Annotated in this window: 39 protein-coding genes (1 of these 39 running past the window's edge); 15 read left to right on the top strand and 24 right to left on the bottom strand. The window is 70.9% G+C overall.

The window, feature by feature from the left end; all coding sequences use genetic code 11:
* Positions 1 to 387, top strand: the 3' portion of a protein-coding gene (locus ACGF7Y_RS22420; RefSeq protein ID WP_393236527.1) for a VOC family protein. It extends 156 nt beyond the left edge of the window; only the last 387 of its 543 coding nucleotides appear in the window; its start codon lies off the left edge, out of view; its stop codon occupies positions 385 to 387.
* Positions 388 to 535: 148 nt separating this feature from the next.
* Complete coding sequence (locus ACGF7Y_RS22415; RefSeq protein WP_393236526.1) at positions 536 to 1,411, top strand: TIGR03619 family F420-dependent LLM class oxidoreductase; 876 nt, start codon at positions 536 to 538, stop codon at positions 1,409 to 1,411.
* A 1-nt stretch (position 1,412) separates the two neighbouring features.
* On the opposite strand, the gene ACGF7Y_RS22410 is transcribed toward ACGF7Y_RS22415, so the two are convergent.
* The 3 genes from ACGF7Y_RS22410 to ACGF7Y_RS22400 all read right to left on the bottom strand — a co-directional run bounded on the left by ACGF7Y_RS22410 (position 1,413) and on the right by ACGF7Y_RS22400 (position 3,800).
* Positions 1,413 to 2,279, bottom strand: a complete 867-nt coding sequence (locus ACGF7Y_RS22410; protein WP_393236525.1) for a fructosamine kinase family protein — start codon at positions 2,277 to 2,279, stop codon at positions 1,413 to 1,415.
* Entirely contained in the window at positions 2,276 to 3,055 is a 780-nt protein-coding gene (locus ACGF7Y_RS22405; RefSeq protein ID WP_393236524.1) for a helix-turn-helix domain-containing protein, read from the bottom strand. Before ACGF7Y_RS22405 ends, ACGF7Y_RS22410 begins: the two co-directional genes overlap by 4 nt.
* 121 nt (positions 3,056 to 3,176) lie before the next feature.
* Complete coding sequence (locus ACGF7Y_RS22400) at positions 3,177 to 3,800, bottom strand: hypothetical protein (RefSeq protein ID WP_393236523.1); 624 nt, start codon at positions 3,798 to 3,800, stop codon at positions 3,177 to 3,179.
* Positions 3,801 to 4,263: 463 nt separating this feature from the next.
* On the opposite strand from ACGF7Y_RS22400, the gene ACGF7Y_RS22395 reads away from it, so the two are divergent.
* A complete protein-coding gene (locus ACGF7Y_RS22395; RefSeq protein WP_062970613.1) occupies positions 4,264 to 4,494 on the top strand; it encodes a DUF6480 family protein in 231 nt (76 codons plus the stop codon).
* A 60-nt stretch (positions 4,495 to 4,554) separates the two neighbouring features.
* On the opposite strand, the gene ACGF7Y_RS22390 is transcribed toward ACGF7Y_RS22395, so the two are convergent.
* From ACGF7Y_RS22390 to ACGF7Y_RS22370, 5 genes are all read right to left on the bottom strand, one after another.
* Positions 4,555 to 5,394, bottom strand: a complete 840-nt coding sequence (locus ACGF7Y_RS22390; RefSeq protein WP_062970615.1) for an SDR family oxidoreductase — start codon at positions 5,392 to 5,394, stop codon at positions 4,555 to 4,557.
* Between the two features lie 43 nt (positions 5,395 to 5,437).
* Positions 5,438 to 5,998 carry a hemerythrin domain-containing protein gene (locus tag ACGF7Y_RS22385; RefSeq protein WP_393236522.1) on the bottom strand — a complete coding sequence of 187 codons (561 nt, stop codon included), beginning with the start codon at positions 5,996 to 5,998 and terminating at the stop codon, positions 5,438 to 5,440.
* 19 nt (positions 5,999 to 6,017) lie between these two features.
* Positions 6,018 to 7,799, bottom strand: a complete 1,782-nt coding sequence (locus tag ACGF7Y_RS22380; protein WP_393236521.1) for a thiamine pyrophosphate-requiring protein — start codon at positions 7,797 to 7,799, stop codon at positions 6,018 to 6,020.
* 70 nt (positions 7,800 to 7,869) lie between these two features.
* On the bottom strand, positions 7,870 to 12,492 hold the full coding sequence (locus ACGF7Y_RS22375) for an HAD-IC family P-type ATPase (protein ID WP_393236520.1): 4,623 nt from the start codon (positions 12,490 to 12,492) through the stop codon (positions 7,870 to 7,872).
* Positions 12,493 to 12,572: 80 nt separating this feature from the next.
* Positions 12,573 to 13,766: an alcohol dehydrogenase catalytic domain-containing protein gene (locus tag ACGF7Y_RS22370; RefSeq protein WP_393236519.1), complete on the bottom strand. Its 1,194-nt coding sequence runs from the start codon at positions 13,764 to 13,766 to the stop codon at positions 12,573 to 12,575.
* 362 nt (positions 13,767 to 14,128) lie between these two features.
* Between ACGF7Y_RS22370 and ACGF7Y_RS22365 the strand changes: the two genes are divergently transcribed.
* Positions 14,129 to 15,592, top strand: a complete 1,464-nt coding sequence (locus ACGF7Y_RS22365) for an aminotransferase class I/II-fold pyridoxal phosphate-dependent enzyme (protein WP_393236518.1) — start codon at positions 14,129 to 14,131, stop codon at positions 15,590 to 15,592.
* 34 nt (positions 15,593 to 15,626) lie between these two features.
* Positions 15,627 to 16,238: a flavodoxin family protein gene (locus tag ACGF7Y_RS22360; protein WP_393236517.1), complete on the top strand. Its 612-nt coding sequence runs from the start codon at positions 15,627 to 15,629 to the stop codon at positions 16,236 to 16,238.
* Between the two features lie 52 nt (positions 16,239 to 16,290).
* Here the strand turns inward: ACGF7Y_RS22360 and ACGF7Y_RS22355 are convergent, their stop codons facing one another.
* Entirely contained in the window at positions 16,291 to 16,791 is a 501-nt protein-coding gene (locus ACGF7Y_RS22355; protein ID WP_393236516.1) for a hemerythrin domain-containing protein, read from the bottom strand.
* A gap of 135 nt (positions 16,792 to 16,926) precedes the next feature.
* On the opposite strand from ACGF7Y_RS22355, the gene ACGF7Y_RS22350 reads away from it, so the two are divergent.
* Positions 16,927 to 17,415, top strand: coding sequence for a CinA family protein (locus ACGF7Y_RS22350; RefSeq protein WP_393236515.1), 489 nt, complete (start codon positions 16,927 to 16,929; stop codon positions 17,413 to 17,415).
* A gap of 7 nt (positions 17,416 to 17,422) precedes the next feature.
* Here ACGF7Y_RS22350 and ACGF7Y_RS22345 read toward each other — a convergent pair whose 3' ends face one another.
* The 4 genes from ACGF7Y_RS22345 to ACGF7Y_RS22330 all read right to left on the bottom strand — a co-directional run bounded on the left by ACGF7Y_RS22345 (position 17,423) and on the right by ACGF7Y_RS22330 (position 19,773).
* The gene (locus tag ACGF7Y_RS22345; RefSeq protein ID WP_063052993.1) at positions 17,423 to 17,632 is read right to left on the bottom strand and encodes a CDGSH iron-sulfur domain-containing protein; all 210 of its coding nucleotides are present in this window, start codon (positions 17,630 to 17,632) and stop codon (positions 17,423 to 17,425) included.
* Positions 17,610 to 18,329, bottom strand: coding sequence for a HemK2/MTQ2 family protein methyltransferase (locus tag ACGF7Y_RS22340; RefSeq protein ID WP_393236514.1), 720 nt, complete (start codon positions 18,327 to 18,329; stop codon positions 17,610 to 17,612). The genes ACGF7Y_RS22345 and ACGF7Y_RS22340 overlap by 23 nt, the downstream gene beginning before the upstream one ends.
* Positions 18,295 to 19,311: an iron-containing redox enzyme family protein gene (locus ACGF7Y_RS22335; protein WP_393236513.1), complete on the bottom strand. Its 1,017-nt coding sequence runs from the start codon at positions 19,309 to 19,311 to the stop codon at positions 18,295 to 18,297. The genes ACGF7Y_RS22340 and ACGF7Y_RS22335 overlap by 35 nt, the downstream gene beginning before the upstream one ends.
* A 126-nt stretch (positions 19,312 to 19,437) precedes the next feature.
* Positions 19,438 to 19,773 carry an Lsr2 family protein gene (locus ACGF7Y_RS22330; RefSeq protein ID WP_040871651.1) on the bottom strand — a complete coding sequence of 112 codons (336 nt, stop codon included), beginning with the start codon at positions 19,771 to 19,773 and terminating at the stop codon, positions 19,438 to 19,440.
* 774 nt (positions 19,774 to 20,547) lie between these two features.
* Here ACGF7Y_RS22330 and ACGF7Y_RS22325 point away from each other — a divergent pair.
* The 5 genes from ACGF7Y_RS22325 to ACGF7Y_RS22305 all read left to right on the top strand — a co-directional run bounded on the left by ACGF7Y_RS22325 (position 20,548) and on the right by ACGF7Y_RS22305 (position 36,607).
* Positions 20,548 to 21,840, top strand: a complete 1,293-nt coding sequence (locus ACGF7Y_RS22325) for a glycosyltransferase (RefSeq protein WP_393236512.1) — start codon at positions 20,548 to 20,550, stop codon at positions 21,838 to 21,840.
* Positions 21,841 to 21,928: 88 nt separating this feature from the next.
* Positions 21,929 to 32,002, top strand: a complete 10,074-nt coding sequence (locus ACGF7Y_RS22320; protein WP_393236511.1) for an HAD-IIIC family phosphatase — start codon at positions 21,929 to 21,931, stop codon at positions 32,000 to 32,002.
* A 23-nt stretch (positions 32,003 to 32,025) separates the two neighbouring features.
* The gene (locus ACGF7Y_RS22315) at positions 32,026 to 34,275 is read left to right on the top strand and encodes a thioester reductase domain-containing protein (RefSeq protein WP_393236510.1); all 2,250 of its coding nucleotides are present in this window, start codon (positions 32,026 to 32,028) and stop codon (positions 34,273 to 34,275) included.
* Entirely contained in the window at positions 34,275 to 35,369 is a 1,095-nt protein-coding gene (locus ACGF7Y_RS22310; RefSeq protein ID WP_393236509.1) for an alpha/beta hydrolase, read from the top strand. Before ACGF7Y_RS22315 ends, ACGF7Y_RS22310 begins: the two co-directional genes overlap by 1 nt.
* Positions 35,366 to 36,607, top strand: a complete 1,242-nt coding sequence (locus ACGF7Y_RS22305) for a glycosyltransferase (protein WP_393236508.1) — start codon at positions 35,366 to 35,368, stop codon at positions 36,605 to 36,607. The genes ACGF7Y_RS22310 and ACGF7Y_RS22305 overlap by 4 nt, the downstream gene beginning before the upstream one ends.
* On the opposite strand, the gene ACGF7Y_RS22300 is transcribed toward ACGF7Y_RS22305, so the two are convergent.
* Together ACGF7Y_RS22300 and ACGF7Y_RS22295 are read right to left on the bottom strand one after the other, a co-directional pair.
* Positions 36,590 to 37,588, bottom strand: a complete 999-nt coding sequence (locus ACGF7Y_RS22300; protein ID WP_393236507.1) for a Gfo/Idh/MocA family protein — start codon at positions 37,586 to 37,588, stop codon at positions 36,590 to 36,592. The two genes, ACGF7Y_RS22305 and ACGF7Y_RS22300, sit on opposite strands and share 18 nt — an antisense overlap.
* Before the next feature lie 46 nt (positions 37,589 to 37,634).
* Positions 37,635 to 38,279 carry a TetR/AcrR family transcriptional regulator gene (locus ACGF7Y_RS22295; RefSeq protein ID WP_393236506.1) on the bottom strand — a complete coding sequence of 215 codons (645 nt, stop codon included), beginning with the start codon at positions 38,277 to 38,279 and terminating at the stop codon, positions 37,635 to 37,637.
* Positions 38,280 to 38,438: 159 nt separating this feature from the next.
* On the opposite strand from ACGF7Y_RS22295, the gene ACGF7Y_RS22290 reads away from it, so the two are divergent.
* Together ACGF7Y_RS22290 and ACGF7Y_RS22285 are read left to right on the top strand one after the other, a co-directional pair.
* Positions 38,439 to 39,851 (top strand): NAD(P)/FAD-dependent oxidoreductase, encoded by a 1,413-nt coding sequence (locus ACGF7Y_RS22290; protein ID WP_393236505.1) that lies wholly within the window; start codon positions 38,439 to 38,441, stop codon positions 39,849 to 39,851.
* On the top strand, positions 39,844 to 41,634 hold the full coding sequence (locus tag ACGF7Y_RS22285; protein ID WP_393236504.1) for an FAD-dependent oxidoreductase: 1,791 nt from the start codon (positions 39,844 to 39,846) through the stop codon (positions 41,632 to 41,634). The genes ACGF7Y_RS22290 and ACGF7Y_RS22285 overlap by 8 nt, the downstream gene beginning before the upstream one ends.
* A gap of 53 nt (positions 41,635 to 41,687) precedes the next feature.
* Here the strand turns inward: ACGF7Y_RS22285 and ACGF7Y_RS22280 are convergent, their stop codons facing one another.
* Positions 41,688 to 42,467, bottom strand: a complete 780-nt coding sequence (locus ACGF7Y_RS22280; RefSeq protein WP_393236503.1) for an alpha/beta fold hydrolase — start codon at positions 42,465 to 42,467, stop codon at positions 41,688 to 41,690.
* A 308-nt stretch (positions 42,468 to 42,775) separates the two neighbouring features.
* Positions 42,776 to 43,189, bottom strand: a complete 414-nt coding sequence (locus ACGF7Y_RS22275) for a hypothetical protein (RefSeq protein ID WP_393236502.1) — start codon at positions 43,187 to 43,189, stop codon at positions 42,776 to 42,778.
* 225 nt (positions 43,190 to 43,414) lie between these two features.
* Between ACGF7Y_RS22275 and ACGF7Y_RS22270 the strand changes: the two genes are divergently transcribed.
* Positions 43,415 to 46,033, top strand: a complete 2,619-nt coding sequence (locus ACGF7Y_RS22270) for a LuxR C-terminal-related transcriptional regulator (protein ID WP_393236501.1) — start codon at positions 43,415 to 43,417, stop codon at positions 46,031 to 46,033.
* 57 nt (positions 46,034 to 46,090) lie between these two features.
* Entirely contained in the window at positions 46,091 to 47,746 is a 1,656-nt protein-coding gene (locus ACGF7Y_RS22265) for an alkaline phosphatase D family protein (RefSeq protein WP_393236500.1), read from the top strand.
* Between the two features lie 27 nt (positions 47,747 to 47,773).
* Here the strand turns inward: ACGF7Y_RS22265 and ACGF7Y_RS22260 are convergent, their stop codons facing one another.
* The 7 genes from ACGF7Y_RS22260 to ACGF7Y_RS22230 form a co-directional block, all read right to left on the bottom strand.
* Positions 47,774 to 48,916, bottom strand: coding sequence for a metallophosphoesterase (locus tag ACGF7Y_RS22260; RefSeq protein WP_393236499.1), 1,143 nt, complete (start codon positions 48,914 to 48,916; stop codon positions 47,774 to 47,776).
* Between the two features lie 76 nt (positions 48,917 to 48,992).
* Complete coding sequence (gene trpB / locus ACGF7Y_RS22255; RefSeq protein ID WP_393236498.1) at positions 48,993 to 50,234, bottom strand: tryptophan synthase subunit beta; 1,242 nt, start codon at positions 50,232 to 50,234, stop codon at positions 48,993 to 48,995.
* Between the two features lie 167 nt (positions 50,235 to 50,401).
* Positions 50,402 to 51,625 carry a serine hydrolase gene (locus tag ACGF7Y_RS22250; RefSeq protein ID WP_393236497.1) on the bottom strand — a complete coding sequence of 408 codons (1,224 nt, stop codon included), beginning with the start codon at positions 51,623 to 51,625 and terminating at the stop codon, positions 50,402 to 50,404.
* A 49-nt stretch (positions 51,626 to 51,674) separates the two neighbouring features.
* Positions 51,675 to 53,177 (bottom strand): serine/threonine-protein kinase, encoded by a 1,503-nt coding sequence (locus ACGF7Y_RS22245; protein ID WP_393236496.1) that lies wholly within the window; start codon positions 53,175 to 53,177, stop codon positions 51,675 to 51,677.
* 18 nt (positions 53,178 to 53,195) lie between these two features.
* The gene (locus ACGF7Y_RS22240) at positions 53,196 to 54,674 is read right to left on the bottom strand and encodes a protein kinase (RefSeq protein ID WP_393236495.1); all 1,479 of its coding nucleotides are present in this window, start codon (positions 54,672 to 54,674) and stop codon (positions 53,196 to 53,198) included.
* 153 nt (positions 54,675 to 54,827) lie between these two features.
* Entirely contained in the window at positions 54,828 to 56,096 is a 1,269-nt protein-coding gene (locus tag ACGF7Y_RS22235; protein WP_393236494.1) for a hypothetical protein, read from the bottom strand.
* A 559-nt stretch (positions 56,097 to 56,655) separates the two neighbouring features.
* A complete protein-coding gene (locus tag ACGF7Y_RS22230; RefSeq protein WP_393236660.1) occupies positions 56,656 to 57,540 on the bottom strand; it encodes a hypothetical protein in 885 nt (294 codons plus the stop codon).
* Between the last annotated feature and the right edge of the window lie 131 nt (positions 57,541 to 57,671).

Below are 57,671 nucleotides of genomic sequence, written 5' to 3'. Positions count from 1 at the left end.
CCATTCGGGCCCGATAACGCCGAACTGCGCGGGGCACCCGCCGATTACACGATCGGCGTGGCGCTCGGTTACGCGGGCGGCCAGCAACTGGAGCTGATCGAGCCGCGTGGCGGGGTGAGCCTGTATTCCGAGCACCTGGCACGTTTCGGTCCCGGCCTGCATCACGCCGCCTGGGTGCCCGACGACTACGACGCCGCGCTCGCCGAGGCTACCGAGGCCGGCATCGAGATCGCCGCACGTGGCAGGTTCGAGGGGGTCGGGATGGAGTTCGCCTACCTCGACGGTGCGCCGATCGGCTCGTACATCGAACTGCTGCGGCTCTCGCGGGAGATGAGGGCGATGTTCGACCACCTGATTCCGGAAGGATTCACCAACCCATGGCAGTAGGCGGTGATCCACCGGACGGCCTCGACACCATCGAGGCGGCCCGGTTCCGCTTGCGGCAGTACCTCTCACGTCTCGGCGCCGGCCCATTCCCCGGGCACCGGCGCCGGGACCCGCGCGGCGCGCTGGACGCGCCAGGAAGGCGAGCACTATGCGCTTCACCTACGCCGAGACGATGACCGATCCGTCGTACTACCTCGCACTCGCCAAAGCCGCCGAGGAGGCCGGCTACACCTCCATGGCGGTCGCCGACAGCGTGGCGTATCCGAAAGAGTCCGACGCGAAGTATCCCTATACCCCCGACGGCAGCCGCGAATTCCTGGAGGACAAACCGTTCGTCGAGGCGTTCGTGCTCAGCGCGGCGATGGCGGCGGTCACCACCACGTTGCGCTTCACGCCGTTCGTACTGAAGCTGCCGATCCGGCCGCCCGTGCTGGTGGCCAAGCAGGCGGCTTCGGTCGCCGCGCTGAGCGGCAACCGGTTCGGGCTGGGCGTCGGCATCAGTCCCTGGCCGGACGATTTCGAGATCATGGGGGTGCCGTTCGACAAGCGCGGCGCGCGGATGGACGAGTGCATCGACATCGTGCGCGGGCTCTCGGCGGGCGGTTACTTCGAATACCACGGGCAGTTCTACGACATTCCGCCGATCAAGATCAGCCCGGTGCCGACCGAACCGGTGCCGATCCTCGTCGGCGGGCACAGCAAGCCCGCGTTGCGCCGGGCCGCCCAGCGCGGCGACGGGTGGATGCACGCCGGTGGCGACGGCGCCGACCTGGACCGGCTGCTGGCCGAATTGGATGCCCTGCGCGCGGAGTACGGCACCCGCAAGGATTTCGAGGTGCATGTGATCTCGCTGGACGGGTTCACCGTCGACGGCATCAAACGCCTCGAGGACAAAGGGGTCACCGACGTGATCGTCGGTTTCCGGCTTCCCTACACCACCGAGCAGGACACCGAGCCGCTGGAGACGAAGATCGCCAACCTGTCGCGCTTCGCGGAGAAGGTCATCGCGCGGGTAGGCGGGTAGATCAGGACGCGAGCGCCGCGGTGGCCGCGACGAGGGTCTGCGCTCGATAGCCGGCCCCGAACAGCACGAGGTGCACCAGCAGCGGGTGCAGTTGATGCAGCGACGTGCGGGTTCGCCATCCGTCGGCGAGCGGATGGGTCTCGTGGTAGGCGGCCTGGATGCGGTCCAGGTGCGGAATGCCGAAGAGGGCGAGCATGGCGAGGTCGGTCTCGCGGTGGCCGGCGTGCGCGGCGGGATCGATGAGCATCGCCCGTCCCCGCGTCCACAGGACGTTTCCCGACCACAGGTCGCCATGGATGCGGGCCGGTGGTTCGGCGGGCCCGGCCAGGTCATCGATGCGATCGATGACGCGCTCGATCAGGCGTGTTCCGTCTTCGCCGAGATGCGGGGCCGCCCGGGCGAGGTAGGGAGTGAGGCGATATTCGGCGTACCACCGCGACCACGGTCCGCTGGTCGGGGTGTTGGGCAGGGGCAGGCTCGCGATCCAGCCCTCCCACGGCGCACCGAACAGCTCGGCTGGGTGGGCGTGCAGTGTGGCCAGTTCGCGACCGAATCGCTCGGCGGCAGCGGGGGTCGGGCCGGTTTCCTCCAGCCACGGCAGCACCAGCATTCGGTCGTCGACGGCCAGCACTTCCGGCAGCAAGGCCTGGTTGCCGTCGCCCGGGCCGGTGGTGGTGGTGCGCAGCCAGGTCAGACCCGCAGCTTCCGCCGCGAAGACGGGGGTCGGCTCGGCTGTCGCCTTCACGAACAGCGCTCGGCCGTCGGCCGTTTCGGCGCGGTGCAGCGTCCACGCGTGACGGGCGCCGAGGTCGGTGACGGCGCGCACGGGCACGGTCAGCAGCGCCGACAGCTGGGCCGCGCGGCTCACCGGGCGTCCGCGGTGAGCCGCTTCATCGTGTCCTCGTCGGCGGGGAAGAACGACTCGATGGCCAGTTCGGCGACGGTGACGTTCATCGGGGTGCCGAACACCGTGGTGACACTGAGAAACGACAGCTCGTTCCCGTCGTGGTCGATCCGCAGCGGGACCACGGCCTGGTCGGGTTCGGGGACGGCGAGTTCCACTTCGCCGCCGGGATAGGACCGCAGCTCCTCGAGCAGATCGGCCAGGTCCCGGGACCCGGTGACCTCGGCTTGGCGCGCCAAGCGGGCGAAGATGTGGCCACGCCACTCGGCGAGGTTGCGGATGCGGCCTGCCATGCCGTCGGGGTGCAGGCTCAGGCGCAGGGCGTTCACCGGCGGTGTCACCAGTGCCGGATCGATGCCCGCGATGAGCACGGACACGCCGCTGTTGGCGTCGACCATCGTCCAGTTCTGGTCGATGGCCAAGGCGGGGTAGGGCTCGTGACCGGCGAGGATCTGGCGCATGGCGCCGCGAACGGCGTCCATCGCGGGAGTGTCCAGGCCGGGTTGCGCGTAGGCGGGAGCGTAGCCCGCGGCCAGCAGGACGCGGTTGCGCTCACGCAACGGGATCTCCAGATGCTCGGACAGGTGCACGATCATGGTGCGGCTCGGGGTGGCGCGCCCGGTTTCGATGAAGCTCAGATGCCGCGCCGAGGTGTCGGCCCGTCCGGCCAGTTCCAGCTGGCTCAGCCTGCGTTCCATACGCCAATGTCGCAGCAGGTCACCTGCCGTTGGGGTACTCACGCCCCGATCCTACGAAGGGCCGGGGAGCGTGGCCATTACCTCTCGGGTAATGACGACTGCCCCTGCGCGGCACGCGGATACCCGGCCGGAGAGCTCGTTTTCCGGCCGGACGTCCGTGCTTTCACGCCATCTCGGGTACGCGCAGGTGCGCGAAGGCCAGATCGAACTCCCCCACCTCCAGGACGTTGGCGCCCACCCGTTGGGTCGCCGTGGCCCTGATCTGATTGGTCTGCTCGCGGCTGTCGTCCATCGCCTGCCGGTTCTCCCACACGGTCGCCCCCACCGCTCGGCCGCTGTCGCGGTCGATGAACAGGCTCGCGCTGCAGAATCCGTCGAGCATCTCCGTCTGCGGCAGCACTTCCATCTTGAACATGTCGGCCAGCCGGTCGACCTGGGCCGGATCGACCTGGACCCAGGTGCAGCGGGCGCAGGCATCGTTGCCTGCCGGGTGGTCACGGTGCATCACCGCGATCTCCCACTCCTCCACGCGCTCGGCCCGCCCACCGAGGCGCCGGGCCATGCCCTCGCGCAGTTGCTGGACGCGTCCTCTGCTGGCGTGCAACGCCTCCTCGCTCTCCCAGGAAGTCGTGGCGATGCAGCGTCCCGTCGACCGGTCGGCCATCAAGGACAAACCGACCCACCCCTGGATCTCGGACAGATTCGGCATCAATTCATCACGCAGATATGCGAGCCCGTCGTCCATCGATGACGGTTGCGCCGCGATGGTGCTGGAACGTGCGTACACGGGCCACCTCCTGCCCTGTCAGGGTGGCGCCCCGGTGGCGCCACCGGACATAACTCACCTTCCTCCAGCCCACGCCCGCACGCAATGCCCGCACCCGTGGGCGCGGTGCCTGTCCGATATGGGCGGTCCGCTTCCCGACGGCCCGATCGAGCTGCCCTGGCCCGGGGACGAGGACCGACCGGGGATGCTCGAGGGCAGTCCCGTCCCGGACGGGGCGGCGATCGATGCGGCGGTCGCGTTCGAGGAGACCGCCGGGCACTATGTCCTCGTGCGGAACCGGCCCGCGATAGCTGGACGCGCGCCGATTGGGCGCGCGGATACCGGGTAGGACCCGGGCATGGAACTGTTGGTGATTCTCGCGCTCGCGGTGCTGGTCGGCGCCGTGATCCTGTATCGGAAGAGGACCGGTAAACGGCCCGGCGCCCCCGAGGTGCCGGGCAACGACGGCGAGTAGGGAGCGGCTATGAGTGCGATGGACCCCGATCCCGCGAAGACCCCCGATCTGGAACCGGGCGGCGGAGTGGCGCCGGGCGCGACCCCGCCGGACACCCCGCAGACCTCCGGGCTGTCGGCGCCGGAGCCCAGCACCAGCCATCACTTCCCGGTCACCGGGGTCGTGGCGATGCTCATCGGGGCGCTGGTGATCCTGTTGTTCCTCGCCGTGGCGGTCGGCATCGTGGTGTCGATGCTGTGATCCGCCCCCGCTGCCGGTCGGCCGTCACGGCCGACCGGCCGGGTCATCGTGGGCGAAACGTCACAGGATCGGCCTGCCACCGGTGACCGCGATGCGAGCGCCGGAGACGTAGCTGCCGTCGTCGGAGGCCAGCATGACGTAGGTGGGCGCCAATTCGGCCGGTTGACCGGCGCGGCCCAACGGCGTGTCGTCGCCGAACTTCGCGACCTTCTCGACCGGCATGGTGGAGGGGATCAGCGGTGTCCAGATCGGTCCCGGCGCCACGCTGTTGACCCGGATTCCCCGTTCGCCCAGCAATTGAGCGAGGCTGGCGGAGAAGTTCGCGATGGCGGCTTTGGTCGCGGCGTACGGGGCCAGGGTCGGCGAGGGCATGTCGGAGTTGACCGAGGAGCTGCCGATGATCGACGACCCCGCGGGCATGTGCGGCAACGCCGCCTTCACCAGGTAGAAGTAGGCGTTGATGTTCAGTTTGACGGTGTGCTCGAATTCCTCGTCGCTGATCTCCTCCAGCGTCTGGTGTGTCATCTGGAAGGCCGCGTTGCTCACCAGGATGTCGATCTTCCCGAATTCCCGCACGGCCCGATCGATGACGGCGCGGCAATGGGCGGCCTCGGACAGGTCGCCGGGCACCAGGACGGCTTTGCGCCCGGCCTGCGTCACCAGGTCGGCGACTTCCTTGGCATCCTCGTCCTCGTCGAGGTAGGAGATCAGCACGTCCGCGCCCTCGCGCGCGTAGGCGATCGCCACCGCCCGGCCGATTCCGCTGTCGGCGCCGGTGATGACGGCGGCCTTGCCGGTCAGTTTGCCGGAGCCGCGGTAGCTGTCCTCACCGCAGTCCGGCACGGGGGTCATCCGGGCCTGGATGCCGGGAACTTCTTGCTGCTGCTCGGGAAACCCCATGTCGGGTGTTCCTCCTTCTCCACGTCGTGGGCTGGGGGGTGATTCACGTGTCCTGGTTCTGCCGCCAGTCGCGCACCGCGTCGCGAGCCCGGTCGAACACCGCCAGTGGCGGGCCGGCCAACAGGTTCGCGACCGCGGACTCCCCCGCGTGGGGGTGCGGGCGGGTGGGTGCCACGGCTTCGGCGGCGCGTACCGAGCCCGCCATCCGCCGCAACTGGCTGGTCGAGAACTGCGCGCGCAGCAGGGTGAACTCCTCGGTCTCCTCGTGCGCGGCGTGCTCGGCCACGGCGTCGGCGAACTTCGCGAGCCGGGCGTCGAAATCGGGATGGTCCACCCCCAGGTCGTACAGGTCCGCGAGGGCGCGTTTGGCCGCGTTCTCCTCCTCCAGCCGCGGCTGCACGATGTCGGCGTCCGCGCCGAAACGAGCCCGCCCGGCGACCGGATGCACGACCTCCTCCTCGGCGCTCTCGTGCACGGCCAGCAACCGCACCAACTCGGTGAACAGATCCTGTTTCCCGTCCTCCCCCGCCTTCAGCCGCGCCAGCAACGCGAAGATCTCCTCGTGCTGGGCGGTCAGCAGCTCGACGACATCTTGTTCGGTCATCGCACACTCGTTTCTGTCGCTACGGAATGAACTCCTGGACTTTGGTTTTCGCACCCTGCGCGATCAGATGCCAGGCGTCCGGGTCGCCGCGCAGCACGGCTTCGGCGGTGTCCTTCATCTGATCCCAGGTGGCGTGCGGCGGGATGGGCGGCACGTCGGGGTCGCAGTGCACGTCGAGCACCACCGGGCCGTCGGCGTGCAGGGCGCGGTCCCAGGCCGGCCCGAGTTCCTCGGGTGTCCGCACGGTGATGCCGGTCAGGCCCGCGCTGCGGGCGACTTCGGCGTAGGAGACGTCGGGAAGGGCCTGCGACTGCTCGAATTTCGGTGCGCCGCCCATGGCGCGCAGCTCCCAGGTGACCTGGTTGAGGTCGTTGTTGTGGAAGACGCAGACAATCAGGCGCGGATCGCTCCAGCGGGGGCGGTAGCGGGCGATGGTGAGCAGTTCGGCCATCCCGTTCATCTGCATGGCGCCGTCGCCGACCAGCGCGATCGCGGGCCGGTCGGGGTGGGCGAACTTGGCGCCGATGGCGTAGGGCACGCCCGGCCCCATGGTCGCCAGGGTGCCCGACAGCGACCCGCGCATCCGGCCGCGCAAGCGCAGGCAGCGGGCATACCAGTTGGTGGAGGACCCGGAATCCGCGGTGACGATGGCGTCGTCGGGAATGCGCTCGGACAGTTCCCACACCACCCGCATGGGGTTGACCGGGTGGGCGTCGAGCAGGGATTGGCGTTCGATGGTCTGCCACCAGCGGGCGACGTTCTTCTCGATCTTCTCCCGCCAGCCGCGGTCGTCCTTGCGCCGCACGAGCGGAATCAGTTCCGCCAACGTCGATCTCGCGTCGCCGACCAGGTTCACCTCGGTCGGGTACCGCATGCCGATCATGGCGCCGTCGATGTCGATCTGCACGGCGCGGGCCTGCCCGAATTCGGGCAGGAACTGGCTGTAGGGAAAGTTCGATCCGACGATCAGCAGTGTGTCGCAGTCGCGCATGAGTTCGTAACTGGGCCTGCTGCCGAGCAATCCGATCGCTCCGGTGACGAAAGGCAGATCGTCGGGCAGGACGTCCTTGCCCAGCAGAGCCTTCGCCACGCCCGCGCCGGTGCGCTCGGCGAGCTCCACCACCTCCTCGGCGGCCGAACGGGCGCCCTGCCCGATCAGGATCGCCACCTTGGATCCGGCGTCGAGCACCTCCGCGGCCCGCCGGATGTCCTCGTGCGCGGGAATCACGCGCCCCGCGGCCTGCCCGGGCGGGCTCGACGGCACCTGTTTGAAGGCGTGCTGCGGTGGCTCGTAGGGCTGCTCCTGCAAATCCGAAGGCAGGATCACCGCGGTCGGGGCCCGCCGCGCGATCGCGACCCGGAACGCGCGGTCGAGCGCATTGGGCAATTGACTGGCGACATTCACCTCGACCAAGTAGTCGGACGCGACGTCCTTGAACAGGTTCTGCAGATCGACTTCCTGCTGATAGCTGCCGCCCATCGCGCTGCGTGCGGTCTGCCCGACGATCGCCACCACCGGGACGTGATCGAGTTTCGCGTCGTACAAACCGTTGAGCAGGTGGATCGCCCCCGGGCCCGAGGTCGCGGTGCACACGCCCACCTTGCCGCTGAATTTGGCGTATCCGGTGGCCTGGAACGCCGACATCTCCTCGTGGCGGGCTTGGATGAACGCCGGATCGTCGTCCGCGCGGCCGAAAGCGGCGATCAGGCCGTTGATCCCGTCGCCGGGATAACCGAAGACCTGCTCGACGCCCCACTCCCGCAGACGTTGCACGACGTAGTCACCGACCTGTTGAGCCATAAGGGTCCTCCTGTCCTGTGCCGGTGGCAGGGTCCGTCGCCCGGCGGGTACCCGGGCGGTGCGGCGCCAATCAGCGCGCCGCAGGCGCTGATGACTGCGGCTGGGGCAGCAACCGAGGAAGCAGCACGGCGGCGGCGGTGGCGGTCGTCGCGCAGGTGGTCGCGATCCCCCATCCGACGGGATCCAGCGGGCGGCAACCGAAATAGGTGCACAACCCCGGTGTCATCACCACCGCGCCGAGCACCGCGCCACTCGCCGCCGTGGTGAGCCACACCAGCGGGCTGCGGTAACCGGAGACCAGCGTCTGGCCGAGTTGGGTGCCGATGAGCGCGACCAGGCCGATGGTCGCGGCGCGCCGCTGCGTGCCGGTCACGCGGCCGAGGGTCCACGCGACCGACGCGCTGGTGGCCGTCGCGACACCGCGGACGCCGAGGGTGTGCAGCAGATCCGTACCCAGCTGCGCACGCGGGAGTTCGGCCAGGCGTTCGGCCGCCCGCTCCGCCTGGGCCTCCGGGTCGTCGGTGTCGTCGGGATCGACCGCGTCGCCGTCACGCGACAGCGCCAGCGCCATCGCGGGGAACATGTCGGTGAGCATGTTCACCAGCAGGAATTGCCGGGTGCCCAGCGGCGCTCGGCCGCTGACGGCGGTGCCGTACAGCGTGAAGGCCACTTCGCCGGCGTTGCCGCCGACCAGCACGCCGACCGCGTCGGTGACCCGCTGCCACATGCCGCGCCCTTCGACGAGGGCATGCAACAGCACGAGGGGGTCGGTGCGGGTGAGCACCATGTCGGCGGCATTGCGCGCCGCGATGGAACCCTGTGCGGCCAAACCGATTCCGACGTCGGCGGTGCGGATGGCGGCGGCGTCGTTGCTGCCGTCGCCGGTCATGCCGACGACGTGACCCGCGCGGCGCAGCGCCGCCACGATGCGCACCTTCTGCTCGGGATCGACGCGGGCGAAGACCGTGCCCTGTTCGATCAGCTCGGCTTGGGCGGTCTCGTCGAGGCGGTCGAGATCCGCGCCGGTCACGACCTCGCCCGCCTCGATGCCGAGCTGGCGGGCCACCGCCGCCGCGGTCACCGGGTGGTCGCCGGTGATCATGCGCACGCTGATGCCGTTGCGTTGCAGCGCGGTGACCAGCGGTAGCGTTTGCGGTCGCGGGGCGTCGGCGAGGCCGAGGAACCCGAGCAGGGTGAGTTCCACGACCGCCGCCTCGACGTCGTCGGGTTCGGTGGAAAAGTCGCGCCGGGCCACCACCAGCACCCGCAGGCCCTGCTCGGCCAGGTCGCGCACCGCTCGTTCGGCGCGTTCGCGCATGCGCTCGTCGAAGGGGTGGTCGGTGTCGTTCACCCGCACCCTGGTGCAGCGCGACAGCACGACTTCGGGTGCGCCCTTCGCGATCAGCCGCAGTTTGCGGGCGGTGTGGCCGAGGGTGGCGGCGTATCCGCGGTTGGATTCGAACGGGATCTCCTCGATCGCATCCCACTGCCGGGAGTCGTCACCGAGTATCTGGGCCGCGGCGTCGACGACGGCGCGGTCGGTGGCGTGCGCGATCGGTCCCTCGGCGGGATCGGGGCAGGCGCGGGCCGCGGCTCGCAGCAGACGGTGCGCGTCTTCGGAGCCAGCGTCCGGGGACCACTGGTCGTCGAGATCGGCGAGAGTGGTCAGGCGCAGCCGCCCCTCGGTGAGGGTGCCGGTCTTGTCGAAGCACAGGGTGTCCACCCGGCCGAGGGCCTCGACGGTGCGGCTGGCGCGCACCAGCACACCGTGGCGCGACAGCCTGCGGGCGGCGGCGAGCTGAGCGACCGTGGCCACCAGCGGCAGTCCTTCGGGGACCGCGGCGACCGCGACCGCCACGCCGTCGGCGATGGCGGTGCGCAGGGGCCTGCCGCGCAGGATGCCCAGCCCGGTCACGACGCCGCCGCCGGTCAGGGTCAACGGCAGGGCGCGGTCGGTCAAGCGGCGCAGCTGCGCCTGCACACCGGCCTTCTCGGGCGGGATGGCTCCGGCGGCGGCGCGGCCCGCCTGGGTGTCGTGGCCGACGGCCACGACGATCGCCCGCCCGGTGCCGTTCACCACGGTGCTGCCTTCGAAGACCATGCAGGCGCGGTCGGCCACCGACGTGCCCGGGGTGGCGGGGACCTGCTTGTCGACGGTGATCGACTCGCCGGTGAGGCCGGATTCGTCCATCTCCAGGTCGTCCGCACGCAGCAGCCGCGCGTCGGCGGGGACCACGTCCCCGGCGCGCAGCACGATGACATCGCCCAGTGTCAGCAGGTTCGCGGGCACGCGGGTTTCGTGCGGTTCGCCCGTGTCGAGTTCGGCGCGATCGATCACCCGGGCGGTGAGCTGCTCGCCTTCGAACAGCCGGTGCAACGCGCCCTCGGCGCGCTGCCGTTGCCAGGCGGACACCAGCGCGTTCACCGCGAGGACCGACGACAGCAGCACGGCGTCCGACGGGGCGCCGAGCACGGCGGTGGCGACCGCGCCGACGCCGAGGATCGGGGTCAGCGGGTCGGCCAGTTCGCGGCGCAGTTGGCCCGCGAACGACACCGCCGAGGTGAGCACGCGCACCCCGGGGATGCGGGCGGCGGTGTCCGGCTGGGCTCGTTCCCGCACCGGCCCGGGCTGCGGCAACCGGCTCAATACCTCGCCGGGTTCGAGGGCGTGCCAGGGCAGCAACGGGGCGAGGGTGGCCGGTGGCTCGGTGCGTGCGGTGCGCCATCCGGTGTAGGCGCCGCTGAGCAGACCGGTGTAGTGGGCAGCGGTCATGGGCGAGGCCCGGCCCGCGCTGTCGGGGGCGACGGCCAGCAGCAGCCCGCCCAGCGCGGCCGCCGACAGCGCCAGCGAACGGCCGCGTTCGCTCACCTGCCGGGCGGGGGCGATGGCGGCGAGGACGCGGTGCGCCTGTCCGAGGTCGCGGCAGACCGCGTCGGCGGTCCAGGGCATCTGTAGGGCGTTGTCTTCCCGCATGGCCAGCCCGATCCCGACATCGGCGCAGGCCAGGGCCTTGTGGGCGCGGGGGCTGAGCACCGCGACGACGTGACCGTCCTGTTGCAGCGTGCGCACCCGCTCGCTGAGCGAATGGGACGGGGAGACGAATTCGTCGGCCATCGACCGCAGTTCGGCGGCGTCGGCGCCCGCGGCGAGGGTGACGCGCAGGCCCGCGCTGCGCGCCCGGCTCAGCAGCGCGTGTGCCCGCCGGTCGAGTTCGCGGCCGATCAGGACTCGTCCGACCGGTTTGCCGTTGTCGTGGAGTTCGCGCCACACGGGGCGTGGCGTGGCACCGTCGTCGGGTTTTCCGGTGGCCGGGTGCACCAATGTGCGGTAGCCCCCCGACGACAGGTAGCGATCGGTGTCGTCCGGCTGCGCTTCGTTGTCGGCGCCTTCGCCGGCCTCCCGCTCCCACAGCAGCCGCTGGCCCGCGCTCCACACGTCGGCGACCGACCATCTCTGGTCGGTCGTTTCGGCGTCGAGGACCAAGCGGCGGGAGGTCAGCAGTGATTCTCCGTCGATGACCAGGGCGGACAATCGGTCGAGTCGCCGCCAGACCCGCGGGTGCAGCGTCAGCACACCGGCGCGGCCGAGCACCGTGGAGACGAGGGCGCCGTAGGCCTCCCGACTCGCCCGCGCCGCCTTGGGCGCACCGAGTTCCAGCGCGTCGGCGGCGCCGAACAGGCCGCGGCCGCCGAGGACGGAGGTGACCGCGCCCACCAGCGCGCCCGCCGCTGTTTCGTCGGCGACCCGCTCGATCGGTCCCTGCGGCATCTCGACCACGCGGATGGACGGTGACAGCGGATCGCACACTTCCGCCGGGCGGCGGTCGATCTCGGTCTCCCAGCGGCGCCACTGCGCGTACCTGGTCATCGACTCGGTCAGGGTGAAACCGCGATGCACCGCGTCGATGACCAGATTCGCCGTGCCCGCCGCCGCGCTGTTGCCCAGGGCGTTGCCGATGGCGTTGGCGGTGGTGAGCACCATGTCCGTGCGTGGACGGCCGAGCTGTTCCTCCAGCCGTTTGCGCAGCCGGGGCTGGGTGTCGACGAAGGCCGCCGCCGCGCGCAAAATCCGGGCGGGCCCGCGCAACGGCAGCACCGCGCCCACCGCGGACAATCCGATCGCGCCCACGTCGCCTGCGACTTGGATCGCGGCCGCGAGCAGTGGTTCCCGGTCTCCGGGGTGCTCGCAGCCGCGGCTCCAGTCCAGGTCGCCGACCGCGGTGTCCGCCTCGACGGACTCGATGGCCGACACCAGGGCGGGCAGGTCGGCCGCGCCGTGCTCGAGCGCGGCGACGACGCGGCCGGTCACCGCGTTCACCCGCCACCAGCGCACATCGCGGCGCCGGTCCAGCGTCCGGTGCAGTGCCTGCGTGACGTCTCCGCTCTTACCGGAGTCCAGCCCGCGCACCTCGACGGTCGCCCGGTCCTCGTAGAGCGCCACGCGGCGGCGCGAACGCAGCGCGTGCGGATCGATCAGCGCCGCGAACTCGTCGCGCAACTCCTCGTCGCGTCCCAGGTTCAGCAGCGACGCCCCCGCCCGCGCGCCCGCGGCCACCGCCTGCACCGGCGCCTGGGCCGCTTTGGTTCCCAGATCGACGACCTTCTCCACGCCGGCGCGAGCCATCTCCGCCGCCACGGAGGTCGGCGCCTCGAGCCACCACGGTGAGACGACTCCGCGCAGTAAAAAGCTCATACCCGGCAGCTACCCAGGCAAAGACAGAGCAAACCGTCCGCGGCCGCGGTCTCGGACCTCGGCCGGGGCCGGTGCGCCGGTCAGTTCGTGGCGGTCGGGTCGAGCACCACCTTCACCGCACCGTCGGTCTTCTGCTGGAACATCGCGTAACCCTCCGCCGCGCCGGTCAACGGCAGACGATGGGTCGCGAAGGTGTCCACGCCGAGCGGGTCGCCGTCGCTCAGCAGCGGCATGATGTCCTCGACCCACCGCTTGACGTTCGCCTGGCCCATCCGCACCTGGATCTGCTTGTCGAACAGCACCCGCATCGGCAACGGGTCGAGCATGCCGCCGTAGACGCCGATCACCGAGATCGTGCCACCGCGCCGGACGATGTCGATCGCGGAGTTCAGCGCCGCGAGCCGGTCCACGCCCGCGGTGTCCATCACCTTCTGGGCCACCAGATCCGGCAGGAACGCCGCCGAGCGCTGGGCTGCCGACGCGATCGGCGACCCGTGGGCCTCCATTCCCACCGCATCGATCACCGAGTCGGTGCCGCGGCCCTCGGTCCAGCCGCGGATGATGTCGCCGACCGGCTCGTCGACGGCGCCGATGTCGATCACCTCCACCCCGCGCGCGGCCGCCCGCGCCAGCCGTTCGGGCACCCGGTCGACACCGATGACGCGATAGCCGCGATGCGCCGCGACTCGGCAGGCCATGTCCCCGATCGGGCCGAGGCCGAGCACGGTCACCGATCCGCCGTCGGGCACCGCGGCGTATTCCACCGCCTGCCAGGCGGTGGGCAGAACGTCCGACAGGTACAGGAAGCGGTCGTCGGCCGGTCCCTCGGGCACCTTGATATGGGTGGCGTCGGCATGCGGCACCCGCAGATACTCGGCCTGGCCGCCGGGCACCTGCCCGTAGAGCTTGGAGTAGCCGAACAGGGCCGCGCCGCAGCCGTATTTGCGGACCTGCGTCGTCTCGCACTGGGTGGGCAGGCCGGTGCGGCACATGTAGCAGGTCCCGCAGCTGATCTGGAACGGGATGACGACGCGATCCCCGCGAGCCAGGCCGGTGACGGCCGAGCCGGTCTCGACCACACGTCCCATGGGTTCGTGGCCGAGGACGTCGCCGTTGCTCATGTACGCGCCGAGCACTTCGTACAGGTGCAGGTCGGATCCGCAGATTCCGCTGGAGGTGACCTCGATGATCGCGTCCGTCGGGGCCTCGATCCGCGGATCGGGCACCGTCTCCACGGCGACTTTGCGCCGCCCTTGCCAGGTTACTGCCTTCATCCGCGCACTCCTCCGGTCGAAGTCGATACAGTCCCCGTCCTACCCGGACGCCTGTGCCCGAAACGACCGGCGACCGGTTCGCCCCGACGAACTCCGGTAAGCGCAGAACGCGATCGCATCGCCCCGCCCGGGAGGGCGCGACCGTATGGTCGCCGCGCGCCGGGGTGCCTCGCCTGGACCTGGATCCGGTCGCCGATGTCGATCGGTGGTCGCCGTCGGGCGGCGGTCCCGCACACCGGCGGACACATCCCCCTGCGCGGCACACGGATTCGGGACGCTGTCGGAGACCGCGGCGGTTTGGGGGTGCGCGGGATGCCATGAGCCGGATGTGTGCCGCCGGCGATCCGGGGTAGGCGGAAGCCGTGGACCATACACGAGCTCCTCTCCTGGAAGCGCTTGCCGACTATCACCGGCTGGGCCGCTACGGCTTCACGCCGCCCGGGCATCGACAAGGGCGCGGAACCGACGAACGCGTCCTGGAAGTGATCGGCCGGGACGCCTTCGGCTCCGACGTGCTGGCCACCGCCGGGCTGGACGACCGGCTCTCGCGCGGCGGCTATCTCGCGCGGGCCGAAGCGCTGATGGCCGACGCGGTCCGGGCCGAATCGGCGTTCTTCTCCACCTGCGGCAGTTCGCTGTCGGTCAAGGCGGCCATGATGACGGTGGCGGGCGGCCACGACGGCGGCCTGCTCGTGGCACGCGACAGCCACAAATCCGTCGTCGCCGGGCTCGTCTTCTCCGGTGTCCAGCCGCACTGGATCACGCCGCGCTGGGATGCCGAGCACCATTTCGCGCACCCGCCCTCGCCGCAGCAGGTTCGCGAAGCGTGGGACGCGCACCCCGGCGCCGCGGGAGCGCTGATCGTGAGCCCGAGTCCTTACGGCACCTGCGCGGACATCGCGGGTATCGCCGAGGTATGCCACGAGCGGGGCAAGCCCCTGATCGTCGACGAGGCCTGGGGCGCGCACCTGCCCTTCCACGAGGACCTGCCGACCTGGGCGATGGACGCGGGAGCGGATCTGTGCGTGGTCAGCGTGCACAAGATGGGCGCGGGCTTCGAACAGGGCTCGGTGTTCCACCTGCAAGGCGATCTCATCGACCCGATCCGGCTCAGCGAATGCGCCGACCTGCTGATGACCACCAGCCCGAACGTGCTCGTCTACGCCGCGCTCGACGGCTGGCGCAGGCAGATGGTCGAGCGCGGCCACGAACTGCTCGGCGACGCCCTGCGGGTCGCCGAACAGGCCAGGCGGCAACTCGCCGAGATACCGGGAATCGAGGTGCTCGAAGACGAACTGCTCGGCGCGGAAGCCTCGCACGACCTCGACCGGCTGCAGGTCCTGATGGACGTCTCCGGCACCGGGGCCAGCGGCTACCAGGCCGCGGACTGGTTGCGCGAGCACCGCCGCATCGACATGGGGTTGAGCGATCACCGCCGCCTGCTGGCCACGCTGTCGATGGCCGACGACAAGGACACCGTCGACACCCTCATCGACGGCATCGCCGCCTGGCGCGACCAGCTGACCGATCCCCAGCCGCCGCGCATCGACCTCCCCTCACCCGAGGACCTGCAGCTCGAGACCGTGATGCTGCCGCGCGACGCCTTCTTCGGCCCGGTGCAGACGGTGGACGCGCGCGACGCCGTCGGCCGGATCGCCGCCGAGCAGCTCACGCCCTACCCGCCGGGCATTCCGGTGGTCGTGCCCGGGGAACGCATCGATGACGCCGTCGTCGAGTACCTGCGCACCGGGCTCGACGCGGGAATGAACGTGCCCGACGCCGCCGACTCCCGGCTGCGCACGATCCGGGTCGTCGCCCGCGGCTGAATCGGAACACATTGTGAATCAGGAGGTTTCCTTCATGGCCGGACCGACCGCCCTCGCGCTGGTGTGCACCCTGAAGAAGTCGCCCGCCGAATCCAGCAGCGACCTGATCGCCCGCCAGGTGCTCGACGAACTGGCCGGGCACGGCGTGCAGGGCACGGTGCTGCGCGTGGTGGACTACGACGTGCTGCCCGGAGTCACCGCCGACGAGGGCCCCGGCGACCAGTGGCCCTCGATTCGCGAGCGGGTCGTGGCGGCCGACATCCTGGTGGTCTCGACCCCCACCTGGGTCGGGCACATGTCGTCGGTGGCGCAACGGGTGCTGGAGCGATTGGACGCCGAGCTGTCCGAGACCGATGACGCGGGCCGTCCGGCGATGGTCGGCAAGGTGGCCACGGTCGCGGTGGTCGGCAACGAGGACGGCGCGCACAAGATCGTCGCCGATCTGTATCAGGGGCTCAACGACATCGGATTCACCATTCCGGCGCAGGGCTGCACGTACTGGAACGATCAAGCCATGGGCGGCACCGATTACCAGGATCTCGATTCGGTGCCCAAGGCGGTGGCCTCGGCCACCGCCGCGCTGGCCAGGAACGCCGCCCACCTGGCCCGGCTGCTGGGCGCGCAGCAGTACCCGCCCGCCGACTGAACACACGCGATGGCGCCGGCGCCTCCCCCGAGGCGCCGGCGCCATCGCGTGTTCAGGCGAGCACAGCGTCCACGGTCTTCTTCAGGGCCGAGGGCTGGGCGGGCGAGGTAGGCGCCTTCTTCCTGAGCTCCTGCATCCGCGCCCCGATATCCTGAAGCTGCTTGCGCCCCAGGCTTTCGCGCACCTTGGGGAACCACTCGTTCTCTTCCTCGTCGATGTGGTGGTCGACGTTCTCGATCAGCACGGTGGTCTTCGCGGTGAAGTGCTCGTCGTCGGGCTTCATCATCGACAACTCGGTGACCAGGACGTCGGCGACGTGATGCTCCTCGTAGGACTCCAGGATGTCGTCTTCGAGCTCCGGAACGAGTTTGCGGACCTCGGGGTACATGCACTCGTTCTCGAGGTACGTGTGCACGGTGAGCGCCTCGATGATCTTCTTCACCACCTTGCCCTTGGTCTGCGTGGCGTCCCCGCCCGCCTTCTCGAACTCGCGGAACAGTTTCCGGATCGCCTTGTGGTCGTCGCGCAGCAGCACGATCGCGTCGGTCGTCATCGCTTTCTCCTTGCGTCAAGGGCCGGTTCTCTGCCGACATTCCCGGCGTCGCCGCACCGAAACCGGGTGGCTGCCGTGCCGCCGGACACGTGCCGGGCCGTAGGGTGAGCTGCACACAGCGCAGAAAGGACGCAGATGCCACAGGCGGACGAGAACGCACACGAGCTGGCCGGATCGGCGCAGCAGTCGGAGATCACGGTGGCGGTCGCCGAATCGCTCACCTCCGGCCGGCTTTCTGCCACCCTGGGCGCGGCGCCGAACTCGTCCGAATGGTTCCGCGGCGGGCTGGTGGCCTACAGCACGGAGGTCAAGCGCACGGTCCTGGGTGTGCCCGACGTGCCGGTGGTGTCACAGACGGCGGCCGAAGCGATGGCCACCGGAGTCCGCGACTTGCTGAAAGCGGCTGTCTCCGTGGCGGTCACCGGTGCGGGCGGCCCGGACCCGCAGGACGGTCAGCCGCCGGGCTCGGTCTGGTTCGCGATCGCCACCGAGCACGGCGTGCGCGCGTGGCACCGTCAGTTCGACGGTGAACCGGTGGAGGTGGTCGAGCAGACCGTCGCCTGCGCCACCGAATCGCTGCTCGACACCGTCCGCTCGCTGGCTTCGGGCGGTTCCCCGGCGTGACCCGCGGTCACGACGAACGGCGATGCCTGCGGTGGCTGGTGTCGCAGAACGGATAGTTCTTCGAGCGCTTGCACAGGCACAGCGCCACCAGGAACCGGTCGGAGCGCACCGTCCGCCCGTCCGCGGTGACGAACTCCACCGGGCCCTCGATCAGGGCGGGACCGTCGGCGGTGAGCGTCACTCGCCGCCACTGCTCATTGTCGGATGCGGTCGGCACGGATCACCACCAGATCTTCCATTCGCTGACCGGGCCCGATCAGCCCGGCCGATTCCAGCCACTGCGCGCGCCGGCGCAGCACGGGCCCGAACGGCACGGTCGCCCGTGCCACGATCGCGGCCTTGAGTTCTCGCTCACGCAGTTGCGCCAAGGTCGAATCCGGATCGCTCAGCGCCGAATGCACGATCAACGCTACCCCCCGTGGTTTCAGCAGAGTGGGCAGCGCCGCACACAACTGGTCGAGGATCGCCCTGCCCCCGGCGCCGGCGTCCCAGGCCCGGGCGAGGCCGCGGCTGTCGGTGCCCTCGGGCGCGGGGACGTAGGGTGGATTGGCCAGTACCAGATCGAAACTGCGCCCGCCGAGGACCGCGGCGAAATCACCGCGCAAGACCTCCGCGTCGATGCCGCGCAGCCGGCAGTTCAACCACGCGGACACGACGGCGGAACGGGACACGTCCACCGCCGTCACCCGCGCGGCGCCGGTGTACGCGGCGGCGACGGCCAAGGCGCCCGTTCCGGTACACACGTCCAACGCGTGCCCGCCGCGCGGAACGCCCGCTTCGGCCAGAGCACGGACGAGCAACCAGGTGTCCAGCTGCGGCGAATAGACGCCGGGAGGTCGAATCAACATCACATTCGGCGAATAGCCCGCCCAGCGCTGCTTAATCGTCCGCGCCGCCACGTCCGCGCCCGCCATCGCGCAACGAGCCGCGCCCCGCGCGCCAGGACTCCAGCACATGATCAGCGAATCGGTCCTCCAGCAGATTCGTCACCTGGATACCGAACGCCACCGACTCGGTCAGCTCGGGTTCCCTCCGCAGCAGGTCGCCGATCACCCCCGTGCGCATGATCTGCTCGTGCACCGCGTCGGCTTCGACGTGCTCACGGTAGAACAGCACGCACGCCGGATCGGCGTCCAAGCGCTCCAACGCCTGCACCAACCGCTGAGCGCCGGGCGGGGAGGTGATCTCCACCGTGGCGAAATGGCCCACCAGCGCGCCCCGCCACGACCGGTGCAGCCCGAACAGCGACATCATGTTCACCAGCGCGAGCATCGGCGCGGGAACCACGTCCAGATAATGCAGATAGTCCGGATTCAGGCCGGCGCCGGCCAGCAGGTCGGCGTACAGCTGCGCGTGCACGCGTTCGCCGCGCCCGGCCCCGAACTCGTCGAACTCGACCGCCACCAGCGACGCCTTGGCTTGGCCGCGCAGCCGGGGAATCACCCATGCGTAAGGATCGGCCTCTTTGTGGTGATAGATCGAACGGTGCACGAAGTACTCGCGCATCTGCCACCACTGGCCCTCGTCGCGCAGGAAACGGCTCACTCCGTCCGGGTCGGCCGGCGTGACCAGCAACCGGTCGAGTTCCGCGTCGAGATCCCCGCCGCCGGGCACGTCCTCGCGCAGCGCCCGCAGGAACCGCTGCTCCAGCGCGGCGCGCAGACCCAGCAGGCCCGGATCCCATTCCCATCCCGCGTCGACCGCCGGGAAACCGTGATAGTGCAGCTCGTAGCAGGTGTGCAGGGCCAGGTGCAGGTCTTCGCCGTACGGATCCGCCGGACCCGGCTCCGGCACCGAGCCACCCGGTTCGCCGCGCAGCAGCTCCACCACCGCTTCCGACAGCTCGCCACGCGGGCGGGGCAGTTCCTGCTTCGGGGCGCCTAACATGACCGTCATACCGGTCGCTTACCCCGCTGCGGCGCTGTTATCGCGGCATCGCGCGGAAAAGTACGCACTGTGGCCGTCCCGCGCCGCCGCTGCGGCGCGGGCACTTCAGGCCACCGATCGATGTACTTTCCGGAATTACCCGTTCGCCTTCTTGTACGCCTCGACGACCTCGGCGGAGATCCGTCCACGCGCCGACACATCGATGCCGTTCTTGCGCGCCCATTCCCGGATCACCGTGGCCTGTTCCCGATCGGTCGCCGGCCGCAGAACACCGCCGCGGCCGCGGCGCGCGCGACCGACCTTGCGGGCATACGGAACCCATTGCTCGAAGAATCCACGTAACTGACCGGCATTGTCCGCCGACAAGTCCATCTCGTAGGCCACGCCGTCCACGGCGAAAGACACTGTTTCCTCGGCCTGAGACTTGCCGTCGTAGTCATCGACCAGTGTCACGACGACCTTGCGTGCCATAGAGATAATCCCTTCACGGTTACCGAGCGCGTGCAGTCGAAAAAACAATCGTAGCCAGTAGATAACAGATCGGTTCCGCCCCTGGAACGGCGGGGTCCCTTCCGCGGCACGGGATGAGTCGCAGCGAGCGACGCACGCCGACAACCGTCGAGCCTCCACATATTGCCCGCGCATCGGGCGAAGCCGCAAACTCGATCCGGACGAGGCTTGCCGTGGCACGGACATTTCCGGCGATGCCCCGGATTCCGGGGGCACTGCCGACGCCCGGCGTCGTGGCGGCGGTCGCCGGGCTCGACCCACACGACGGCGGGTCACCGGCCGGCACCGGGCTGGTGCACGGCACCGAAACAGTCGTTCGCACTCCACACCCGAGCATCCGCGCGCGCTGGAATCCGCTGCCTCCGCGAATTTTTCGTCGAGCCGACGCGCGGCACCGCGGTCGGAGCACTCCCACCGGTGAGAAGGAAACGATTCGGCCCGGGCCTAGTCTGGACGGCGCCCGGTCGAGCCGGAATACTGGCCTGCGCCGGATTCGCAGGAGCTGATCACGCCGGGTGTGGCGCGGCCGGTCGGCTCACCTTCGGACGAAAGGATCATCTCCCGATTCTGCGAACAGTGTCGGCCCGTTGAGAACGGCGGGGGGCCGAGTACCGTTCCGAACTCTGTCGAGCGAGCAGGACGTCCGCGGGAGGCGGATCCCTGCAACGAACCAGATATCGGCCGATTCGTGGAATCCGGCCGGACGAGCCCAGTGCACGAGCGGAAGTCGATAGTATGCGTGTGGCCTTGTTGCCCGCAGGTACCAGGGGCGATCATCAACCGTATCTCGCGTTGGCGCACGAATTCCGCGCCCGCGGGCACGAAGTGGAAATCACCGCCACCCGCAATCAAGCGCACATCGTGCGCAAGGCGGGCTTCGAGCCTCGGGTGATTCCCTTCGACGCCGCGGAACTGCTCGAGACGACCGCGGCGAAGCGAGCACTGGCCTCCGGAAAGACGCTGCCGTTCATTCGCATCATGCTCGACACGGTGCGGATCATCGAGGGTGAGCGTGGTGTGGCGATGCACGAGGTGCTCGCGCGAACCTGCGCGTCCGCCGATGTCGTCGTCGCGTGCGCGTCGACACTGCCGTGGGCGATGGAGTTCCGCGAGAAGACCGGCACCCCGGTGATCGGCTGCCTGCCCTACCCGCTCGAACGCACCGATGAGTTCCCGTCGTCGTTCATGGCGAAGAACATGACCTCGTCCCGGATTCTGTCGCGGGCGACCTACAGCCTTTTCGAATTGTCCTACACGTTCCTGTATCGCAAGGTCGACCGTCAATTGCGCCGTCAGATGGGTTTGGCGGGCAGGCCGCGCAATCCTTTCCGGCGGCTGCGTGCCGAACGGATACCGCTCGTCCACATGGTGAGCCCCGTGCTGTTGCCGAAGCCGCACGATTGGCCCGAACGCGCGACGATCGTGGGCGCCTCCATTCTGCCCTCGTTGCTGCGCGACGCCTGGGGCGAAGCGGTCGTCGACCCGGAACTCGACGCGTGGCTCGACGAAGGGGAACCCCCGATCTATTTCTGCATGACCGGAATGCCCGTGCTCGATCCGGTGGAATGCCGCGAGATGATCGCGACGGTCTGCGCGCGCTTGGGGGCGCGGGCACTCGTCACCGTGAAAGGCGAGGGATTCCCGAAAGGATTCAGCGCCGACCGCACCCTGCTGATCATCGATTCGTTCGATTACGACCGCGTCCTGCCGCGCTGCGCAGCGGTGGTGCATCACGGCGGCAGCGGAAATACCCACGACGTGGTGCGGGCGGGGATTCCGGCCGTGGTGATCCCGGTGCACAGCGATCAATTCTTCTACGGCTGGCGGATCGCCGCGCTCGGTATCGGGGCGACGTTCCCGTATCGCACGATCACCCCCGATCGTCTGCACCAGGCGCTGGCGCAGGCCCTCACGCCGCGGGTGCGGCAGCGAGCGGCCGAGATCGGCCGCACGGTCGCGCAGGAGAACGGTGTACTCGCGGCGGTCGACGCCGCCGAGAAACTGGCCGCCGCGACACCCCGACCATGAGACGCCGGGCGGCCGCCGCGCGCGATCGCGGCGTCGTCCGGCGCGCGCACGACCACCGCGACAGTCGAGTTCCGAAGGTTGTTACCGCATGACCGATTACCGTTCGTTCGTCGATGTCCTGCTCGCCCGCGGCGAGACCCTGACCGACACCACGGCGTACCGCTTCCTGCGCACCGGTGACGCCGACGGCGCCATCGACGAGATCACCTACGCCGCCGTGTCGGCCCGGGCGCGGGCCATCGCCGCCGCGTTGCAGGACGGCGGCGTCCGCCGGGCCCTGCTGCTGTATCCGTCCGGATTGGATTTCATCGCGGCCTTTTTCGGCTGCCTGGCCGCGAACGTCGTCGCCGTGCCCGCGCCACTGCCGCAACTGGACGCCCGGTCGCTGCGGCGGTTGCGGCACATGGTCACCGATGCCGAAGTCGGCGCGGTGCTCACCACCGGCCAGGTCCGCGCCGACGCGACCGCGGCGGTCGCGGAAGTTCCCGAACTGGGTGCGCTCACGTGGCTGGCGACCGACGAGATCCCCGACGACGCGGCCGCCGCATGGCGACAGCCCGCCGTCGGCCCGGACTCGGTCGCCTTCCTGCAATACACCTCGGGTTCGACCAGCGCGCCCCGCGGCGTGGTGGTCACCCACGCGAACCTGTTGCACAATGAGCGCGCCATCGCCACGGCACTGGGCCATACGCCGGAGCTGCTGGCCTCGCTCACCGACGCGCTGTTCGTCAGCTGGCTGCCGATGTACCACGATATGGGGCTCATCGCGCCGGTGCTACAAACGATGTTCGTCGGCGCGAACGCGGTCCTGTTGTCTCCCCGGCACTTTCTGCAACGCCCCGAACGCTGGCCGCAGGCGGTGTCGAAGTTCGGCGCGCACACCAGCGGCGGTCCCAACTTCGGCTACGAACTGTGCCTGCGCCGGATGACCTCCGCGCAGATCGACCGGCTCGACCTGCGCGGCTGGAAGGTAGCGTTCAACGGCTCGGAGACGGTGCGCCCGGCCACCGTGCGCCGGTTCGCCGACACCTTCGCGAGCGCGGGATTCCGGGCCGAATCGTTCCAGCCGGTCTACGGCTTGGCCGAGGCGACGCTCATCGTCAGCGCCGCCGAACTCGGCGCGCCCCCGACGGTCGTCCTGCCGCCCGGGCGGTCCGAGCTGGCCGGCGTGGGACGCCCGGCCGAAGGGCTGTCGATCGTCATCGTCGACCCCGAGCGCCGCACGGAGTGCGCCGATGGCACCGAGGGCGAGGTCTGGGTGTCCGGGACCAGTGTCGCCGCCGGATACTTCGGCAACGAAGCGGCCACCGCCGAGACCTTCCACGCCCGGCTCGCCGACGACGATCGCGCTTTCCTGCGCACCGGGGATCTGGGTTTCCTGTCCGGCGGTGAGCTGTTCATCACGGGCAGGCGCAAGGATCTGCTGATCATCGACGGCAAGAACCACTACCCGCAGGATCTGGAGCTGACGGCCGAAACCGCGCACGCCACCGTGCGCGCGGGCTGCGTCGCGGCGTTCTCCGTGGACGAGGGCCTCGACGGGGAACTGCCCGTAGTGGTGGCGGAGGTACGCACCGAGGATCCGGCCGAACTGGCCGACGCCGAGGACGCGATCCGCGCGGCGATCGGCGCGGAGCACGGACTCACGCTGCGATCGGTGGTCTTGATCCGGCCCGGCGCCCTCCTCAAGACCAGCAGTGGCAAGGTGCAGCGGCAAGCCTGCCGCGCCGCGTATCTCGACGACGCGTTGTCCCCGTTGCTGTCCCTGCGAGGCGAATTCGACGAGATCGGCGTCCCGCCCAGCGCACCAGGCGGTGCGACGATGAGCGCCGAAGCCATGCAGAGCCGACTGGTGGACATCATCGCCCGGCTGGCGTATCTCGATCCGGCGCGCATCGACGTGCACCGGCCGCTCGTCGAATTCGGCCTCGGCTCCGCCGATCTGGTCGAACTCGTCGTAGAGCTGTCCGACCAGGTCGGGCGGACCCTGGACACCAACCTGTTCTTCGAGCACCCCACCATCGCGCAAGTGGTGGCGGCCCTGCACCCCGCCGAAGCGGGGGCCGCGCCGGTCCCGGACCGACAGCGCACCGACGGCGAACCCGCCGCCGTGCCTCTCCTGGCGCAGGCACGCACCGGAACCGAGGCCGCGCCCGTCCCGCCCGGGCGCACCGACGATGCCATCGCGATCATCGCGATGGCCTGTCGCTTCCCCGGCGGCGCCGACGATCCGGAATCGCTGTGGCGCCTGCTGGACGAGGGACGCGACGGCCTGTCCGAGGTGCCGCCCGGGCGCTGGAGCATCGACGGGCTCTACGACCCGGACCCGGCCGCCGAGGGCAAGGCGTACACCTTCCGCGGCGGATACCTCGCCCGGGTGGACGAGTTCGACGCCGCGTTCTTCGGTATCGGCCCGCGTGAGGCGGCGGTGATGGACCCGCAGCAGCGGCTCATGCTGGAGCTGAGCTGGGAGGCGATCGAACGGTCCGGTCGCGACCCCAGGCGGTTGCAGGGCAGCATGACCGGTGTCTATTTCGGGGTGTACAGCACCGGCTATCTCGCCGACCCGGCTCCGCAGCAGTTGAACGGGCAGGTCGGCACCGGGCTGGCGCCGGCCGTGGCATCCGGGCGGATCGCGTACACACTCGGATTGCACGGTCCGGCCGTCACCCTCGACACCGCGTGCTCCTCCTCGATCGTCGCCATGCACCTGGCCGCGCAGGCGTTGCGCGCGGGCGAATGCGATCTGGCCCTTGCGGGCGGCACGACGCTGCTGATGAGCCCGACCGCGCACGTGGAGCTGTGCAAACTCGGTGTGCTGTCGCCGTCGGGGCGGTGCGCGCCGTTCTCGGCGGGGGCAGACGGCACGGTGTGGGCCGAGGGCGCCGGTCTGGTGCTGCTGAAGCGGCTCGACGACGCCCGGCGCGACGGTGACCGGGTGCTCGCGGTGTTCCGCGGCTCCGCGGTCAACCAGGACGGCCGCAGCCAAGGCATCAGCGCTCCCAACGGTTTCGCGCAGGAGCAGGTCATCAAGGCGGCGTTGCGCTCGGCCGGGCTGACGCCCGCGGACGTGGATTACGTCGAAGCGCACGGCACCGGCACCGCCCTCGGCGATCCGATCGAAGCCCGCGCCCTGGCGCGCGTCTTCGGTCCCGGCCGCGAACCCGGGCGCCCGCTCGGCGTGGGCTCGCTGAAGTCCAACGTGGGCCACACCCAGGCCGCGGCGGGAATCGGCGGGGTCATCAAACTGGTTCTCGGGCTACAGCACGATCGGATACCGGGGATGGCCCACGACGGGCCGCCGACATCGCACATCGACTGGGCCGGTAGCGGTTTGGTTGTGCACACCGATTCGGCACCATGGCCCCGGGGCGCCCGGCCCCGACGCGCGGGCGTCAGCGCGTTCGGGCTCAGCGGAACCAACGCCCACCTGATCCTCGAGGACCCGCCCGCCGTCGACGACACGTCCGACGCGTTCGACGACGCTCCGGACGACCGCCGGGTCGCGCTGCTGCCGATCTCGGCCCGCAACCGGGCCTCGCTGCACGGTCAGGCGCGTCGCCTGCTCGCGCACGTCACCGGTGACCCCGCGCTGGACCCTGCCCCGGTGTCGCGCTCGCTGGCGTTGCAGCGCACACCGTTCGAATGGCGCGCCGTCGTGGTCGCGGGCACGCGCGACGAAATGCTGTCCGGCCTGGGCGATCTGGTCGAGGAACGGGCAGCGCCCGATGTCGTGGCCGCCACGGACGCGGCGCTCACCGCGGGCAAGACGGCGTTCGTCTTCCCCGGGCAAGGCGTGCAGTGGGCGGGGATGGCACGCGACATGCTGGCCCGGTCGGAGGTGTTCCGCGCCGAGTTCGCCCGCTGCGACGAAGCGTTCCGGCACCGCACCGGATGGTCGCTGGCGACCGGGCTGTTCACCTTCACCGCGGCGCAACTCGGCGACTTCACCCTCGTGCAACCGCTGCTGTTCGCCACGATGGCGGCGCTCGCGGCCACCTGGCGGGACGCGGGCGTCACACCGGATGCCGTGATCGGGCACAGCCAAGGCGAGATCGCCGCGGCCTACGTCTCGGGCGCGCTGAGCCTCGACGACGCCGCCCGCGTGGTCGTGGCACGCAGCCGCCTGATGGCGGGCATCACCGAGGAAGGCGCGATGGCGATGGTCGGCCTGCCCGCGCACCGGCTCGCGGAACGCTTGGCAGCCGACGAGGCGGTGTCGGTCGCGGCGATCAATGTGCCCGGCTCGACGATCGTGGCCGGAGCCCGCCACGCGGTGGAGACACTGGTGCGCGCACTGCAAGACGACCAGGTCGAGGTGCGGGTGCTGGCCGCGGGACCGGCGCTGGCGGGGCATTCCGCGCTGCTGGAACCGATCCGGCAGCAACTGCTGGACGAACTCGCCGGGTTGAGCGCCGCTGCACCGGACGTCGCGTGGTACTCCACCGTGCTCGGCGAACAGATGGTGGACGCCTGCGCCGACGGCGGCTACTGGTACCGCAACGCGCGCGAACCGGTCCGGTTCGCGAGCACGATCGAGCGCATGATCGGCGACGGGTTCCGGTATTTCGTCGAACTCGGGGTGCATCCGCTGCTGACCACGGCGGTGCGGGCGGTCGCGGAGGACATCGGCGGCGAGGTCGTGGCGGTCGGCTCGCTGGTGCGCGACGAGGACGGGCCACGCAGTCTGGCCCGCGCCCAGGCAGCGCTCTGGGTGGCGGGCCGCGAGCTGGACTGGTCACGCCTGGTGCCCGCGCGCGGCAGCGTCGAGTTGCCGACCTACGCCTTCGACCGGCGGCGGTTCTGGACCGAGTCGGTGTCCGAGGACGCCGCGGCACTGGGGTTGCGGCCCGCGGGTCATCCTTTCGTCGGCGCGGTCGTGCCGCACCCCGATTCCGGCGGTGTGACGCTGACCGGCCGGATCTCCCTGCGAACGCATCCGTGGCTGGCCGAGCACGCCGCGCCCGCCGCGGTCGTCCTGCCCGGCACCGGGCTGGTCGAGCTCGCGGTCCGCGCCGGTGACGAGGTGGCTGCCGGACACGTGCGCGAACTCGTGCTCCACGCGCCGCTGGTGCTCGCGCAGGATGCCGCGGTGCAGATCCAAGTGGTGGTCGCCGACGCCGATTCCGACGGTGACCACCCGGTGTCGATCCACTCCCGCCTCGAGCGCGATCTCGACACCTCGTGGACGTTGCACGCCCGCGGGGTGCTGGCGGCTACGCGCGGAGCCGAAACCATCGGCGGCGACACCGCGCAGTGGCCTCCGGCGGGTGCCACGGCTGTGAACGTGGCCGGCATGTACGCGCGGCTGTCCGATCGCGGACACCGGTACGGGCCGCTGTTCCGGTCGGTGCGCGCGGCGTGGCGGCGCGGGGAGGAAGTCTTCGCCGACGTGGCGCTTCCGGAGTCCGCGCACGGCGACGCCGCGCGGTTCGAGATCCATCCCGCGTTGCTCGACTCCGCCCTCCACGCGGCACTGCTGCTCGGCGCGGACGACAGTGGTTCGGCGCTGCTGCCGTTCGCCTGGGCGGGGGTGAGCTTGCACGCCTCCGGCGCGACGGCGTTGCGCGTCCGGATCACCCGTGACGGCTCGGACGGGGTGCGTGTCATGGCGAACGATCACACCGGCCGCCCGGTCGTGTCGGTGCGGTCGCTGATCCTGCGGCCCGCGCCCGACACGCAGCTGCTCGACGGGGCGCTGTCCGTCGCGCATCGCACCTTGTTCCGGCCGGAGTGGTCGGCGCTCGCGGCGCCGACGGCGGTCCGGCCGGTCACCGCCGTGCCCTGGTCGCGGCTCGGCCCGCACGATCCGGCGCCGGAGGCGGTGCTCATCGACGTCACCGAGGGTGATTCGATCGACGCCGTGCACGCCGCGGTCCGGCGGACGCTGGAAGCCTTACAAGCGGCACTCGACGATCCTCGCCTGACGGCGGCGACCATCGTCGTGCGCACCCGCCGGGCGATGGCGCTGCCCGGCGAGGACGTCCCGAACACCGCCGGAGCGGCGGTCTGGGGCCTGGCGCGGACGGCGCAGTCGGAGAACCCGGATCGCATCGTGCTGGTCGACAGCGCCGACGCCGAGGTCGACATCGCGACCGTCCTGGCCTGCGGGGCGGCACAGGTTCTCGTGCGCGACGGCGCCCTGTCCGCGCCACGGCTCGCGCGAGCGCCCATGGCCGAGGCCGCGCCGGGCAGCGTGGAGTTCGGCGACGGGTACGTGCTCGTCACCGGAGCGCCGGGACGGCTCGGCTCGCTGCTGGCCCGGCATCTGGTGCGGGCACACGGGGTCGGCAAGCTGCTGCTGGTCAGCCGAAGGGGCGCCGGCGGTCCCGGTGCCGACGAGTTGCGCGCCGAACTCACCGGTCTCGGAGCGGACGTGGTCTTCGCCCGCTGTGATGTGACCGATCGCGCCGCGCTGGCCGAGGTGCTGCGCGGACGCACGCTCAGCGGAGTCGTCCACGCCGCGATGGTGCTCGACGACGGCACGCTGGGCTCGCTGACTCCCGACCGGCTCGCCGCGGTACTGCGGCCGAAGGTCGACGCGGCGCATCACCTGCACGAGCTGACCGCGGGCATGGACCTGTCGTGCTTCGTGCTGTTCTCCTCCGCGGCGGGCGTCCTCGGCAATCCCGGTCAGGCGAACTACGCCGCCGCCAACGCCTACCTCGACGCCCTCGCCACCCACCGCGTCGCCCGAGGGCGCACCGCGCAGTCGCTGGCGTGGGGTCCGTGGAGCCTGGACATGCATGAGGTGATGGCGGCGGCGGACATCCGTCGCATGGAACGCTCCGGCATGCGCCCGCTCAGCGCGCAGGACGGTTTGGCCGCGTTCGACGCGGCGCTGCGGCGGGCCGAGCCGGTGCTTGCGCCGATGCGGATCGATGCCGACGCGATGCGGCGCGCGCCGTATGTGCCGTTGCTGCTGCGCGGGCTGATCCGTCCGCCTGCGCGTCGCACGGCCGCGCACCGCGACGTCGCCGACCCGTCGGTACGGTCGCGCTTCGCCGAGCGGCTGCGCGGATTGCCACCCGGTGAGGCGACCGCGGTCGCGGTCGACGTGGTGGCGCGCGTCGCCGCCGACGTGCTGGGGCATACCGGTGCGGATGCCATCGCACCGGACCGGTCGTTCCAGGGGCTGGGCATGGATTCGCTGATGGCGGTGGAACTGCGCAACCGGTTGCGCGACGATACCGGCATCCTGGTCCCGCTCGGCGAGATCCTCGCCAACCAGAGCGCGGCCGCGCTGGCCGAATACCTCGTCGCCGAGGCGGCGCACACGGATACCGCCGTACCTGCCGCGCGTCCGGCCGAGCAGGACGTCCCCGAGGTCGTCACCCTGCCCGTCACCCGAGACCTGATGCGGCTGCTGCGCACCGCTCAGCAGGGCATTCCGAGTGTCGCCCAGACCGGCGGACTGGCCATGCGCCTGCCCAGGGCGGTCGGCCACGCCGAAGCGGAAGCGATGCTCGCCCGCCTCGCCGGACGCCACGCCGCGCTGCGCACGGTGATCGTGCCCAGCGACGAGCACGGCACCCGGCTGCAGGTGCGGTCCCGCCCGGGCGGGCCGCTGCTGCGCAGTTCGGCCGTCGACCGGCTCGACGACGCCGTCGCGCGCACCCGGTTCCGTGAACTGATGCGCGAACCGTTCGACCTGGCGCAGGGGCCGCTGTGGCGGTTCGAACTGCTGACGTCCGAGTCCGGCGAACAGACACTGATCTTCGGCGCCCACCACGGCATGTGCGATGTCCAATCGATGATGCTGGTCGCCGGGGAGATCGGTGCCGAACTGTCCGGCGCGGCATACCCGGAAGCACTGTCCAACAAGGACATCCACGATCTGCTCGCCGCGCAGGCACCGCAGGCCGAGCCCGACGCGGCATGGCGCCGGGAGTTCGCCGGCTGCCGCCGCCTCGACCTCACCCTCGCCCGCCCCCGGCCCGCGCAGCGCAGTCACCGAGCCGGGGAGGTGCTGCTGGAACTGCCCGCGGGGCTGCAGGATCGCGCGGCGCGGCGGGCGCGGGAGCTGGGCATCACGCCGGCGGCGCTGTTCCTCGGCACGCTGACGGTGCTGCTGGCCCGGCGGCAGGACACCGATCGTTTCGCGCTCGCCGTCCCGGTGGACACCCGCATCCACGCCGACGCGCCGACAGCCGTCGGCTATTTCGGTGTGCCGGTGCCCTATCCGGCGACCGTCGAGCCCGGCGAGTCGATCGATGACCTGCTGCGCCGGACCGGCGACCGGCTGCGGCGGTTGCTGGTGCCCGGAGCGGGTTTTTCCGACGTGCTCACCACGCTCGCCGCGGAGGGCCTGTATCGGGACAACGCGCCGCTGGTCGAGGTGTACTTCAACTATCTGCGGGCCAATTCCGGCGTCCACCGCGCGGACCTGGTTCCGGTGGGGACCGGTTACTCCGATCTCGACCTCATGGTGGCCGTGCTGGCCGACGCCGATCAGGTCTGGTTCACCTACAACGCCGACATCATCGACGACGCGACCTGCATCCGTCTCGGGCAGGACTACCTGGCACTGCTCGACGAGGCGGTCGAGCACTCCGGGCTGCCGGTGCGCCCACCGCGCCCGGACACACCGCGAGGCGTCGCGTTCGGGGCCACGTTCGCGCTGGGGAAGCTGCCGGATCTCTACAGCGCGGCGGCGCATGCCCACGGCGCGGACGGCCGGACCGTGCTCGAAGCGCCCTACCATCACGTCCTGGCCGGATTGCGCGACCCGTCCGGAGTCTTCGCCCAGCCGTCGACCGCTCTGGGCATCGTGCTGCTGCGAGCGGCGGACCTGGAGCGATTCGGTCCGCTCACCGACGACTCGCTCGCCGAACTGGCGCAGCAGTACCCGGCCGCCGTCCGGGAGGCCGCCGAGCGCGCCGGGGTGCCGATCATCGTCGGCCTGCTTCCCGCCCCCGACCTCGACGAGCGGTTGCTGCGGTGGGAGCGGCTGACCGCCGAACGGCTGCGGGAGATTCCCGGCGTCGCGGTCCTCACCGAAGCCGACTGGACCCGTGACCACCCGGTGGCGCACCGTTTCGACGAGCAGACCGACGCGCTGGCGCACCTGCCGTTCACCGAGGAGTTCCAGGCGGCGGTGGCGCTGACCCTCGCCGCCGTCGCGCGCGTCGCGTTGCTGCCCGCCCCGAAAGTCATCGCCGTGGACGGCGACGACACCTTGTGGAGCGGCGTCGTGGGCGAGATCGGGCCCGCGGCGGTCACCTTCGACCCGCCGCGGATCATGCTGGCGCGGCGACTGGGGCAGTGGCGTGCCGCGGGCACCCTGCTGGTGCTGATCAGCAACAACGACGACGATTCCGTGCACGCGGTCCTGGACCGTCCGGACAGTCCGCTGCGCGCCGCGGACTTCGCCATCGTCTCCACCGGATGGGACAGCAAGGCCGAACGGCTCGAGGAGGCCGCGCGCACCTTGCGTCTGGCATCGGACGACGTGGTCTATCTCGACGACAACCCGGTGGAGATCGCGAAGATGCGTTCCCGTCTGCCGGAAGTGCTCGTGGTGACCTGTCCGCCGATCGAGGAACTGGAGGCCTTCCTGACCCGGTTGTGGCCGGTGACGCCGGTGGCGGTGACCGCGGAGGACGCCGAGCGGGCGGAGTTCTACCGGCACGAACGCGAACGCGACCTGGCCCGCGAACAACTGGACTTCGCGCGGTTCCTCGAGAGCCTGCACCTGGTGGTGACCGTCGAGCGGCTCTCCGGGCAGAGCCGGGCGCGCGCCGCTCAGCTGATCCGGCGCACCAGCCAATTCGTTCTCGGCCCGAGCACCGAGCAGGATGTCGACCGCTGGCAGGAGGACGGCGAGGTGTGGACCGCGGCGGCGCGCGACCGGTTCGGCGACTACGGAACGATCGCCGTGCTCGCGCTGCGCGCCGAGGGGACCGCGCTGGGCGTGCGCGGATGGCATCTCAGCTGCCGTGCCCTCGGCCGCGGCGTCGAGGAACACCTGCTGGGCTGGCTGGCCGACCGCGCGGCCGCGCTGGGTTGCACGACGGTGCGCATGACCGTCCACCGCACCGAGCGCAACGTGCCCGCCCGCCGGTTGGCCGCCGCACTGGGCGGTGGCGCCACCGATGCCGAGCGGCTCGAAGTCGAGGTGCCGCTGGATCGCCTGCGGACGTTCCGGTCCTGGGCGCGATGATCATGGCCGACAAGGAGTTTCCCGTGCGCAGTCCGAACGGCGAGCACCCGCCGCGTCTCGAGCGAGCCGATCGGCGCGACCTCGCCGAGGCGATCGAGCGCGGTGGCGGCCTGGACGTGTCCGCGTTGCTCGCGCGCGCGGGTGGCGACGCGCCCCCCGCGACGGCGGCGATCGAACGTCGCGAACAGTGGGATCCGGAGTCGCTCACGGCGGCGGTCACCCAGGTGGCGAACCGATTCACCGCCGAAACCGTCGGCCCGGACACGGATTTCTTCGACGGCGGCGCCACCTCCGTCGCGGCGGTGCAGTTCGTGGCGGCGCTCGCCCGCGAGCTCGACGTGCACCTGGAGTTGGACGACGTGTTCGCCGACGCGCGTCCGCGCAGGCTCGCGCAGCGCTGGCTGGGCACCGGTCCGGACGCCACGGACCACGAGATCATCGCACCGACATCCGATTCCGTGGACGACGAGTTCGCGCAGCTGATGTCCGATGTCGCCGGAGCCGACCGGTTGCCGCTGGTCGACCCGCCGGAGCGAGTGGTCCCACGCCGTGTGCTGCTCACCGGCGCCACCGGTTTCCTCGGCAGCCATCTGCTGCTGGACCTGTTGCGCGGCAGCGACGCCCATGTCGTCTGCCTGGTGCGCGCGCCGGACGAGACGGCCGGCCTCGACCGGCTGGCCGCCGCGCTGACGCGGTTCCTGCTGCCGTGGTCGCCGGAGGTGCGCAGGCGGGTGACGGTGCTCACCGGCGACCTGCGGGAGCCGAACCTCGGCCTGTCCGAGCAACGCTGGACCGCGCTGGCGGACGAGGTCGACGCGATCGTCAACGTCGGCGCCGCGGTGGACTTCCTGCGCGGCTACCGATCCCTGCGCCGCGGCAACGTGCTCGGCCCGCTGACCCTCGCCCGGCTGGCCGCGACCGGCAGACCGAAACCGCTGCACCACATCTCCTCGATCGCGGTGTTCAACGAACTCGGCATCGCCTCGATGGGTGAGGACGATCCGGTGGCGAATATCGGCAAGCTCGTGATCGGCTACGACCGGACGAAGTGGGCGGCCGAGGCGGTCATGCGGCGGGCGCGCGAGCACGGACTGGTGGTCACGGTGCTGCGACCCGGCGGAATCGGCGGACACCGGGAGACCGGTGCGCACAACCCCCGCGACCTCAACAGCGGCATCATCGCGGCGCTGTCGCGGTTCGGCACCGTCCCCGCGCTGCGCAATCTCCATGTCGCCCCGGTGGATTGGGTCAGCAAGGTCGCGGCGGCCATCGTGTGCGCGCCGGGGGCGTGGGGCCACAACTACCATCTCACCGGCACGCCGACCTCGCTGGAACAGATGCTCGGCGAGTCGGCGGCGATCGGCATGGACATGCGGGTGCAGCATTGGGCCGCCTGGTGTGACGAGGTGGTGGAACGGATCCGCACCGAGCCGGTCCCGGAGCTGGAATCGCTGGCGCAGGTCTTGCAGAGCCCGGTCGCGCGCCACCCGCTGGAGACGATGGCCTCCGTCCCCGCCGCCACCGACGACCGAACCCGCGCCTTCCTGCGCGCCCACAACCTGCCCCAGCCGGTCCGCTACGGCGCTCAGTCGCAACGCAAGACGCTGGAAATGCTCGCGGGCACCGGGCTGGCCCGGCTGCCGCAGCCGCAGGACGCACCGTATCTGTGGTTCGCGGAAACCCTGGCGGGCACCCTCGGAGCCGTGGACGCGGCGGCCGACACGTCCTGCACCCTGAATCTGCGCTTGTCCATCGCGAGCACCCACCAGCTGGTGGCCGGGCGCACGGTCGATGTCGGTGGCGAACTACGGTGCGCACGCCTGCACGACGAACCCCTCACCGTGTCCGGGGTGCTGTCGGTGCGCCCGCACGACGGCATCCCGATCCGGCACGGACTGCGGCATCCGCTGATGCACTACCGGCTGTCGCTGCGCGACGCCGACGGCGGGACGTGGTGGCTGTCCGGTTACAAATACGCCGAGGCGCGCCGCACCCTCATCAGGCAGGCGCGCACGCTGACCGTGGAACTCGGCCGCGAGGGCGAACCGGCGAGCCTCACCGGCGAAGTCGCCGTCCCGCTGGAGACCTACCTGCGCGATCAGATCGACGGCATCCAGGTCGATCCGCGATTGTCCGAACGCCAGCGACGGACCGCGAAACTGTTGTGGCTGAGCTGGTTCGGATCCCAGCTCGGCAAGGGCCTGCTGGAACCGGCGTTACGCGTGGGCACCGAGCTGCTGGATCTGCGCCGAAACGCGAAGGAGTCGCGCTGATGCTCACCCCGATCCGGCCGGGCGCCGCCCCCACGCTGGAGGAGATCCCGTTCCGTGCCGCCGACGGCCTGCGGCTGGGGTTGCGCCGCGTCGTTGCCGCCGAGGCCGACCGGCCCGCGGTCCTGCTGGTCCACGGCCACGGCGTCTCCTCGGATATGTTCCTGGCGCCGGAGATCCGCACGGTCGTCGACGCGCTGCTCGACGCGGGATACCAACCGTGGCTGCTGGACTGGCGCGGCAGCTCCCGACTGCCCTACAACGCCTCCGGGCCGCGTTTCAGCTTCGACGACGTGGCGCTCTACGACATTCCCGGAGCCGTCGAGGAGATCCGCCTGCGCATCGGCGACCGGCCGCTGTTCGTGGTCGCGCACTGCGTCGGGGCCTTGGCGCTGTCGATGAGCATGGCCGCGGGACTGCTGCCCGGATTGGCCGGCGTCGTGGCCCAGGGCGTCTTCCTCACCCCGAAAGTGAGCAACGCGGTGCGGATGCGCGTGCTCGTGGGTGGCGAACTGCTCGGCTCCCGCGTCCACCACCTCGAGTCCGACTTCCGCAGAGTCGGGCTGTGGTCGCGCAAAACGCTGCTCTACGCCCTGCTCACCCGGAAAGGGGAATGCACCGACCCCACCTGCCGGATGGTGCACGGCAGCTGGGGCATGGGCGCGCAGCTGTTCGTCCACGACCACCTCGATCCGCGCACCCACGACCGTTTGGCGGAACTGTTCGGGCCGATCCCGGTGCATGTGCTGCCCCAGCTGCGGCGGATGGAGCTGGGGCACGCGGTGCAACGCTGGAACGACAACGACGACCGCTACCGTGTGCTCCCGGAGAACGCCCTCGACCACGCCGACCGGATCGATTGCCCGGTACTGCTGTTGTCGGGCAGCCGCAACGAGGTCTGGCTCGACTCCAACAAGCTGTGCCACGACGTGCTCACCACCCGCCACCCCGGGCTGGACGTGCGCTACATCGAGATCCCTTCCTACGGCCATCTCGACACCTTCCTCGGTCGCGGCGCCGCACTGGACGTGTACGGGCACATCCTCGAATTCCTCGACGGCTGTGCGCCTTCGACGTCCGGACGGGGCACCGCGTGAGCGCGGACAACCGCTCGTTGCGCATCGCGATGTTCGCGGACTTCCATCCGGCCACCCTCGGGGGAATCCAGACGTCGATGCGCGCGCAGCGCACGGCCTTGGAACGGCTGGGGCATCGCGTCACCGTGTTCACCATCCCCCCGCCGGATCCCGGGCCGCCGGATCCCGGGATCGTCGTGCTCGCCACCACGGCCGGATTGTCCGTGAACGGCTATCCGGTCGCCCTGCCGACCCGAAGGAATGCCCGCCTCATCGACGCGGTGTTCGCCGAGCGCGGTTTCGATGTCGTGCACGCGCAGACCACCTACGGAGCGGGCATCGCCGGATTGCGCGCCGCGCGCCGCCACGCCCTTCCGGCGGTGCAGTCCATGCACAGCCGCGACGACTCCTTCATCGAACGCAATTCCCCGTTCCCCTATCTCGCCGCGCTCACCATGCGCGTGCTGCACGGCAGCTTCGTCGGCCTGCGCGGGACGATGCCGAAGTCGGCGGAAAGCCGCACAGCGCGCCACGCCTGGCGGCCGCTGGTCGCCCAAGCGCGGGCCGCCGACCACGTCGTGGTGCCGACACGGCATTTCGCCCAGCGGTTGGCCGCGCACGGCGTGGATCGTCCGATGCACGTGGTGTCCAACGGAGTCGACGACGACCTGGTACGCGCCCTCCCCGAGCGACCCCGTGGCCGGGACCCGTTGCTGCGCGTGCTGTGGTGCGGAAGGTTCTCGGCGGAGAAGCGCCCGCTGGACGCCATCGAGGCGGTGCACCGGGCCGAGGGCTGCACCCTCGACATCTACGGTGCGGGAGCGTTGGAGGCGCGCATGCGCGCGGCCGTCGACCGGCTCGGGCTGCACGAGCGGGTTCGGCTGCACGGCGAGGTGAGCCAGGCGCAGTGCTTGGCGGCCATGCGCGCCCACGATGTGCTGCTGTTCCCCTCCGCCGGGTGTGACACGCAAGGCATGGTTCTGCTCGAGGCGGTCGCGGTGGGCCTTCCCGTGCTGCACTGCGACCCCGACGTCACCGAAACCGTGCCCGAGGGCGGCGAATTCCGGGCCCGCGACGCCTCGACGGCCGCGCTCGCCGAAGCGCTGCGACTGCTGACGGCTCAGCCGGACCGGCTCACCGCCATGCGCGAGGTCTTGGCGCGCCACGCGGGACGGACGCTGCAGTCGCGGTTCACCGAACGACTGGTCGCGGTCTACACCGAGGCGATCACGGCCGCCGCGTCAGGCCGGTTGCCGTAGCGGCAGGCCCGCGGCCGCATAGATCGCATCGATGACGGTCATCGTCGCCACCGCGTCCTGGGCGGAGGTGAGCACCGGCTCCCCGTGCCGCACCGCCGCGACGAAGGCGTCGAGCTGATAGGCGTAGGTGCTGCGGCGCGAGATCTTCTCCGTGCGCCTGCCGCCCTCCGAACGCACCGACAGCCTGCGCGGCAGCTGCGGCGCCACCGGATTGAGCAACCGCAGTTCACCGCGTTCGCCCACCACGCGCGCCCCGATGCGCAGCAGGTCCGACGACCACATCGAGCAGCGCACCCGCCCGGTGTGCCCGGAGGGGAAGCGCAGCTCGGCGCTCATCGCGCGGTCGATGTGCGGGCCACGCAACTTCGCGGTCGCCGCGACGACCTCCGGGTCCTCGCCGCCGAAGACCCGGGCCATGTGCACCGCGTAGCAGCCTGCGTCCATGAGCGCCCCGCCTGCGAGCGCGTAGTCGTAGCGGATATCGGAGAATCGCGGCAGCGGAAAACACATCGCGGTGTCCACCCGCACCAGCTCGCCAAGTTCGCCGGAGGCGATGATCTCCTCGGCCCGCCTGGTCATCGGGTGGTAGCGGTAGTGGAAGGCCTCCATGACCACCCGGTCCGACATCGCGGCCAGTGCCGCGATCTCCTCGGCCTCGGCGGCGTTGGAAGTGAACGGTTTCTCGCACAGCACGTGCTTGCCCGCGGCGAGCGCCTCTTTCGTCCACCGGCCGTGCAGACCGTTCGGCAGCGGGTTGTAGACCGCGTCGATGTCGGGCGCGGCGATCAGCGCGGCATAGCTGTCGAAGACCTGCGCGATGCCGTGTTCGCGCGCGAACGCCCGCCCGCGTTCCGGCTCGCGGGCAGCCACGGCGGCGACCACCGTGTCCGCGTTCGCCCCGGCGGGTCGCACGACGGCGGCGGGCGCGATGCGGGCGGCGCCAAGGATGCCGATCCGCAGGGGCTGTCCGGATTGTGTCATGGGCGCGACTGTAGCAATGGATCCGCTTGTGCGGCCGGGTGTTCCGTCAGGCCGACGGGGCGTCGCCGTACACCGTCAACCAGATCGCCCGGCCCAGCGCCTCCGCCAGCGCGTCGTCGGTGACCCCGGATCCGGAGGAGAAGCTCACCGCGATCGCGCGTTCCACCATCGAGGTCAGCACGACGGCGGTGGCCTGCGGATCGATCGCCGGACTGATCCGGCCCGCGGCACGGTCGGTCTCCAGCCGCGACCGCACCACCGCCACGAACGAGGCGACCCGGCCGCGCCAATACGCGCCGACGTCGCGGTCGTAGGCGGCGACTTCGCTCAGCGCCAGCAGCAGCGACCGGTGCTCGCGGAACCCCGCGATCATGGTGCGCACGGCCGCCACCACACCGGTCTGCCGCCCGGTGTGCTCCGTGATCCACCAGCGCTCCGCGGCTTCGAACAGATCCGCTGTGGCCAATTCGGCCATGCGGATCAGCAGCCGGCTCTTGTCCGGGAAATACCGGTAGAACGTCGACCTCGCCGACTGCGAGGCGGCGGCGATCCGGTGGACGGCGATCTCGGTGTAGGGCGTGCCGTCGGCGAGCAGCTCCTCCACCGCGGCGAGGACGCGTCGCTCGAACTCCGCGCGCCGATCGTCGACCGGTTTGCGTGCGTTTCTGGGGACACGGGTCAGCGAGGGCATCCGGGTCCTCTCTGCGGCGCGGCGGCCGCGTGCTCGGCTGTGCCGGTCGGGTGCGTCCCACCATTCTGCCGAGACGGCACCGATATTGACATTCGGGCACCCACCGCTCACCATCGATCGGACACAGTGTCCGAGACTATGTGACCGAGGTGTTCGGGCATGCGCGGTTCTCCTCCACCGGCAATCGAGTACACCGACGTGGTCGTGGTGGGCGCGCGATGCGCCGGCTCCGCGACCGCCATCGCGTTGGCGCGAGCCGGGCGCGACGTGCTCGCGCTGGACTCCGCGCGCTTTCCCTCCGACACCCTCTCGACGCACCTGCTGTGGCCCGGCGGCCTGGCCGAATTGCATCGCACGGGCGCCCTCGACCGTGTCCTCCGGCTCGGCGCGCCCCCGCTGACCACGGCCTTCGCCGACGGCGGCGGCTATGCGGTCCGGTCGTCCTTCACCCCGGTGGACGGCGTCGACTACGCGATGTGCGTGCGGCGGACCGGACTGGACGCCGCGCTCGTGGCCACCGCCGTGGAGGCGGGAGCACGGATCCGCGAGGGCGTGCGGGTCACCGATCTGCTGTGGTCGGGGGATCGCTGCGCCGGCGTTCGCTATGCCGACGGAAGCGGCGAGCACGAGGTGCGTGCCCGCCTGGTCGTCGGGGCGGACGGCCGCCGCAGTACGGTGGCGCGGCTCGTCGGCGCCACCCGGCCCCGATTGTCCGCACCGAGCGGACGGGACTGCTTCTTCGCCTACTGGCACGACGGCGCGGCCGACCAGCGGCACATCGCGGCCCAATGGCGAAACGGTCCCGATCTCGGCACCGCGTTCCCCTGCGACGACGGCTTGCTGCTGAGTCTCGTCCAGCCGCCCGCGCAGCCCGCCGAACCGGGTGGCGGACGCGCCGAGCGCAGGTATCAGGAGGCGATCGAGCGCCTGCCCGGACTTCTACTGCGCCTGCGTGATTGCCGCCGCGTCGGGCGGGTGCGTTCGGCCACCGGACTGGCGTCCTACTTCCGGCGCTCGACCGGGCCGGGCTGGGCGCTGCCGGGGGACGCGGGCCATTTCAAGGATCCGGTGACCGCGCAAGGCATCCGGGATGCCTTGCGCTACGGCCGGTTGCTCGGCGAACTGGCCGCCGCTGCTCTCGATGACACCGAGCACCTCGACACCGCTTTGGCCGCGTGGGAACGATTACGCGATCGCGAATGCCTGAGCGTCTACCAATGGACCAATCGGCTGGCCCGGGGTACGGCGATGCGTCCATTGGAAATCGAGCTCTACCGCAGGGCCGCGGCCGACCCCGCGCTGGCCGACGCGGTCACCGAGATCTTCTCGCGCACCGTGGCTCCCGAAGACGTGTTCACTCCCGCACGCGCGGCGGCGCTCGCGGCGGGAGCGTTGCGCACATCATGGCGCGCCCCCTGGCCGGTCCTCGCGAACCTGGCGGACGAATGCCGCGACACAGTCTCCGAACGGAGGGAGGCGTGCGCCTTCACGCGCCCCGATCCCGCCGACGCCATCCAGTCCCGGCCGCCGCGGCGCGTTCTCGCGGCATCTTCAGGAGATCGACATGCATGACCCGCGTCCTCGGCCGACCATCGACCTCACCCGCCGCGACCTGTTGCGCGGAACGCTCGCGGCCGGACTGGCCCTCACCGCCGCCCCGGCACACGCCGCACCGCCCCGACCACGCCGAACGCCCGGGCTGCGCACCGGAGGAAAGTCGGTCGCGGTGCTCGGCGGCGGCGTCGCCGGGCTGTCGGCGGCCCACGAACTGATCGAACGGGGATACGCGGTCACCGTGTACGAACCGGCGTTCCTCGGCGGTAAGGCGCGCAGCATGGGTGTGCCGGGCACCGGCACCGACGGCCGTTCGGACCTGCCCGGCGAGCACGGCTTCCGGTTCTTTCCCGGCTGCTATCAGAACCTTCCGGACACCATGCGGCGCATCCCCTTCCCCGGCAATCCCGATGGCGTCGCGGGCAACCTCGTCCGCGTCGAGGGCACCGTCGCCGGTTTCCGGGGCAGGCCGCCGATCTACGCGCCGGTCGAATTCGGCGGCCTCGACCAGATCAACCCGCAGCGGTTGCAGAGCACGCTGATCGGCGCGTTCGGCTTCATTCCGGAACTGCCACCGGCCGAACTCGCGTTCTTCGCCAAACAGATGGCCGTCTGGTTCACCTCTTGCACCGAACGGCGTTTCGGGCAGTGGGAATACGTGACATGGGAGCAGATCCTGCGCGCCGAAGGCAAGTCACCGGCTTATCGCGAATACCTGGTCAGCGCCCTCACCCGGATCACCGTGGCGGCCAAACCCCAGCTGAGTTCGGCGCGCACGATCGGCACCATCGGGGAGGCCCTGGTGCTGGCGGGGACCGGGGCGATCCCGCAGTACTCCGCGGGTATCGACCGTATTCTCAACCGCCCCACCAACGAAGCGTGGATCGACCCCTGGGTCACCTATCTGCGGTCGCGGGGCGTGCGATTCGTCCCGGGCCTGCGGACGACACGGCTGGAGCTTCGCGACGGCCGGATCGCCTCGGCGACGCTGACGGATCCCGGCGGCCGCTCCACCGTGGTCACCGCGGACTGGTATCTGTGCGCGATGCCGGTGGACAAGGCGGTCACGCTGCTGACCGACGACATCCTCGACACCGACCCGCATCTGGCGGGCATGCGGGAGCTGCGGACCGACTGGATGGTCGGTATCCAGTACTACCTCGCCAACCCCACCGAGTTGCCGGAAGGCCATATCGCCGCCCTCGGCTCCCCGTGGGCGCTCACCGCCTTGCGCCAAGCGCCCATGTGGGTCGGCGACTTCGCCACCCGTTACGGCGACGGCACGGTGCGCGAATGCCTTTCGGTGGACATCTCCGACTGGGACTCCCCCGGCATCCGCTTCCACCGGCCCGCCAAACAATGCACCGCCGCCGAGATCGCCGAAGAGGTGTGGGCACAGCTCACGGAGTGGCTCAACACCGGGACGGGATGGCTGCGTCCCGACGACATCCGCTCCTGGCATCTGGACCCCGGGGTCACCTGGACCGCGAACGGCGTGCACAACGAGACTCCGCTGCTGGTCAACACCGTCGGCTCCTACGACCACCGGCCGGAGGCCCACTGCGCCATCCCGAACTTGTTCTTCGGCGGCGATCACGTACGCAACCACATCGACCTCGCCACGATGGAGGGCGCCAACGAATCCGGGCGCGCCGCCACCAACGCAATCCTCGACGCCGCCGACGACCCGGCGCCCCGCGTACCGGTCTTCCCGCTGGTGTCCCTGCCGGTCTTCGAACCGTGGAAACGCATCGACGCCGATCGGTATCGCGCCGGATTGCCGCACCTGCTCGACGTGTGACCGGGCGGCCCGTCGCCGTCCTCCCCGGCGCTACGCCGCAGAACGCGCAAGGCCTAGGGCGCCTCGGCGGTGGTGATGCTGGTGGTGGTCAGGATCGTCTGCGCCACCAGCCGCGGGTCATCGATCATCGGAACGTGACCGGTGTCCGGCAGGATGGCGAACACGGCCTCGGGCAGCCGCGTCCGGGCGATCGGCCCGTGGATGTGTTCGGGAAGAACACGATCGCGTTCCGACCAGGCCACCGTGATCGGGCACGGCAACGGGTCGAGCGCGGCGATCTGCTCGTCGGTGCCGAGCAGATCGGCGGTGACGGTGCATTCCAGCAGGTCGCGTAAGCAGGTCAGGGCCTGCGCCGAGCTGATGCGATCACCGTGCACGGCGATGTTGCGCAGAGCGATTCGCCGGGCCGCCGCACTGCGCAGCGCCAACGGGGCGAGGAAGCCCAGCAGCCGCCCGGTGACCGCCTCCCGGGCGATGCGGCGGGTCGCGGCCGACCGGCTTCCGTCCCCGGCTTCCCAGAACCCCGCCGGTGAGAGCGCGCAGACGGACTCGGCTCGACCGCGACGAGCCAATTCGATCGCCATCCAGCCACCCAGCGAATTGCCCGCGACATGCACCCGGCGCAGCCCCAGCGCGTCCAGCCGCTGCTCGATGTCGTCCACCAGATGCTCGACCCGCGCCGGGCGCCGCAGGGCGGGCGGCCCGCCCCGATGGCCGACGGCGGTGGGCGTGATCACCTCGTGCCGGGCGGCGAGCAAGGGGGTGACGTCGTCCCACACCCGTTCGGACATCGTGACACCGTGCAGGAGAACGAGCGGGGGCTTGCTGGGCATTGGCGTCCCTTCGAGTTCGTAGTGCGATCTCGAAGGTGGATACCACAACCTCACCTACGGTGGCAGCGGAAACCCCGACTTCTGCGAGATATCACCAAGTTTGCTCGCCGGAATGCTGCGGCCGCAACGGTATCGCCCTCCCGCCCGCGCCGAGCCGGCTCCCACCCCGGCCGGAAGACGCCGGATCCCGCTGACCGGCGCCGCGCCATGCTTCAGGTGCGAGGCGATCGGAACCACACCGAAGGTCGGATCGGCGAAAGTTCGACCCGGCCGAGAGCAGAGGCGCGCGGCCGGGAATGTCCGTCCGCTCAGACGGCTTCCGGCCGCCAAGTGGCGACCGCCCAGATCACGACGATGTTCAACGCGATCACCAGAACCGACCATGCCGGGTAGTACGGCAACCACATGAAGTTCGCGATGATCGACAGGGCGGCCAGGACGATCGCCACCACCCGCGCCCACGTGGCGCCGGTCATCAGACCCAGCGCCGCGACGACCAGGAGAATGCCGATGACGATGTGGATCCAGCCCCACGTCGTGGTGTCGAACTTGTAGACGTAGTCGGTGCCGACGACGATCAGGTCGTCCTCGGCGACGGCGGAGATGCCCTCGAAGATCGACAGCACACCGACGGTCAGCAACAGGATCGCGGCCGCTATGGACGTGCCCGCCGCGATGCCACGGCGGACGGGGTGTGGCTCCGGTTCGGTCATGTGCGTCATCGGTCGCCCCCTTTCTCGGGAAACAGTGGACAGGCGTCTTCCGAATGTCCACCAGTCCCACCGTCCGGCACTTCACCCGTTTCGGGTGACTCCGATATTTCGCGGTCTCGCGAAATGAAAATTCCATAACGACCACTCACGATCCGATCGAGCAAACTACACACCGGGTAAGTTCCGCTACCGAGGCGTGGTAGTGATCTGTCAGCACACGGCCCGGGAGGCACGGTGACCACCTCGCACGTCCCCGCTCTACGCCCCGTCCCCGCCGCGGCGGAATCCGTCACCGAGATACCCGCGTTTCCGTTCACCCCGATCCCCCGGCCCGATCTGTACGCCGCCGCCGACGGCGTGTCGAACACTCGCGACGGACACGTGCTGCTGATCTGCGCACCGGCCGGGGCCGGGAAGTCGGTACTGGTGGCCGATTGGGCCGCCCGGCACGCCGCGGGTACGTCCGATGTCGCCTGGGTGACCGTCACCGAGCAGCTCGACGACGCGACCGCGCTGTGGACCGTGCTGCACACCCGCTTCGATATCGCGAACACGACCCGCACCGGCCCGCCGGCCGCGCAGGCAGCGGCGCTCGCCGACCCGCTGGCCGCGCGCACGACGCCGACGGTTCTCGTGCTCGACGACGCCCATCTGCTCACCGATCCGCTCGCGCTCGCCGGTATCGAGTACTTCCTGCAGCATGCCCCGGCGAACGTGACGACGGTGCTGTGCGCCCGCTTCGCTCCGCCGCTGCGCTGGCACTTGCTCGAGCTGCATTCGCGACTGACCCGGTGGGGTCCGAGTGAACTCGCCTTCACCCCGGCGCAGATCGATGCGCTGTGCCGTGACCACGGCTGCGCGCTCACCGGCGACGAACTCGCGACGCTGCACGCCCTGACCCGGGGCTGGGCCGCCCTCGTGCGCATCGCCGCGACCCATCTGGCCGCCAGATCCGACGACCGAGCCGCTGCGCTCACTGTTCTCGCGCGCCCGGCGCGCGTGGTCGCCGATTTCCTGAGGAGCGAGCTCGTCGAGGCACTGCCGCCCGCACTGCGCCGGTTCCTCACCTACACCAGCATTCCGGTTTCCTTCACCGAGCAGCTCGCCGACGAACTCCTCGGCGGTGGCGCGGGGCACTTTCTGCACGAACTCGATCGGATCGACTTCCCCATCGATTCCCACGTGCGCGACGGCGAGGTCTGGTTCTCCTGTCATCCGCTGGTGCGCGCACACTTCCTCGCCGAAGCCCGCCGCCTCGGACCGGACCTGTGCGCGGAGCTGCATCGCCGGGCGGCCCGCTGGTTGCGGTCCGCAGGGCTGCCCGCCACGGCGCTTCCGCATCAGCTCGCGGGCGCGGACCGCGATCAGCTGTGCGAATTCCTGTCCACGTGTGCGCTGCGCATGGTTCTCGACGGGAGGGGCGCGACGCTGTTCGATCAACTGGGCCGTTCAGCGCCCGCTTTGCTCGACGATCCGTTCCTGTGGCTGGTGCGCGTCGTCGACGCCCTCGTCACGGGCAGCACCGCCGCCGCGGTGGCGTGCCTGGACACCGCCGCGGCGCGGCGCGCCGCCAAGATCTCCTTCGCCTCGCCCGAACGGCTGGACGCACTCACCCTCGCCGCGACGATCGACGTCGCGGCGACCACCGGGGCCGACCTTCCCGGTTTCCCGGACCGCGTCTCGCCGACCGGCGATCCTGATCTCGACGCGTACACCGAGATCCAGATCGCCACCGCCTTCGTCGCCGGTGGCGCCGTCGCTCGCGGCGAACAGTTGCTGCACTCGGCGCTCGCACTCGCCGAGCACGCGGGCCGCCCCCGCTCGGTGCTGCGTGCGCTGACCCGGCTGGCCTTCGCCGCCGACGCCGTCGACGCCGCCACCGCGATGCGCGAGCGCGCGGCACGTGCGCTGGTGATCGCCGAGGAACACGGGCTGCTGGGGACGACCGACGCCGTCCAGGCGACGTCGGTGGCCGCCTACGGCGCCTACCTGCAAGGCGAGACGCCCGAGGCGGCGCAGATCGCGTCCGTTCTCACCGAGCGGGCCGAGCCCGACGGATCATGCGGCCCTGCCGCCGGATGGCGCGGTCACGTCGTGGGCCGCTTGCTGGATCTCGAGCGGGCCGAGGAGCAGTCCGCGGCGGTCGACGCGCTGCGTCGCAGCCTGCTGGTCCTGCTGGAGCGCAAGACGGTGCCCGCCACGACGGGCAGCCTGATCCTGCCGGTGGTGTGGGCGCTGCTGCGCGTGCACGACGCCAGGACCGCGCAACTGCTGGTCGAACGCGCCCGCGGCATCGTCGGAGAGCTTCCCGAGGTGCGGTTGGCCGATGCGGCGCTGCACGCCGCGGCCGATCGCCGCAAGGCGACCTGCGCCGTCCTCGAACCGCTGCTGGACCGTGCCGGCGACCTGCGTCCGGTCAGCGCCGTCACCGGGTGGCTGCTGTACTCCGCGGCGCAACACGAGTCCAGGGCGCCGGCCAAAGCCCTCACCGCGCTGGAGAACGCGCTCGGTTCCGCCACGCCCCACCGGCTGTTGCGGCCGTTCCTCGACGTGCCCGCCGCGATGCCCTTGCTGGACAGTTACGCGGGCCGGCTCGGCCGGGCGGAGAGCTTCGCGGCGACGATCCGGCGTCACCCCGCGGCGCGGCGCAGGCCCGCCTACCCCGCTTTGACCCACACCGAGATGACCGTGCTCAAGCAACTGCCTTCCGGCCGCACCGCCCAGCAGATCGCCGCGGACCTCGGTGTGTCGGTCAACACCGTCAAGACGCACCTGCGCGGCATCTACGGCAAGCTGGGCACCAATTCCCGCGTCGAGGCCCTCGACCACGCGCGCCGGGGCGGGCTGCTCTGACACCGGAGCGCCGCTCGCGGCCCCTTCCCGTCCTCGGGCACGGCCTTAGGCTGATGTATGTCTCTCTCACGTCGAGAACTGTTCCGAGTCGGCGCCGCGGGGTCGGCCGCGGTACTGGCGGGAACCGCGGCGGCGAGCAGTGCACGGTTTCCCGCCCCGCGCCGGCTCGGCGATCCGTTCGCGCTGGGCGTCGCCTCCGGCGATCCCGCACCCGACGGCGTGGTGCTGTGGACGCGGCTGGCGCCGGACCCGCTGGCGCCGGACGGCCTCGGCGGCATGGCGGTGGATCCGGTCACGGTCGATTACGAGGTGGCGCACGACGAGCAGTTCCGCCGGGTGGTGGCGCGCGGGTCGGCGGTGGCCACCCGCGCACTCGGCCACAGCGTGCATCCGGAGGTGCACGGATTGGCGCCGGATCGCTGGTACTTCTATCGGTTCCGGGTGGGCTCGGCGGTGTCTCCGGTGGGGCGCACCCGCACCGCCCCGGCGCCCGGGCAGGCCCTGGCGCGGCTGCGCTTCGCCTTCGCCTCCTGCCAGTCGTGGAGTTCCGGCTACTACACCGCCTACGAGCACCTGAGCCGGGAAGATCTGGATCTGGTCGTGCATCTGGGCGACTACATCTACGAGCGGGCGTGGGTGCGCGGGCGGGCGGGGGTCGCGATGGGGCCGAACTTCCGCGACGAGGCCGTCGACCTGCCCGGCTACCGGCTGCGTTACGCGCTGTACAAATCGGAGCAGCCGCTGCGCGCCGCACACGCCGCGTTCCCGTGGCTGGTCACCATGGACGATCACGAGGTCGACAACAACTGGGCCGCGGGCGCGCCCGGCATCGGCCTCGACATCTGGCGCGTCCCCGCCCTGTTCCGCCGCCGCCGCGCCGCCGCCTTCCAGGCCATGTACGAGCACCAGCCACTGCGCCTGGCGCAGCTGCCGTCCGTGGCGGGCATCCGGCTGCATCGCCGCTTCCGGTTCGGCGATCTGGCCGAGATCACCATGCTCGACACTCGCCAATACCGCACACCGCAGGCATGCGGCGGCGCCGTGGTCGGCGGCTGCACCGATAGATTCTCCCCCGGCCGCACCATTCTCGGTGCGCAGCAACGGGATTGGCTGATCGACGGCCTGACCTACTCCCCCGCGCGCTGGCAGGTCCTCGGCAACCAGGTGGGCATGAGCCAGAACGATTCCGACCCGGGCCCGCAGGTCAGCGTCTCCACCGACGCCTGGGACGGCTACGTCGCCGACCGCAACGCCGTACTGGACGCCGCGGCGACCCGCGGCGCCGCGAACCTGGTGGTGATCACCGGCGACCGGCACGAGAACCAGGCCGCCGACCTGCGGCGCGACTACGCCGATGCCGAATCACCGGTCGTGGCGGCGGAATTCACCGGCACCTCGATCACCAGCAACGGCGACGGAACCGACCTCAGCGACAAAGGCCGCCGGCTGCTCGCGGCGAACCCGGACATCAAGTTCTTCAACGCCCAACGCGGCTATGTCCGGGTCGAACTCGACCACAAGATATGGCGCAACGACTTTCGCGTCGTTCCCTACGTCCGCCATCCGGGCGCGCCCATCCACACACGAGCCGGTTATGTCGTCCAGGACGGCATTCCGGGGGTCGTCGAAGCGTGGAGTCCCGGCCGTCCACCTGCGCCGTCGCCCGCGCCCGACGCCGCCGGTCAGGCCGGCGCCGACCGCGGCCACCGTTGACGAGGTCGCCCCGGCAGCCGAAAGCGCTCAGGAGCTCGCGGGCTCCGAACGCAGGATCAGCACGGTGATCTCGCTCGGGGCGAACACTCGCAGCTGCGGCCCCCAGAAGCCCGTCCCCCGGCTGGTGTAGAGCTGCGTGCGCTCGCCGTGGCGGCTCAGCCCGGCGACGGCGGGCTGATCGAGGCGAACCAGATAGTGGAAGGGCCAGATCTGGCCACCATGGGTGTGACCGGAGATCTGCAGCGCCACACCCGCCGCCACGGCCTCCGCGATCTGCTTGGGCTGGTGGGCGAGCAGGACGACCGGCGCGTCCGGATCCGCTCCCGCGAGCGCGGCGGTCAGGTCGGGACCGTGCCCGGGCAAGGCGATGCCGGTGGGATCATCGATGCCCGCGATCACCAGCTGATCGTCGCCGCGGCGCACGACTTCGTGCCGGTTGTGCAGCGGTTGCCAGCCGAGCGAGGTCATGTGGTCGATCCAGCCCTGGGCGTCACCGAAGTATTCGTGATTGCCGGTGATGTAGAACCGGCCGAGTTCGGCCTCGACCTTGCCGAGCGGATCCACCTGCGCGTGCCGCTTCGCCACCGATCCGTCCGCGAGATCGCCCGCGTGACAGGCGATGTCGGGCCGCTGCGCGTTCACCACCTCGACCACCCGTTCCGACCAGCGCAGCCGGTCGAGCGCGGCGTAATGGGTGTCGGTCACGACGACCATGCGCAGTCCGTCCAGCGCGGGGCCCAGACCCGGAATGGACACCTCCAGGGTGCGCACCCGCGGTACCCGGCGCGCCTCGACCACACCCCACACCACCAGCACCGTCGCGGCCGCGAGCACACCCGCCGCGACGATCCGGGAGCGAGCCGGGTCGGCCACTCCCGCGACGGTCAGTCCGGCGCGCGCGAGATTGCCGAGCACCGACCAGCTGAACAGCACCCACATCACGCCGAGCAACGTGTCGCCGACGATCGAGGCCGCGTCCGACTGCGCCGGTCCGTGACCGAGGAACATCGACGCGGGCAGGCCGACGAATCCGAGCAGGAACAGCGCGGAACCCAGCCAGAACAGCGGTCCGGATTCCGCGGTGGGTGCGGCTACCAGCGTCCACCAGGGCAGCAGGAACAACACGGCGGGAATCGCCAGGAACAACAACAGGCGGGGCACATACTTCAAGAGGGCTCGTCCTCGGGCGCGGGTGCAGCGCGCGGTCCCTCTCCGGCGCCATGGGCGTTTTCGACGATAGCAGCGGTCACGCCACACCGAGCCGGTCGGCGGCGACGGCGAGATCCTTGTCACCACGGCCGGACAGGCACAGCACGATCAGCGAGTCCGCGGGAATCTCGCCGCGCGCCGCCATCTCCATCAGATAGCCGACGGCGTGAGCGGATTCGAGTGCGGCGAGGATCCCTTCGGTGTGGCTGAGGGCCTGCATGCCGCGTAGGGCGACCGCGTCGGTGGCGGCCCGGTACAGCACCCGGCCGCTGTCCTTCAGGTGGCTGAGTTCGGGACCGACGCCCGGATAGTCCAGCCCAGCGGCGATGCTGTGGGTGCGCGCGATCTGGCCGTCCTCGTCCTGCAACAGATAGCTGTAGGAGCCGTCGATCTCACCCGGGCTGCCCATGCAGAGGGTCGCGGCGTGCTCGCCGGTATCCACCCCGAGCCCGGCGGCCTCCACCCCGATCAACGCCACCCGCGGGTCGTCGGCGAACGGATGGAAGACCCCGATGGCGTTGCTGCCGCCGCCCACACAGGCCAGCACGTAGTCGGGCATCCTGCCCTCGGCGCGTGCGATCTGGTACCTGGTCTCCGTCCCGATCACCGTCTGGAAATCACGCACGATCCGCGGGTACGGCGCGGGCCCCGCCGCGGTGCCGAACAGGTAGTGGGTGGTGTCCACATCGGCCACCCAATCGCGGACCGACTCGCTGATCGCCTCCTTCAGCCGCCGCGAACCGCTGTCCACCGGCCGGACTTCGGCGCCGAGCAGCTTCATCCGCACCACGTTCGACGCCTGGCGCCGCATGTCTTCGGTGCCCATATAGACCACGCAGGTCAATCCGAGCATCGCCGACACCGTCGCCACCGCGACGCCGTGCTGGCCCGCGCCGGTCTCGGCGACGATCCGCTTCTTGCCCATCCGCCGGGCGAGCAACGCCTGCCCGAGCGCGTTGTTGATCTTGTGGGCACCGGTGTGGGCCATGTCCTCGCGCTTGAGATACACCCGGGCGCCCGGCACACCCAGCAACTCCCCGAACCGCGGTACCCGGTGCAGCAACGTGGGCCTGCCGACACGGTCGCGCAACAGCTCCCGGTACTCGGCGACGAAACCCGGGTCGGCGCAGGCGAGGCGGTAGGCGTCCTCCAAGGCCAGTAGCGCGGCCATCAGGCCCTCGGGAACGAATCTGCCGCCGAACACGCCGAACCGCCCGCGTTCGTCGGGAAACATCTCGTGACGGGATCCGCTCACCGCCACGTCATGGTCAATCCTCATCAACACCAACGCTTTCACCGCCAAAGAGCCGACGGGTCAGTCTGTTCCGCTAGCGCTAGCACAACCCGACGGGTTGGCAACAAGCGAGTTAACAGACTAAATCGTTCGGATGGCTAAGGTGTTCTCACTGGTGGAGGCGATCGATCCGGCCGGGCACCTCGCCCTGGCTACCGGTCGGCAGGCACCGTGGCGGAGACCTGGGCGACCAGTCGCCACGGGCGCTCGGTATCGGTGGTGGCCTTGCCGCTGGTGAGGATCGCGCCGGACAGCCCACGAGCCGGGTCGGCCCAGCCGTACTGGGTGGTCAATCCGCTACGCCCGAAATGCGATCCGGTGTCGCGGCCGAATTTCGACCTGCGCCCGCCGAGTTCGAAGCCGGCTCGGCTGACGCGTCCGGCCACACCGGGTATCCAGCGCGCCGGGCGCACCGCCTCCTCCAGCGTCTCCGTCCGGATGATGCGGCGGCCGTCGGGTGCGCCGTGGACGAGAATCTCGTAGAACCGCGACAACTCGGACGCGGTGGTGATCAGATTGCCCGAGGGCAACTCGGCGGTGAGGAACGCGTCGGTCGCCGCGCGCGACGCACGGTCCATGCGCCCGCCGACCGCCTTGCGCGCCAGATAGCTCGCAGTCCGAGAGGGAGCCGGACCGGTTTTCACGCTCGGCACGACCTTGCCGAGGTCCTCGGGTCGCACGCCGAAGTTGGTCCAGCGGAATCCGAACGGCTCGAGCACCTGCTCGGCGAGATGCTCGCGCATCCGCTTGCCGGTCGCGCGCCGCACCAGCAGGCGCAGCACCAATCCCAGGGTGAGCGCGTGGTACACACGGAAACGTCCCGGCTTCCAGCTCGGCACCAGGTCGGCCAGCGCGCGCACGGCCAATTCCTCGTCGAGTACCAGGTCGACGCCCTGATACGGAGCCGGGACGAAAGGGATCCCGGCGGAATGCGAGAGCACCTCACCGATCGTGATGGCGGCCTTGCCGTTCGCCGCGAACTCCGGGATATAGCCGGACACCGGATCGTCGAGGGCGAAAGCACCCTGCTCGACGAGCATGAACATCAGCGCACCGGCCACGCCCTTCGCGGTCGAGAAGCCGCAGAACGGCGTGTCGGGAGTGGCCGGGACACGCACCGCCTCCGGCCCGTCGCCCGGCGCGTTGCCCCAGCCGTGGCCGATGGCGCGGTTCAGGGCGATCTCGCCGTCGCGGCGCAGGCAGACCTGGATCGCGGGAGTGGTGCCCAGGCGGTACCACGCCTGCACCGACTCCCACAGGGACTCCACGTCGGCGCGGCTGAGGCCGATCGCCGCGGGATCGTCTTCCGGACCTCGGGTCGTGACGGTCTCCAGGTCGTCGACGATAGCGACCGAGCCGGCCGTTGGTGCGCTCACCCGGCCAGCTTATCCACCGTCGGCGGGAGCCGCCGGTGCCCGGCGCGGCTCACAGCGGCGCCGCTTGCCACCACTGGTCGAACAGGTCCTGGCCGGTATGGTGATCCCAGGACACGTCGATGACGAGCCACGCCCGCGCCGGATCGTCGAATCCGGCTGTGAGCAGTCCCGTGTTGCCGCCCGGGTAGTGACTCCAGCGCACCCGCCCGGACCCGGACGGTCTACGCCAGGTGTCCCGGCGCGTGGTGTCGTTGTCGATATCGGTCTCGAACGTCGAGTCGCGCCGGGGGTCCCCGCGCCGGAAAGACCACACATACCAGTGGATTCCGTTGTCTTGGCGGCACTCGAGCGCGGGGGCGCCGCCGTTGTTGACCACGTCGATGCCGGTGCAGCGCGCGCCCTGGTACCCGGCCCCCTCGGGTGTCGCCGGAAGCAGGCCGGGGAACAGCGCGACCAGTTCGGCATCGCGTCCCCAGGCGGACGAGGCGACGGCCGTGGTGGCGGTCGAAGGCGTTGCGGGGGCCGCGGATGTGGCGGGCGCGGTCGCGCTCCCGGGGATCGCCACGCCGGGGACGGTGCCCGAACGAAGGAGCAGCGCACCGGCGAGCACCAGCAGCACAACCAGCACGGCGGCCGTGGGCAGCAGTGCCCGAGGCGGCATCCGGGCGGGCCGCGGGGGCGCGACGGGTTGCGGGCGGGGCGGCGCGGACGGCGAGGCGAGGGCCGCGGCGGCAGCGGTGGCCAGCGCACGGCAACTGTCGTAGCGGTCCGCGGGACGCTTCGCCATGGCGGTGGCGATGACGCTGTCCAGCGCCGCGGGCAGGGCCGGATCGGTCGCCGAGGGTCGCGGCGGAGGTTCGGCCAGATGCGCCCGCAGCACCGCAGCGGGGGTGGGTCGCGCGAACGGCACGGCGCCGGTGAGCATCTGGTAGAACGTCGCGCCGAGGGCGTACACGTCGCAGCGATGGTCGAGCGGCTCGCCCCGGATCTGTTCGGGTGCCACGTAGCCGAGCGTCGCGATGAGCGCCCCGGCGGCGGTCAGCCCGCTGGTGTCGTCGCGGCTGCGCGCGATGCCGAAATCGGTGACGAAGACGTGGTCGCGTCCATCGTCTCCGGTGGTGACCAGCAGGTTGGCCGGTTTGACGTCACGGTGCAGCAGGCCGCGCCGATGCGCGGCGTCGAGCCCCTCGGCGGCTTGGGCGAGGATCTCGACGGCCCGGCTCGTCGGCAGCGCGCCCGACCACTGCTCGAGCAGTCGCGCCACGTCCGAACCCGCTACGTAGCGCATCGACATCCACAGCTGGTCCTCGTCGCTGCCGCGGTCGTAGAGCTCCACGATGTTCGGATGGTCGAGCCGGGCCGCCAGTTCGGCCTCGCGCTGGAATCGGGCGCGGAATTCGAAGTCCGCCGCCGCCGCGGGGTCCAGGACCTTCAGCGCGACCGAACGCGGCAGTCGGGGATGACGCGCCAGATACACCGTCCCCATGCCGCCCGACCCGAGCGTGCGCTCGATGCGGTACCCGGCGAACACCGAGCCTGGGCGCAGTGTCATGCCCTTCCCGTCCTCGGTTCAGATCGGCGCACCGGCCCACCATCTGTCGTACACGTCCTGGCCGCCGTTGCCGCCGGAAGCACCGACGGTGCAGAAGTCGCGGTGGTCGGTGAAGGCCACGTCCAGCAGCCCGAACCCGGCGAGGCTGTCGGTGGCCCAGCGGACCGTGCCTGTGCCCGATGGCCGGGTCCACGGTTGTTCGTGCAGGTCGGCGCGGCCGAGGGTATCGGAGGTGTAGGTCACCGGTCGGCGGGACGGGTCGCAGCGGATGTTGACGTTGATGCCGTCGTCGGTGGCGGCCGGGCAGTGCAGCCAGGCGCCGCGGTCGTCGTTGAGAGCGCAGCGAATCCCTTGATACCCCACGCCTTCGGGGTCGGCGGGCAGCAGGTTCGGGAACGCCTCGACGATGTAGGCGGCCGGGCCCCAAGCCGACGCGACCGGGGTGCTGGTGGGCGCAGCGGTGGTCGTGGGCTGCGCGACCGTCGACGAGGGGGCGGCGATGGGATGTCCGCCGGATCGTTCGCCGGTGCGCAGCACGATCACCGCCGAGGTCGCGAGGACGATCGAGGCGACCGCCCCGGCGAGCAGCGCCGTCCGTCGGTAACCCGTGCGGGCCGGTGGTGGCCGGTCGGCGGAAGCGGGCGGCGCCGGCGGTGGCGGTTCGAGCGCCCGGATCGCCGCGGCGGCCAGTTCTCCGCAGCTGTCGTATCTGGCCGCGGGGATCTTCGCCATCGCCCGGGTGACCACTTCGTCGATGGCCGGTGGCAGCGCCGGATTCGCCCGCGACGGGCGCGGCGGCGGTTCGTACAAGTGGGCCTGCAGGACTGCTGCCGGGGTGCGGACGCCGAACGGTGTTGTGCCGGTCAGCATTTCGTACAGCGTGCAGCCGAGGGAGTAGACATCGGCGCGATGGTCGAGCGGACCGCCGGTCAGTTGTTCGGGCGCGGCGTAGGCGAAGCTGGCCAGCACCGATCCCGTAGTGGTCAGCGAAGCGCTCGCGTCCATCGATCGGGCGATCCCGAAATCGGTGATGCGGACCGCGTCCGACCCGTCGTCGGCCGTCGACACCAGGATGTTCGCCGGTTTCACGTCGCGGTGCAGCAGTCCGCCGCGGTGCGCGGCGTCCAGTCCGCGGGCCGCGCCCGCGACGATCCGCACCGCACGCCGAGCGGGCAGCACCGCCGGGCCGCGGCGCACCAACTCCGCGGCGTCCACACCGTCGACATACCGCATGGCGATCCACAGCACGTCGCCCTCGGCGCCGCGGTCGTAGATGGACACGACGTTCGGGTGCTCCAGCCGGGCCGCCAATTCGGCCTCCCGCTCGAATCGAGCCCGGAACTCCGCGTCCGCCCCCAAGTCCGGGTCGAGGATCTTCAACGCGTCCCGGCGCGGCAACCGCGGATGCTCGGCGAGATACACCGCGCCCATCCCACCCGCGCCGATCCGGCGCACGACGCGGTAACCGGCGAAGACCTCGCCCGGTTGCACAGACACGACGCGTCCTCCTCCCTGACCGAGCAGAATACCGGCCGACGCGTCATCCACCGACGCGGGCCGCTGACGCCACTTCCGGCGGGGCAGCGTAGGGCTGCCCCGCCGGAAGTGGCGGGAACGGGCTCGTCGCGAGCGCGTCTCAGGGGATATCTATCAGCGGCCGTGCAGCCAGCTCTCCTTCAATTTCCAGTGGTTGTCCCACCACGCCTGCACGGTGGCCGGGTCGGCGTTCCAAGGAGGCGGTGGGGACTCGCCCGGGAAGAGGTAGGTGTCGTCGGGCGCGGCGGCGGTGGCCGGCGCCGGAACGGTCGGTTCGGGAGATTCCGTCGGGGTGGGATTGCGCGGGTGCGGCGGTGGTTGCTGCTCCGCGGGCGGCGGTACGGGAGGCACGATGGGCGGGATGGGCAACTGGGCCTGAGCCTCCGCCGCCGGGTGCGGCGGAGGTGGCGGCGGGATCGGCGGTTCGGGATACGGCTCGGGAGTGGATGCCGATTCCGGCAACACGGCCACCGGGGCTTGCTCGGCCGCGGGCGCCGGGGGCACCGCCGCCGGATTCGGTTCGGCGAGCTGAGCGGCGGGAACGGGCGCCTGCGCGGGCCCGCTGATCGCGGCATCGGCCGGGCGGTCCTCGCGCGCCTGCACGACGGCGACGGCCGCTCCGCCCAGCAGGGCGGCAACGGCCGCTCCGGCCAGGATCACACGGCCGCCATGTCGGCGACCGGCCGCCGCCGGTGCCACCGGTGCGCTCCGGAACGGAGCGGCCGCGACCAACGCCGCGCCGTAGGCCGCGGCGTTGGCATGGTCGGGCGCCGCCATGACGGGTACGGCGAGCGCGAGCCGCACCGCGGCGACCACGTCCGGGTCACCCGCCGACGAGCCGCACAAGACCACGGCGTCGGGCAGCAGCCCATCCGCCGCTACCGCGGACCGGATTCGATCGGTCGCCAGGCCGGCGGTATCGGCGTCGACGACACCGGACGACCACCCGCCGCAGCTGAGAATTCCGTTCCGTTCCGGACCGGTCACGAGGTAGCACGTGTGGTAGCCGACGAACTCGAGCACCAGCACGGTGCCGTACTGCGCCAGGCCGGGGATGTCCTCGATCATCGCCAGCAGCGCTGTTTTCGCCGACACGAGCGACGACGATCGCCACGATGCCGATGACAGTTGCGACACGATTGCTCGACGCTCGGCCACGGTTCGGTACGCCACGGCGACGTCATCGATTTCGGTGCCGGCCTCGGCCTCGGCCTCGGCCGTCAACGCTTCGAGTGTGGCGGCCACCGATGCGGCGGTCGAGTGCTCGACCGGCTGCTCGATCTCCCGCAGCACGTCCGGCCTGGTGCCTCGTTGCGCCGTGGACGAGAGCATCACCCCGCGCACCACGGCCTGTTCTGCTGATATTCCGACTGTGGCCCTCATGGGATCACCTCTGCTCGACCGGTCTCGGACGGGTTCGTCACGGCGGTCGCCGACGATCGGCCCAGGTTCGGATCCGGGCCACACGCTCGCCGAACGTCCGCCGCACGAGATGACGCCCTCGAGACCACGACGGCAAGCCCTGACCGGTAGGTGCGGGCGTGCCCGGAGGTGAATGGCCTCCTCGGCGCCGCTGGCAGATGCCACGCGATAGCTACCGATCAGAATACGTCCGTTCGCGCGGTCCGGATACGGCTTCGAGGCCGCGTCGCGCGCAATATGGGCACAATCGTGACGAAGTCATTCGACGCCGTTTCCGGGACGGTCTCCCAAGCGACGTCACTGTGCCTCGGTACGACGACCCGCGATTATTACGGTGCGATCAGGCCGGGTGGCATCGCTCGCAGACGTTTGCGAACGATCGCGGCAGATAGCCCGCCCCGGACCAACGTCTCTTCGCCCCCTGCGACCGGCGTCGCAGGGTCCACCGTGGGTGCACCAGTAGCTGGACGCAGAGCGCGCGCCCGAATGCGAGAACCCGCGGTTACCGGAGGGGACGGAGTCAGCCCGCAGGCGGGGGCGGGGGTGGGCCCGGAAGAGGGATGACGATGCCGAACGGCAGGGTGATTCCGGGCGGGGGTGTCGGTGTGGGCGCGGGTTCGGCGTCGGGCACCGGCTCGGGTTCGGGTTCCGGCGCGGGCGGCGTGGTGATGGCGGGTTCGGGGTCGCGCGGTCCGGTGTTCGGCTCCGGGGCGACAGGTGCGGGGCCGATGGCGGCCTCGGTCTCGGGTTGCGTGCACTCGGCCGCACGGGCGTCGGCGGGTCCGGCGTTACCGGCCGCTTCGGGGCTGGTAGCGCCGGGGTTCGGTAGCTGCCCGGGCGCCGCGCCGTACGGTTGCCCGGGCGCGAGCGGGGTGCGTGCCATGCCGGGCTGCCCCGGTTGCGGCATCGGCGCGGGGACAGGTTGCGCGACGCACGGATTCACCGGTGGCGGCGGCGGGCAGAAGATGCCGCACGGAATGGGCGGCAGACCGGGAAGCGTGATCATCACCTGCGTCGGCGCCTGCTGCCGCGGCGCGGGCACGGGCGTCCGCGGCGACTCGACGGGTGCGGGCACCGCCGTGGTCACCGCTGTCATCGGGGAACGGGGATCCACCGGGGCTGCCGCACCCGGCGGCACCAGGTCCGGCGAGATGCGCACCTGCGTAGGCGAACCCCCGGTCCGATACGCCGCCGCCCAACTCAGCACATTCGCCGCATACGCCATCGAGTTGTTGTACCGCAACACCGCACGCAACTCCTGCGACGGATCCCGCAGATCCAAACCCCCCGAACACAAATACTTCCCCGCAGCCAACGCCGCGTCGAACACATTATGCGGATCGGCCACCCCGTCCCCATTACCGTCCGCGCCATACGCCCCCCACGTCCCCGGCAAGAACTGCATCGGACCCAACGCCCGCACAAACCCCCCATCCGCAGCCTTGATCACCTCATTACCCGGCAAACTCCCATCCAACGCCGGACCGAAAATCGGCGACACCGTCGTACCCGCCGCATCCGTACGCCCACCCCGCG

The sequence above is a fragment of the Nocardia sp. NPDC047654 genome (assembly GCF_043205035.1).
In the GTDB taxonomy this organism is placed as follows: Bacteria; Actinomycetota; Actinomycetes; order Mycobacteriales; family Mycobacteriaceae; genus Nocardia.
The sequence above is the reverse complement of the archived record's forward strand: the minus strand, read 5'-3'. Positions and strand labels throughout refer to the sequence as shown.

What these genes read in the sequence shown, in the direction of transcription:
- ACGF7Y_RS22415 (WP_393236526.1), top strand. Translation starts at nt 536, where the DNA reads ATGCGCTTCACCTACGCCGAGACGATGACCGATCCGTCGTACTACCTC.
- ACGF7Y_RS22395 (WP_062970613.1), top strand. Translation starts at nt 4,264, where the DNA reads ATGAGTGCGATGGACCCCGATCCCGCGAAGACCCCCGATCTGGAACCG.
- ACGF7Y_RS22390 (WP_062970615.1), bottom strand. Translation starts at nt 5,394, where the DNA reads ATGGGGTTTCCCGAGCAGCAGCAAGAAGTTCCCGGCATCCAGGCCCGG.
- ACGF7Y_RS22385 (WP_393236522.1), bottom strand. Translation starts at nt 5,998, where the DNA reads ATGACCGAACAAGATGTCGTCGAGCTGCTGACCGCCCAGCACGAGGAG.
- ACGF7Y_RS22380 (WP_393236521.1), bottom strand. Translation starts at nt 7,799, where the DNA reads ATGGCTCAACAGGTCGGTGACTACGTCGTGCAACGTCTGCGGGAGTGG.
- ACGF7Y_RS22375 (WP_393236520.1), bottom strand. Translation starts at nt 12,492, where the DNA reads ATGAGCTTTTTACTGCGCGGAGTCGTCTCACCGTGGTGGCTCGAGGCG.
- ACGF7Y_RS22370 (WP_393236519.1), bottom strand. Translation starts at nt 13,766, where the DNA reads ATGAAGGCAGTAACCTGGCAAGGGCGGCGCAAAGTCGCCGTGGAGACG.
- ACGF7Y_RS22360 (WP_393236517.1), top strand. Translation starts at nt 15,627, where the DNA reads ATGGCCGGACCGACCGCCCTCGCGCTGGTGTGCACCCTGAAGAAGTCG.
- ACGF7Y_RS22355 (WP_393236516.1), bottom strand. Translation starts at nt 16,791, where the DNA reads ATGACGACCGACGCGATCGTGCTGCTGCGCGACGACCACAAGGCGATC.
- ACGF7Y_RS22350 (WP_393236515.1), top strand. Translation starts at nt 16,927, where the DNA reads ATGCCACAGGCGGACGAGAACGCACACGAGCTGGCCGGATCGGCGCAG.
- ACGF7Y_RS22340 (WP_393236514.1), bottom strand. Translation starts at nt 18,329, where the DNA reads ATGGCGGGCGCGGACGTGGCGGCGCGGACGATTAAGCAGCGCTGGGCG.
- ACGF7Y_RS22335 (WP_393236513.1), bottom strand. Translation starts at nt 19,311, where the DNA reads ATGACGGTCATGTTAGGCGCCCCGAAGCAGGAACTGCCCCGCCCGCGT.
- ACGF7Y_RS22330 (WP_040871651.1), bottom strand. Translation starts at nt 19,773, where the DNA reads ATGGCACGCAAGGTCGTCGTGACACTGGTCGATGACTACGACGGCAAG.
- ACGF7Y_RS22325 (WP_393236512.1), top strand. Translation starts at nt 20,548, where the DNA reads ATGCGTGTGGCCTTGTTGCCCGCAGGTACCAGGGGCGATCATCAACCG.
- ACGF7Y_RS22320 (WP_393236511.1), top strand. Translation starts at nt 21,929, where the DNA reads ATGACCGATTACCGTTCGTTCGTCGATGTCCTGCTCGCCCGCGGCGAG.
- ACGF7Y_RS22310 (WP_393236509.1), top strand. Translation starts at nt 34,275, where the DNA reads ATGCTCACCCCGATCCGGCCGGGCGCCGCCCCCACGCTGGAGGAGATC.
- ACGF7Y_RS22300 (WP_393236507.1), bottom strand. Translation starts at nt 37,588, where the DNA reads ATGACACAATCCGGACAGCCCCTGCGGATCGGCATCCTTGGCGCCGCC.
- ACGF7Y_RS22295 (WP_393236506.1), bottom strand. Translation starts at nt 38,279, where the DNA reads ATGCCCTCGCTGACCCGTGTCCCCAGAAACGCACGCAAACCGGTCGAC.
- ACGF7Y_RS22290 (WP_393236505.1), top strand. Translation starts at nt 38,439, where the DNA reads ATGCGCGGTTCTCCTCCACCGGCAATCGAGTACACCGACGTGGTCGTG.
- ACGF7Y_RS22285 (WP_393236504.1), top strand. Translation starts at nt 39,844, where the DNA reads ATGCATGACCCGCGTCCTCGGCCGACCATCGACCTCACCCGCCGCGAC.
- ACGF7Y_RS22280 (WP_393236503.1), bottom strand. Translation starts at nt 42,467, where the DNA reads ATGCCCAGCAAGCCCCCGCTCGTTCTCCTGCACGGTGTCACGATGTCC.
- ACGF7Y_RS22275 (WP_393236502.1), bottom strand. Translation starts at nt 43,189, where the DNA reads ATGACGCACATGACCGAACCGGAGCCACACCCCGTCCGCCGTGGCATC.
- ACGF7Y_RS22265 (WP_393236500.1), top strand. Translation starts at nt 46,091, where the DNA reads ATGTCTCTCTCACGTCGAGAACTGTTCCGAGTCGGCGCCGCGGGGTCG.
- trpB (WP_393236498.1), bottom strand. Translation starts at nt 50,234, where the DNA reads ATGAGGATTGACCATGACGTGGCGGTGAGCGGATCCCGTCACGAGATG.
- ACGF7Y_RS22245 (WP_393236496.1), bottom strand. Translation starts at nt 53,177, where the DNA reads ATGACACTGCGCCCAGGCTCGGTGTTCGCCGGGTACCGCATCGAGCGC.
- ACGF7Y_RS22235 (WP_393236494.1), bottom strand. Translation starts at nt 56,096, where the DNA reads ATGAGGGCCACAGTCGGAATATCAGCAGAACAGGCCGTGGTGCGCGGG.
- ACGF7Y_RS22230 (WP_393236660.1), bottom strand. Translation starts at nt 57,540, where the DNA reads ATGCAGTTCTTGCCGGGGACGTGGGGGGCGTATGGCGCGGACGGTAAT.